Origin of the sequence: Francisella uliginis (genome assembly GCF_001895265.1) — a bacterium.
In the GTDB taxonomy this organism is placed as follows: domain Bacteria; phylum Pseudomonadota; class Gammaproteobacteria; order Francisellales; family Francisellaceae; genus Francisella; species Francisella uliginis.
In genome coordinates this window covers 346,029-403,699 of the sequence record NZ_CP016796.1, presented here as the reverse complement: position 1 = coordinate 403,699, position 57,671 = coordinate 346,029, and the positions used below count along the sequence as shown (strand labels likewise).

Below are 57,671 nucleotides of genomic sequence, written 5' to 3'. Positions count from 1 at the left end.
ATCAGGATCCCAACGATAACTAAAAGGTGGATTTGCCACAATAGCATCAAACTTTATTTGTTTGCTTGGGTTTTCTTCTTGTAAAATACTCCAATCATTTGCCAAAGAATCTCCATGAAAAATTTTAAACTCAGAATCTTTTAGACCATGTAAAAGCATATTCATACGACAAAGGTTATAAGTTGTTATATTTTTTTCTTGTCCGTAGATCTTGCCAATACTACCATCTTTTTCTTTTTTGATTTGTTGGCGAACATTTAGTAACAATGACCCAGAACCACAAGCAAAATCCAAGACTTTATCTAAATGCTTTTTTCTACCCAAGCTAGGATCTTGGCAATCTAAAGTTACTATCTCAGAAAGAATCGAAGAAATCTGTTGAGGGGTATAAAATTCTCCAGCCTTTTTACCAGACCCTGCAGCAAACTGACCGATAAGATACTCATAAGCATCTCCCAGCGTATCACTATCTGTAGAGAATCCTGTTATACCATTAGCTATTTTGGTAATAATAGTGCTGAGCTTTTTATTTCGCAATTCATAATTTTTCCCAAGCTTTTCAGAATCTAGATTTATCTCAGAGAATAGACCTTTAAAAGAGCTTCCAAAAGAATCATTTTCAATATGTTTTAACCCCTTTTGTAGAGTTTTTAATAAGTCTATATCATGCGTTTTTGCTAAATTTACAATATTACTCCATAGATAGTCTGGCTCAATAATATAATGAGTTTTTTTTCTAATTTCTATTTCAAATTCTGCCACATGCTGTTGATTTTCATCATACCAAATTTTTAATGGTGAAATTATTTTAATAACATTTTCAGTATGTTTCTCTTTTTTCTTTTTAATAGAGTTATCATCTATTGGTATTTTAACTTCTATTTCTCTTGCTTGAGGATATTCATCCCCTAAGAACTTCTTTACAGTTTCTTCATAGTTATCTGACAAATAGCGTAAAAATAAAAATGAAAGCATATAATCACGAAAATCATCAGCATTCATTGCACCACGCAATTCATCTGCTATTTTCCAAAGTGTTTCACCTAGTTGTTTTTTATCTTGTTCACTCATTATTATTTCTCTTTATGTTCTGTTCAATTTGCTTGAGCTCTTCTATATCCTGAATGTCTGCTTCTGTTGCTTCTTGTTGTTTTCTTTTTATATCAAATTCAGAATATACTCTTTCAACCATTTTTTGCATTTGTTGACGACTGACACTTCCAGCACCTTTAAGTACTTCTTTATCATTAAACTCTATGATACGATCAATATTTTCTTTCCAAAAACTCATATTTATATTTTGACGATTTTTAGCCCTTAATTCAGCAGTCTCTAAAAATACTATTACAAATCTATTTAGACTATCTAACTCATCTGCAGTAAGATAATTTTTTGCGATATAAATATCTTGTTTTCTAACTCTATCTCCTTTGAAACTTGTAAGAGACATATTTGGCTGAGTATGGTCTGCCCTACTAGTTATAAGTTCAGCAGCTGTTTGACCAGTTATAGCAAATAATAATTTATTCTGAGTTTCAGCGTAAAAAAGCTGTGTTTCTTTATCAGTGGCATCATAATCTTGACTAAGCATAAAAAGATCTCTTACTTTTTGATAAAACCTTTTTTCCGAAGCTCTAATATCTCTAATACGAGCCAAAAGCTCATCAAAATAATCTGGGTAACCATCTGGATTTTTTAGTCGGTTATCATCTATAACAAAACCTTTTATCATATATTCACTTAGATTTTTATTCGCCCACTGACGGAATTGAGTACCTCTTTTACTTCTAACTCTAAAGCCTATTGCCAAAATCATCTCTAATGAATAATGAGTAACATTATAGCTTTTTCCATCGCTGGCAGTTGTCAAGTAATCCTTTACAACTGAATTCTTATCTAGCTCACCTTCTTCAAAAATATTTGATATATGCAAACTTATATTTTGCTTAGTTGTAGCAAATAGCTCTGCTAATTTTGCTTGACTTAGCCATGCTGTGCCATCTTTTGTAAGTAGTGAAACAGTAGCTTTTCCATCTACAGTATTATAAATAATTACATTCGACTCTTGTTCGCTCATTATTATTTCTCTTTAATTATTTCAGGTAATTCAAATTTATATCTATCTAAAAAAGCATTTAGCATATCACTAAACAACTTTTTTGTATCTTCAACCATTTGCTTAGGTTCATAAATAGAGTACTTACCATGACTTAGTAAATTCAAAGCCCTTGAATATAAAACCTCATCATCAACACTTTTTATACATACCGAAAAATCTTTATAGCCAAAGAATGTTGCTGTCTTTTCCATAATACTACGCAACATATTAAAATGATAAGTAAATAACTGCCCACTCTCACAAGCTTTTTTTAGTTCACTTAGTATCGATACATGATGAAAAAAAGGTGTATCTTCTGTAGCTCTTAATGTATAAACATTTTCATTATTTGGACGATGATAAAAATAGCTCTTAAATTTCTTCTTAGAGCTTCTAAACTCATTATGCAAAACATTAAAAAATAATCCATGATGTGATGATATAACTGTTTTTATATTATTATCACTACTTTTTAGTAACTGAGCTAAATCACTAGCTACTGCTATAGCATTATTATCATCTAATGATGATATAGGATCATCTATATATAGGTATTTAACCCAAGCATAAGCCTCTTGCTTTTCTATAGCTAAACGAGCTACTGCAAGAAAAAAGCACCATATAAAAATATTCTCTTCACCACGAGAAACTTTTATATTATCCACTAACTGTAAATTTTGCTCTTTAGTCCTATGATCTAAAACTAACTCTTGTTTACTAAAAGTAACCGTTCTATTTTTATAATCAATTTTAAAATCAAAATCAGCATAGCGATTTAAATACTCGGCTATACGGCTTTCCATTTCTAGCTCTTCTAAGCCATTAAAAAACTTAGATTCTCTAAAATGCAAAACTCTATTACTATCTGCTTCTAAGTCATTATCCCAATAAAATAAATCCTCTGTAAAAGCGTTAAAATACAAAGTATCTCTATTTTTATTTTTTTTATCTTTTTGTCTAAATTCCATAGATAGACGAGTTTTACCAGTACCATTATAGGCAAATAGTAAAATTAGATCGCAATCATTCAAATCATTTCTTAAGCGATTAGTAACTAGATTACTTAAGGTTTTATAAGAGTGTATCTTTGGACTACCACTCATAACTAAATACCTCCACCATCTTGTTCAATAACATCTGGGGAATAATTCCCCTCCGCTGGAGGGGTGACCTTTAGGTCGGGGTGGTTTCTTAAAAAAGTCAAAACAGCATTAATATCATTTTTTACATCATTATCTAATAAATTGATTACCTTTAGATTTAAACTTTTTAAATACTTATCCCGTTTATAGTCATAATCATGCTTATCATTATGGCTATAACCATCTATTTCTAGAACCAACATTTTCTCACCACAGAAAAAATCTACAATATAATTACCAATTATTTTTTGCCTATCAAAATCAAGATTTAGGAATTGTTTATTTTTTATTTGATTCCATAAAAGTACTTCTGCTAAATTTCCTGCCTTTCTTAGCTCCTTAGCTCTTTGTTTAAGAGCTGGATTATATGGTAATGAATAATAACTTTTCGTTTTTCTCATATTTTTAGTACTTTTCTATATTATGGTTTTCCTTTTAAAACTACCCCGTCAGTCTGCGACTGCCACCCCTTCACAGAAGGGGAATAACTCCAATCTAGGTTGAGGTAGTTACTGAAAATAACCTTTGCATCAGTCCTTTTTTATGCTCTTTAAGTAGCTCTACTTTTTGGCTTTGTGCTTCTATCAATTCATCTACCGATGATAAACAATCCGCTATTTTTTGTTGTTCTGATGTTTGAGCTGGTAAAAATATATTTAATAATTTTAATTGTTTCCCTGTAATCAACGGTTGCCCAGAGCCAAAGACCAGCTTATTTAAACCATAGTTACTAAGAAAATAATAAACATAATCAATATTTATAGTTTTCTTTAAATTTAATACTAAAGTATTATCTGTAACTCCAAAATTTCCTGAAACTTTAGTTAATAAACCAGCATTTGCTCCTACTCTAGCGACTAAAATATAATTACCAATATAACTATTTTCTTTACATTTACCGATAATGCCTGTTGAACCATACAAATCATAAGTTCCGTTATATATATTTCTATCTTTACCAGAAGAAATACTTATACATAAACCTCCTAGCTCTCTTTCGACCCATTCCCCATCATCTCTAAACTCTGGAAAACGAAGTTCAGGGATATTTTTAGAAACCACCCCGTCGCTCTGCGACACCCCTCCAACGGAGGGGAATAGCTTTTGCATTAAGCCTTTCTTATGCTCTTTAAGTAGCTCTACTTTTTGGCTTTGTGCCTCTATCAATTCATCTACCGATGATAAACAATCGGCTATTTTTTGTTGTTCCTTCAATGTTGGAATATTTATCTTTAACATCTTTAACTGACTTACATATAGGTGTATAACTGATACACCTTGAGCCATTTGAGATATTTCTCTCTTTTTAACACTGCTAAAGTAGTAGGCTAAAAAACTTCCATTTTCTTTAGTCCTAATAATGTTCAAATCCCCACCCAAAGCAACATTATCTTTTCTAATACAACTAGCTGTTGCTATATCTTCTTGTGTTTCCCCTGAGCTTGGAATAAGCACATCATTAAACTTACTAAGAACTAACTTTTTTATATTAATATTTGTCTTTGATATAACTTTTTCTATAATCTCATTATAACAAGTATACAGTTCACCATACCTTATGCACGGTATATTTCCTTTATCTACAATATCAGATTTAGATATACCTTTACCTTTCAAAAATTTAGCTACTTCCCCAAGCTCTCGCTCAACCCACTCCCCAGCATCTCTAAACTCTGGAAAGCGTAGTTCGGGAATATTTTTAGGAACCGTCCTGCTTTGCTTAGATTCTAAAACTACCCCGTCAGTCTGCGACTGCCACCCCTTCACAGAAGGGGAATAATTCCCCTCCTCTGGAGGGGTGCCTACGCCAGTAGGTGGGGTGGTCATATTAAGCTGCTTTTTTTTACTCATAAGTATCTAAACCTGATATTTCCTCACCATTTGCCAGTTTCTTTAAAATAGGAATCAGCTCTTCCATTAGAGCAGTTTCTTTTTTAGATCTTGCTAGCCATCCTAAGCCTAATGGCTCCATCAAGTCAGTCAACTCTTCACCATCAAATATCATTCGCAATATTATTTTATCAACAAACGCTTGAAGTGCTTTTGGCTCTAAACCAAACTTCTCTGCTAACTCTGTGATTTGTTGAGCTGATTTATTAGCTTTAAATTCTTCAAACCCTTCACGGATCTGTTTTACATTTAGAGCTTCTCCCAACTGTAAAGTATCTATATAGGCTTTAATATCATCTTTTTCATCAATAAATTTTGAATCTGAAGCTATCAACCTTAATAACTCAAGCTTACTTATCTCTTGCTTACTTGGTGTTGCATGAGTGTAGTTAGCTATCAAATTCATAATATAATCATAGTCAATCATCGCTGATGCAAAAAGTACAAGCTCAACATCAAGATTTTCAACTTCTTTTTCTATTGGTGTATCTTTTTTATCCTGTTGAGATTTTAAGCGTTGAGCAACATCTAAATAAGCCCCCTTAAATGCTCTCATACTCTCTTCATCAATGAGATTATCTATAGTTTGCTTATTATCAGCAGTTAAATCTGTATACTGGTCTAACTGTGTCTTTAATCTTTGTATCTCTTTAAAACATCTTATAAACTCAGCTCTTGCCGTATCACCTTTTATATTTGCTACTTGCTCAGGTTTATTCTCTAAACCTTGACTTGTCATAAAATCATCTAATTTTTTGACAGCATCATCTAACTGCTCAAGCACTACAGGGGCTGGATCAACTAGCCAAACTTCTTTAGCTCTATCTTTCTCTGCACCAGAAAATAATGCTATTGCTTTATTAACATTTTCACATTGTGAACGAAAATCTAAAATATTCCCATACGGCTTAGTATCATTCAAAACCCTATTAGTTCTTGAAAATGCTTGTATCAGTCCATGATATTTAAGATTTTTATCCACATATAGAGTATTTAGAAACTTAGAATCGAAACCTGTCAAAAGCATATCCACAACAATTATAATATCAACTTTTTTATCATGTGCTAAATCTTGATTTGAATACTGTTGGTCTTTTATTCGCTTTTGTATGTCTTGATAATACAAATCAAAAGTATCCAATTTATAGTTTGTTTTATATTGCTTGTTATAGTCACTGATAATCTCTTTTAGAGCTTTTTTCTTCTCTTCAGGATTATGTTTATTATCTTCTTTCTCTTGCTCCAAATCTTCTTGAAGTTGCTTGATATCTTGATTACCTGTAGCTGGTGGACTAAATACACAAGCTATATTTAGAGGTTTAAAACTAGCGTCTTGCTGTTGTTTTTCAGCTTGTAGCTGCTTAAATAACTTATAGTAAACTATAGCATCATCAATTCTAGCTGTTGCAAGCACAGCATTAAACTTTCTATTTGCTGTAGCAAAATCATGCTTTTGTAAAATTGTTTTAACTATCGTTTCTTTTGTTGGCGTTGAGATATTAGTATTTTCATCAGGCTTATAATAATCAATATGAAAGCGTAAAACATTACGATCTTCTATGGCATTTGTAATTGTATAAGCATGCAATTCTTCTTGAAAAATATCTTTTGTCTCAACTATATAAGCCTCTTCACCATTTATTTTTTTATAAGTTCCATTATCTTCAAAAATAGGTGTTCCTGTAAAACCAAATAACTGTGAATTTGGGAAGAAGTTTTTAATAGCTTGATGATTTTCGCCAAATTGTGATCGATGACACTCATCAAAAATAAAGACTATTCTTTTGTTTTGTAGCGGTTTCAGCCTTTCTTTATAGTTTTTTTGCTTGCCTCTACTTTTTCTAGTTTCATCTAGTGCTAAACCTAGTTTTTGGATAGTTGTAACAATTACTTTATCACTATAGTCATCTGACAAAAGCCTTTGCACAAGTGTTTCAGTATTAGTATTTTCTTCCACACATCCATCTTGAAACTTATTAAACTCTTCTCTGGTTTGACGATCTAAATCTTTACGGTCAACAACAAACAAACATTTGTCTATGTCAGGATTATCTTTTAATAAAGTTGATGCTTTAAAAGATGTAAGAGTTTTACCACTTCCAGTAGTATGCCAAATATAGCCATTGCCATTATTTTTATGTATTTTTTCAACAATAGCTTTAACTGCATATATTTGATATGGTCGCATCATCAAAAGCTTCTTTTCACTTGCAATTGTAACCATATAGCGACTAATCATTTCACCTAATATACACTTAGATAAAAACTTATCTGCAAACTCAAACAGGTTTTTGATTTTAGTAGAGTTATCTCTCTCTGCAAACTGATAGATTGGTAAAAATCTCTCATCTGCATCAAAGCTAAAATGCTCAGCATTATTATTTGCAAAATATAAAGTATTTGTCCTATTGCTCACAATAAAAAGCTGCATAAAACATAAAAGCGAATTATGATAACTATTACCTTCATCATTTTTATAGTTCACAATTTGTTGCATCGCCCTACGCGGACTGATTTCCAAAGATTTTAGCTCTATTTGAACAACAGGAATACCATTTATAAGTAAAATCACATCATATCGATGATTGCTATAAGCAGTATTCATTTTAAGCTGATGAATCACTTCAAATGAATTTTTACACCAGTCTTTTAGATTAACCAAAGTATAGTGTAGTGGTGTATCATCATCTCTTTTTAAAGTGTTTTGAGAGCGTAAAATTGTACTAGCCTCAAAAACATCTGGCTGAATTATTTGTAACTTTAATCTTTCAAATTCATTATCGCTTAAAGTTACTCTATTTAACTCATCAAATTTCTCTCTAAAATTATCCTCTAAAGATTTTCTACTATTGATATCTTTACGATAGGTATATTTTAGTTCTTGGAGTTTATCTATTAAATGTTGTTCAATATCACTTTCTTTCAAAACTGTATTTTCCTTAATCAGCTATTAGGTCATACTCAGTAGATTCAGTAATCTCAACTATTGCAAATTCACCTACTTTTAGATCTCTTTCTGCTGCATCGCCAACAATAACTTGTCCATCCACTTCTGGTGCATCATATCTTGTACGCCCAATAGCATAGTTTTCGTCAGGATTTATTGAATCAATTATAATTTGTTGTTCTGTACCAACAAAGCCTTCAAGCTTATCTGCACTTATTTGAGCTTGTAACCCCATAAACTGATCTAGTCTTTGTTGCTTAATTTCTTCGGAAATCAGATTATCAAATTGATTAGCTTTAGCACCTTCTACTTCAGAGTATTTAAAACAACCTACTCTATCTAGTTGCGCTTTTTCAGCAAAATCTAATAAATGCTCAAAATCAGCTTCTGTCTCACCAGGGAAACCAACTATAAATGTACTACGAATAGTTATATCTGGACAAATATCACGCCATTTATTAATTCTATCAAGAGTCTTTTGCGTATGAGCCGGACGCTTCATTCTTTTTAGAACCTCTGGGGATGAGTGTTGCAAAGGCACATCTAAATAGGGAAGTATCTTTCCTTGAGCCATAAGTGGTACAATCTTATCAACATGCGGATACGGATATACATAATGCATTCTTGTCCACATGTCTAAATCACCAAGAGCTGTAGCAAGATCTAAAATATTACTTTGATATTCTTTATCATTCCATATCCCTGGCTTATATTTAATATCAACACCATAAGCAGATGTGTCTTGTGATATTACAAGCAACTCTTTGACACCGGCATTTTTAAGCTTTTCAGCTTCACGCATAATATTATCAATCGAACGACTTTTCAACTTACCACGAATATCGGGAATAATACAAAAAGTACAAGTATTGTTACATCCTTCTGATATCTTCAGGTATGAATAATGTCTTGGCGTAAGCTTAATTCCTTGTGGAGGCACTAAAGATACAAAGTCATTTGCAAATATTGGTGCATGTGTATGCACTGCTTCTATCAAATTCTCATAATCTTGAGGGCCTGTAATGCTTAGAACTTCTGGATGTTTTTCTTTAATTAAATCAGCTTTATTTCCTAAACAACCTGTTACTAAAACCTTACCATTCTCAGCAATTGCCTCGCCAATAACTTCTAAAGATTCATCAATAGCAGAATTTAAAAATCCACATGTATTAACGATAACCATATCAGCATTATCATAACTATCAACTAAGTCATAACCTTCGGCTTTTAATTTTGTAATAATACGCTCAGAGTCAACAAGATTTTTAGGACAGCCTAAACTAACAAAACCAATTTTAGGAATTTTAATCATAATAATTAAACTTAATAAAAAAATTATTCGACTATTGTAGATTAATTTGATTAAAAAAAATAGATAAAGATAAAATTAGATCTAGTTAGTAGATTGAGCAGAAGAATCACTTTGGTCACATTTAACACCAAAATCAAGCTCTGTTCTTCTGTCTAAATAATATGCTTTTTCAGAGGCTTTATACATACAAGCATCATTTACACCATCAGTACAGAACTCATCATAGAATTTAGTTGGTTCAGCTGCAGGCTTTAATTTACCATAGCTAACGACACATATCTGATCTTTATTTACACCTTTGTCTAATAAATAGTTATAAACAGATTCAGCACGTTTTTGACCTAAGTTAAAGTTGTATTTTTCACTTCCTCTAGGGTCAGTATTACCTGATAGTTTAATAGGTTGATTTGGATGAGCTATCAAGTAGTCTGCTGTTTTATCTAAGCAATTCTTAGCATCATCGGTAACATTATAGCTATCAAAGCCAAAGTATACTGATCTACAATTAATATCCATTAGTTCTTTTTTCATTTTATCAACTTCATCAGAACTTAGGTTATCAGAGCCAAAAATTTGTGAAGACATTTCTAAAGCTTGGGAGCTATCAACCCCAGAATATTTGTCTTTGATTAAATCACTATTATCTGGCCTAGTGCTAGAACAACTTGCTAACATAAGCACAGAACCTACAACTGCAACGCTTAAAAGACTCTTTTTCATAGTTTACAACTCCTATTTATTTTATTACGCAACATTATCAAAACTTGTGGTTTCAAAATTACCACCATTATCAGCAAACCCAGTATCTCCACTTCCATCTTTTTGACCTGATTTAAGTGTACTAAAAAATCCTGGTCCTGTTGTTTCATTTAATGCAGAACCATCAAGATTAGCATCTGCATTTGCTTGTAAAGGGGGACCTTTATACCAAGCACACCCTGTTAATAATGTTGCAATAATAACAAAAGTGTAAAATTTAGTAAAAATCCTCATCAAAATTCCCTTAATAATTTCTTGGTGACCAACTTGGCGACTGAATCAATGTATTACCATTATTCGCTGTTTCAACACCAAAGTGATTACTTCCATCTAATGATACCATATCTAAAGAACTATAACCTTTCGAATTTGTAGAAATGTATGCAATCATATTACCATATGGAGAAACTGTTGGCGAGCTATCAGACTTACCTTTTGTCAATGTCGTTATATCTCCACTAGCTAAATTAAAATCAGCTATTTGGATACCACTTGAGCGTGATCTTTTATACATAAATACTATATCTTTACCATCAGGAGTATAGTTAGGCTCATATCCTTGGTATATTTTGCTACTTAATCTTGAAGATTGTGGATATTTAGAATTAACAGGAGCAACATAAATATTTGGTCTACCATTACCTCTATCTGATGTGAACACGATACTTCTACCATTCGGTGAGAATTTTGGCGCAGTACTTATACCATTTATAGTTAATCTCTTAAGGGTTTTTGTTGCTAAATTCATAATATAAATATTTGTTTGATCAGAATATCCTTTAGATAGAGCTAAAGCAATTTTTCTATCATCTGGAGAGAATGATGGCGAACTGTTGATACCTTTGAAGTTAGTCAAGCGAGTCACTTTGCCAGTAGCTATTTGTAATTCATAAACTCCCATGCTACCACCACTATAGCTAGAGTAAACAATATCTTTACCATCTGCTGACCAAGATGGTGTCGCAATAGGATTATCAGTCTGTCTAAGTACAGTATGCTTATTAAAACCATCATAATCAGATATCACAAGCTCATAAATTCTGCCATATCTAGCATATGGATTACTTACTTTAACATATGCAAGCTTTGTTAAAAAAAAGCCTTGCTCTCCAGTAAGTTTCTTATAAACATAGTTTGAAATCTTATGTGCTAGAGTCCTCATAAGAGAAACATTAATATTCTTATATGTAACTGACTGAATATAGCTTGTATCATTTCTCTTAAGAACCTGAACCTCTACAGTATAATTGTTATAAGAATTTTTAGTATACTTAGTTAAGACTACATAGTCGCCTTTAATTTTTTTCCATGGGATATTTTGCTTTTGTTTTATCTCATATTTTATAGTGTCTGACCCTTGCAACTTAGCATTATGATTAAGATCTGCAACTATTACAGAATCTACATTCTGAGGGAACTGATCTACAACATTATTACTCATTACAGATACTAGAGGTTTTTGTATAACACCAGTTGTTACTTCTGCAACTAGATCCGCGTATATATTTGATACTAAAAAAATTAATACTGAAAAGCTCAAAATGATTTTTTTCATTATTATCCCTTATTAAGTTTGTTTAAATATAAAACTTACGTTTTCTGTTTGTATAGTTTTTCTGGCTGCACTATTAAAAATCTGTGGAGGTGTGGTATTCTTAATCGCATTAATCAAAGACTGGTCACATCTATAGCTACCAGATGTTCCTGTTAACTTGATAAATTTACCATTTCTAATAATAGCTCTTGGTAAGTTATAAATGCCTCGACAAGGATCTTTAATCCAATTATCACCTACTCTAGTTTGATACTCAGCTATATAACTAGAAATAGCTCTTTGAGCCTGATTCTGTTCTGCTTGCCTTTTAGCCGCTGCTATTGCCTCAGCTCTTGCTTTTGCTAATCTTTCTTTACGAGCTTTACGTTGTGCCTCCAACTTAGCCTGTTTTTCTTGCTCTAATTTACGCTGTTTCTCTTCTTCTTTACGTTTAGCTTCTTGTTCTGCCTTTTTCTTAGCTTCTTCTTTTGCTTTACGCGCTGCTTCTAATTTGGCTTGCTTTTGCTGCTCTAACTTACGTTGTTTTTCTTGTTCTTTGCGCTTTACTTCTAGAGCTGCTTTCTTTTTTGCTTCAATTCGAGCTCTACGCTCCGCCTCAGCTTTTTGTTTCATCAGCTGCTCATGTCTTTTTAGGGCTTTTTGTCTAGCCTCTTTTACATCTTGTCTAGCTTGATGCAATTCTTGTTGATGATTTTCATAATTTGATATTTGTTTATTAAGCTCACTACTACTTATTGATGTAGCTTGAATAACTTGCATTTGCTTTGGAGTATTAGCAACTTCTGCTTTTAAAGATGCTGAAGTAGAATCAAATTTCAATATACTTATATAAGATAATATATAAAGAACTAAAACTATACCGATATGGACAAGTATCGCTCTAACCACAAAAGGGTTATGCTCAATTTGTTTTCTAAAAGATTGTAATAACTTTTGGTAATTAAGATTTGCCATCTTCTGTGACTAACCCCACTTTGTCAACACCAGCTCGTTGAATAAGAGCCATTGCTTTTACTACTTCACCATAACTTGCGCTACTATCACCTCTAACATAAACTGGCTTACCAGGGCTTTGCTGTGATAAATTTACGACAGCATTTGCAAGGGCTCTAGAACTTAATGGTGCTTTTGGATCACTAACACCTTGGTTAACAAAGTACTCACCTTGTTTATTTACAGTAACAACTATTGGTTTACTGTCATTAGATGGTATTTTTTCTGACTTTGCTTTAGGCAAGTCAACTTTTACACCCTGAGTTAGAATCGGTGTAGTAATCATAAAAATAACCAAAAGCACTAACATAACATCAATGTATGGAACTACATTAATCTGAACCATTGGTCTTTTTTTTCTAAAAAATCTTTTATTTCTTTTTTTCATATCTAGAAGCCTTTATTAGCTTTCTTGATTTTGATGCTGCACTTGATCTCTATGTGCTTCTTTTAAAAGTAAAATACATAAATCATCTTGGAATGACTCATAACCAGATAATACATCATCAACCTGATTTGATAGTCTACTATGACCTATAACAGCTGGAATAGCTACAAACAAACCTAAAGCTGTCGCAATCAAAGCTTCTGCAATATGTGGTGCAACCACTGATATTGTAGCCTGCTCAACACCACCAAGAGTATTAAATGACGACATAATCCCCCAAACTGTACCTACAAGACCAATATATGGAGCTACTGCACCAATTGTACCTAATGCTGGAAGCTTTCTATCTAATTCTTTAGCCTCTTGAGCAATTGCTATACTTACAGTTCTTTCCATACCCTCAAGTATAGTATCACCCTTTAAAACACCTGTTTCTTTAAGATTATTAAACTCTCGCAAAGCTGAACAGAATATTATTGATTTACCAAAAATATTTTCTTTATGTTGTAGATAGTAGTCATAAAGCTTTTGTATATGATGACCTGCCCAAAATAATTTATCAAATTGTGTTTGTTCATTACAATATTTTTTAACACGATTGTTTACCTCAAGCATTATAGCCCAAGAATAAACTGACATAGCAATCAAAGCTATCATTATAAGCTGAACAATAAAGTTTGCATGCCATATCAGCTGAATTAGAGAAAGAGAGTTATCTTGCATAATTAATCCTAAAAATTTATGTTTCTTTATTTTTACACACGCTTGTTCGCAACATTATACGTAAAGATTTTAAAATTATAAACAGTTTAATTTACTAAAATCATACTTAAATCTGTTATTATTATTAATAATATATAATTTATTTATTAAAAGTAGATATAGAATGAAAAAGATAACTTTTTTGGGACTTTGTATCATCAGTACTACATTATTTTCATGTTCAACTTCTACTGATGATCAATTTAAATACGTAGCTCCACCACCAACCCAAGGAAGTTTAAATTCAAATGGCTCAGATTTAAACCAGTCAAAAGAAGTTGCTAGTCAACAGAAATCAAAAAATAATACTTGAAACAAAGAATAAAGCTATGAGAGCTAAGAATCAGCGTCAACTATTTTTTTACCATCAACACTCGATTTATCATTTAAATCACTATTTTTCATTTTTTGCTTATATTTATAATGAGAGATTGGACCAGACAAAGCATAACCAATCATTATTAAATATAATAATTTCTCAGGCATAGTAAATAACATTAGAATAATCAATATAAAGCAGATCACATAAATTTTACTAATATTACCATGGCCATCGCTGTCTTTATAACTTCTAAACTTAATATCGCTAACCATCATAAATGCTAAATATAAAGCTGTAAATGCTGTAAGAGCAACTACCACAATACTTAAAAATGTAGAGTCTCCCACTAAAAATCTTTGCCCCATCCAAATAAGACCCGAAATTGTAACAGCTCCTGCTGGACAAGGCATTCCGTAAAAGTATAATCTACGTTCAATTATATCATCCTCACTAAGATCTTTAGGAGTCTGCTGCGTATCAAATTTTGCTAATCTTAATGCTACTGCCAGCAAATATAAAAAACAAATCGCAGCACCTAGCGAACCTAAATTATGCAAGCTCCAAAAGTACATGACTAAAGCAGGAGTCGCCCCAAAAGAAACAACATCTGCTAAACTGTCTAAAGCTGCTCCAAACTCTGTTTGAGTGTGTGTGTATCTAGCAACTCTACCATCAAAAGCATCAGCAAAACCAGATAGTAACATGTATACAGCACATGATATAAAACTCTCTTGAAACGCTGATATAATAGCTAAAAAAGCAAATAATAAACTAGCACTAGTAAATAAACTAGGGAGTATATATTTAGACCTTTTCATATCTATATTTTCTAACAACCACATAACTGCACCTTTTATCTTATTAAATCAGGCCTTAATTTTTTTGCTTCATGCAAATAAACATGCCTAATATCTTGCTGTTTCTTTTCTGTATTATATGTCAACATAACTCTAATACAAAGTTCTAAAGCACCATCACACATCATTTGATGGCAATCTATAAGTGGAACATCTACCAAACCTATCTCACGTGCAGCAACTGCTGGAAAAACAGATCTGATATCTGAAGTTGCCGTAAATATAATATTGACAATATCTTTAGAATCTACAGAGTTTTTTGTCAATATATAGTATAAAAGCTCTTTTGTTGCCTCAATAACATTCTCTTTAGTATCTTTTGCTATTGTTGTCGCACCTCTAATAGATCTTTGCATAATAATACTATTCCACCTTTATTTTAATAGACTTTTGCTTCAAAAGTCTTGGTAATGGGAAATGAATTTCTTCTTTAATTCCATCAAACTCTTCCACTACAACATTATCACTACAAACCTGGGATATCTTAGAAATTATTTCCTGAACAAGATATTCAGGTGCTGATGCTCCAGCGCTTACACCACAAACTTTCTTATTCTCAAACCAAGATTTTTTAATATCTAAAGGATTATCAATCAAATAAGAGTCCATACCTTGTAATGTTGCTAACTCTTTAAGCCTATTTGAGTTAGAGCTATTTTTAGAACCTACTACTACCAGCATATCTATTTCTTTAAGCATCGATTTTATTGCAGTTTGACGATTTTGTGTCGCATAGCAAATATCTTCTTTTTTAGGTCCCTTTATATTAGGATACTTATCTTTTAAAGCCTGTATTATACTCTGTGTTTCATCAACAGAGAGAGTTGTCTGTGTTGCATAATAAAGATTATCCGGATCATTAATTTTTAGTTTAGCGACATCAGTTTCATTTTCAACTAAATATATAGCACCTTTTGTACTACGGTATTGCCCCATTGTACCTTGAACTTCGGGGTGCCCCTTATGTCCTACAAGCACACATTCAGCATCATTGTTACTAGCTAATCTAACCCCTCGATGAACTTTTGTAACTAAAGGACATGTTGCATCATAAAGAACAAGATTTTTCTTAGTAGCTGCTTCTTCAACCTTTAATGAAACTCCATGAGCACTAAAAACACATACAGAATCATCAGGAACCTCATCAACTTCCTTAACAAATATAACGCCTTTCTTTTTGAGAGAGTCTACCACTACTTTGTTATGCACAACTTCATGACGCACATACACAGGAGATTTTTCTACTTCTAGAACTTTCTCGACTGTTTCTACAGCTCTACTAACACCTGCACAAAAGCCACGCGGATTAGCTAGCAATATCTTCATTTAACTTACCCTCTTCATCAGCAATATCTAATATTCTCGCTTCAAAAACTATTATTTGACCTGATAATGGATGATTAAAATCAACTGTAACATCATTCTCACCAACTTCTGTAACTAACCCTGGAAGCTTAGAGCCATCTTTTTGACTAAATGATACAATTAAGCCTTCTTCTAGCTCCATATCTTTAGGAAATCTATATTTTGGTACCGAATAAATACTCGCAGGATGCTTCTCACCGAAAGCTTCTTCTGGCATTAACACAACTCTCTTGCTTTCACCAACGGTTGCACCTACAAGCTCATTTTCAACCTTGTCAGTAAAACAACCCTGACCCATTTGAAATATAAAAGGTCTATTGTAGTTTTCTGTATCCTCAGCAATAGAACCATCCTTAAGCCTAAACTTAAAATGCATTTTAACAAAACTATCTGATGCAACTTTCATATTATCTTTTATTACTTAATATTTTGCTTTCCAAGATATCATATTTAAATTTTTTAGTCATCTAATCTTTATACAAAACAGTATTTTAGACTTCAACAAAATGTTGTAAATACTCTACACAAATATCCTAGACTTATAGTAGAATAACTTTCATAGAGAATTTCTTTTGATATATAAAAAACATGAAAAAGCTATTATATACTACATTTTTAGCAGTTTTTGCAGCATTTATCACAAGCTGCGACACTATGAATAAAAAAGATAATGAAAATAATAAACCTTTATCATTCCCAACTCTGAAATACTGCAACCCTGAAATGCTAAAGAGTGATAAATCTTTTATCTGTATACAACGCCAACAAGGCGCTGATTTAATAGAAACAAATATTAAGTTTGATACTGACAGTTTTACATTAAATAACCAAGCTAAAGCAGTTCTAAATAAACTTTATGCATATCTAAAAATTACTGGTACTACTAGATTTACAATAAGAGGCTATGCTGGAAAAATCGACTCAGACCTTCTTACTGATAAGGACCTACTAACTGAACATAACATACGACTATCTAAAAATAGAGCCATTAGTGTCAGAGAATATTTAGTTAAAAAAGGCTTAGAACAAAACGATAGTATAGAACCTGCTGATGGCATTAAAATTGAAGCAATGGGGTATCAAGATCCTATAGCTCCTAATGACTCTAATGCAAATAGAGCTATCAACCAAAGAGTAGAAATATCTATAGAAAGTAAGCTTGTTGAGCAAATTGATAATATTGAACACAATTTGAAACATTTACGTCCAGCAGATTATACTAAGTTCTTCTCAAATGTATTTCTTCTTAACGGTAATCAATTAGATGATACTTCTGAAATATATGACTCGCGAGAAAAAAGACCTGTATTAGGAAGTCACTTTACAATATTTGCTAACAAACAATATACTGCAAAAGATGATAATAGTAACTTTATTATAGTATCTAAACCAAAACCAATTTCTAATTTTAATGATGACCAAAAAGTTTACAAACTAGGGTCTGCTAATTATAAATTCACTTATAAAGGTATAACAGCTTTAACAATCAAAAACTTAAATCGTGAGGCTAGCGTTGGCGACTATGTTATTCCTGATGATCTTGTTTCTGAGAAGCTACCTGATGAGACTTTTAGAGCTAATGAGAAAGTTATCGCAAATGTAATGGAGGATGTAATGAACACTAGCACATTCTCATCATCTTATAACAGTATTCTTCTAAACAAAGGTTCTGCTGATGGTTTAAAAGTTGGTACTGAAATGATCTTATATGAGCCTGCAACAAGAACAGACGGATTCCCTATCCCTCCAAAATACATCGGATATGGTTTCATTTATAGAATATCTGACCATTACTGTATAATGCTAGTAGTGAACTCTTTACAAGAAATAACTGATAGCTCAATGGCAACAACTACTCTATAATGCAAAATAACATAAGAAATACAATCATTCTATCAAGCACCCCGTACTTTGGCATTAGCCGCTTTTTAAAAGCCTCATCAGAAAACTTTTGCTTTAAAGAAATTATCAAACACCCTTCTAAATATTCAAAAGCCTTATCTTTACGTCAAGAGACTATAGATTTTCTAAATGCAAAAAAATATGAGCTATATTTGGAGAAAGTTAATAAGTGGTTAGTAAATCCAAAAAACCAAATTTTAACTTTCTTCGATAGCAACTACCCTAAAAATTTAAAACAACTAGCAACTCCTCCTGTTATATTATATTGCACAGGAAACATAGATTTACTAAAGAAATCACAATTAGCTATAGTTGGAGCAAGAAATCATTCTACATATGGAAAAAACGTAACAAAAAAACTCTGTACAGACCTTCAAGGTTCAGAAATATCAATAATAAGTGGGCTTGCTTATGGCATTGACACTCTAGCTCACAAATTTGCACTTGATAGTAACCTTAATACAATAGCTGTAGTCGGTACAGGTGTTGATCTTATATATCCTAGCTCAAATAGAGAACTATATAATAAACTAATAGAAACCAATAATTTAATAATTTCTGAGCTTGCCTTAGGCACTGCTCCTTTACGCCATAACTTTCCTCAGAGAAATCGTATAATTAGTGGCTTAGCCAAAGGTGTTGTGATTGTTGAAGCTGCTAAGAAAAGTGGCTCATTAATTACAGCTCAATTAGCCTTAGATCAAAACAAGGAAGTTTTTGCGATACCAGGGAGTATCTTTAGTACAACTAGCGAAGGATGTAACGAACTAATAAAGCAGGGAGCTAAACTTGTTTGTGATATCAAAGATATTCTCGAAGAAATAAATCTACCTTCCACAACTGTACAGCAAAACATTAATAGCTCAACTAATAAGCATATTGACCTTGATACTAATGAAAATACCATATTAAACAATATAGATAGAGAACTAACAACTTTAGATAAAATCATTATGAGATCTAAATTACCATATAACCAAGTAATATCGATTCTCTTTGAGTTAGAGCTTAAATCTTTGGTTGAATCGATACCTGGTGGTTACATAAATACTCAACAATAACTCCTACAAAATATTATTTCTTTTATAGCTTTGTTATAATCTAAATATCAAGCATCATATTAATGTAAAATGCTTCTAGGAAGAATTCGACACGTCATTTCTGGCAAATTATTCATAACCATACGCTCTTTAGCTAACACATACTTAATTTTTTATAAAAATATGTTCTAAATTGCATCAGCTATAATCAAGAATAAGGATTTCAAACATGAGTAAACAAAATTTAAGTCCATTTGAATTCAAGGAAGATCTAATAAAGCTAGCAAAAAGTAAAACAGATAGATTAATGTTAAATGCAGGTAGAGGAAATCCTAATTTTTTAGCAACATCTCCAAGACATGCCTTTTTACGCCTTGGTGATTTTGCTATTAAAGAATCAGAACGCTCATATTCTTATCTTGATAATATTTTCGGCGGATTACCTGAAAAAAAAGGTATCTTAGAAAGATTCGACCACTACTCTTTAATTAACAATAATGAAAACGGTATTAACTTCCTAAATGCTACTCTATCTTTTGCTAATGATCATTTAGGAGTTAATAAAGAAGATCTATTGTATGAGATGGTTGGTGCTTTTTTAGGATGTGATTATCCTTATCCTCCAAGAATGCTGCCTATTATGGAAAATATTGTTATGCATTATTTACGTAATGAACTCTATCAAGATACAGATACTCCTTTAGAGTTTGATGTCTTCGCAACAGAAGGTGGCACTGCAGCAATGACATATATCTTTCAGTCGATGAAGATAAATGGTTTACTCAAGCAAAATGATAAAATAGCTATGATTACACCAATTTTTTCACCCTATCTTGAAATACCCCAACTACCAGAGTACAACAATGAAATCGTTAATATTCATGCTAGTGAAAAAAATGATTGGCAAGTCTCAGATAAAGAGCTTAAAAAAATAATAGATCCATCTGTCAAAGTTTTATGTTTAGTAAACCCTAGCAATCCCCCATCTGTCAAAATGGATAACTCAACTTTAAATAATTTAGCTAAAATAATAACAAATGATAGACCAGATCTTATGATTATCACAGATGATGTTTACGCTACTTTCTCTGATAACTTCGAATCAATATTCTCCAAATGCCCTTATAACACCCTTTGCGTGTATTCTTTTTCGAAATATTTTGGTGCAACAGGATGGCGTATTGGTACTATTGCATTACATAAAGATAACGTCTTTGACTCTTTAATTAATAATCTAGATAATCAAAAACTTAAAGAGCTTGAAAAACACTATGGCTCATTAACACATACACCTAGTAAGTTAAAATTTATTGATAGATTAGTTGCAGATAGTCGCTCAGTTGTCCTAAATCACACAGCTGGCATTTCTTTACCACAACAATTACAAATGACTCTATTCGCTCTTTCTAGCCTTCTAGACAATCAAGATATTTATCGTAAAGAAGCAAAAAATCTTATTCGCCGCCGCTACAATATCTTATACAATTCCATCTCGCCAAAATTGCAAAAAGACTTAGATGAAAACAATGTAGGCTACTATACATTACTAGACTTAGAAAAACTTTCAAAAAAGATATATGGTAAAGACTTTTCTAAATGGCTAATGCAAAACCATAGTGGGCCAAAGGCTTTGAAAATACTAGCAAAGGAAACAGGTATTGTTCTATTACCAGGCAAAGGCTTCGATGTCGAACATCCTTCTGCTAGAGTCTCATTAGCAAACCTACGAGAGTATGACTATAGACAAATTGGTATCAATATCAGACAACAGTTAGATAACCTGTATTCTAGATATAAAAGCCAACTAAAAATAAAATAGACTTTTCTTATACTAATCACTAAAATATAGCTTTTAGTAATTTAGTAATATCAAAATGTTACATAAAATAGAATCTTTCTTTGACTTAAAAGCAAATAATACCTCAATAAAAAAAGAGTTTTTGGCAGGTTTAGCCTCTTTTTTAGCGATTTCATATATCATTGTAGTTAACCCTAAGATTTTAGCATCTGCTGGAATGCCTAGCGATGCACTGGTTACAAGTACCATAATAGTAGCTGCATTTGGTAGCATAACTATGGGTCTATTTACTCGCAACCCGTTTGTAATTGCTCCTGGAATGGGAATGAATATTTTCTTCTCATATACGGCAGTATCAGTCTACCACTTACCATGGCAAACTGCTCTAGGAGCAACATTCTGGTCTGGGATAATATTCAGCTTACTTGTAATTTTAAATGTCCGTACTAGAATTATGCTTAGCTTACCTAAATCAATCAAACAATCTCTAGGTGCTGGCATAGGACTTTTTATAGCATACATTGGCTTTGTAAATGGCCATTTTATAACATCTCATGAAGGTTTATTAACTCTTAATACAATTAATCCACATACTATATTATTTTTAGTGTGCCTAATTTTGTTAATAATTTTGTTTATTAAGAAAGTTCCGGCTTCAATTATTGTAGTCATCATTATCGGATATATAATATCATTCCCTATTTCTTATATCAGCCATGAGAAAGTAGTATCACTTCCTAATCACATTATAAGTTTACCTGATTTTTCACTGATTGGACAAATCGATCTTATCAATGGTTTAAAATTTGCCATATTACCAACAATCTTCACCTTTTGCTTTTTAAGCTTATTTGATGGTACAGGAACAATCTCTAGTCTCTATGCAAGTATGAAAAAAGAACACAACCATAGAGATAAAGAGCTTAAGAAGACTTTTCTTGCAGATGCAGCAAGTGCAACAGTATCAGGAATACTCGGTTCAAGCCCATCTACAGTTGTTGTAGAGTCTGGAGTAGGGATTGCACAAGGAGCTCGCTCTGGCCTTACTGCAATATTTGCTGGATTAATGTTTTTACCATTCTTATTCTTATCCCCTCTAATAAGCTCTATCCCTATAGAAGTAATCTCACCAGCACTTGTATTAATAGGCATAATGATGATGCAACAAGTAGCAAAAGTCGACTGGTATGATTTTGTTCAAGCTACCCCTGCCTTTTTCACTATCATTATGATGACTCTATCCTCATCAATATCAACAGGGATTGCTACTGGAATTATTGTTTGGTTTTTAGTTTCAATTTTCTGTAATAGAAATGAATTAAATTTCACCGCTGGAGTTATAACTGTATTCTGTTTTATAATGTTTCTCCACGCAGTTAATTTATTTTAAATAGTTACTTAACAAAGAATAGAGAAACTACCATTGTATATAATTTAATATTTACTAATATATCTTTCTCTATCATAATATTGTTATAGCAAAATAAGATAACCTTCTCAAAAGCATTAAGATATATAGTTATAGTAAATAAAGGAGAAAAAAATGAATTTTAAAAAAACGTTAACAGCTGTATTAGTTACTGGAACTTGTGCACTATTATTAGCATCTTGTGGTCCTAATAAAAAAGAACAAGCATTAGCAAACTTAGAGCAACAGCAACATGATCTTAACCAAAAAGCAAGAGATGAAAAATTACAAGCAGACAACCTAACTACTGATGCTAGCAACCTTGATAAAGAATCAAAAGAAAGCAGCTCTAAATCTCAATATGAAAAAGATCAAGCTGCTGTACTAAACGCAAAAGCAGAACAAAACCTTTCAAAGGCAGCTAGCTTAGACTCACAGATAGCTGCAGCTAAAGCAGAGGTAAATGCTCAAGATTCTTAATAGATCTATCCCCATTTTTCTTGATATTCTTTCTTATTCCAACCGGTTCTAACATAATCACCATCTACAACTAAAGGCCTTTTGAATAATAAAGCATCTGTAACTAATAATTTAAAAGCTTCTTCTTCAGATAAGCTTTCGAATTTATCTTTTAAGCCCATTTCTGCAAAAAGTTTGCCCTTAGAGTTGAATAAATCAATAACATCAAAATTACCAAGCTGTTTTATCTCTTGCATCTCTTGCCATGTTGGCTTTTCTTTTCTTAAGTTGATATATTCAACTTTTTTTCCTTTTTCTTCAAAGAACTTAAGAGCATTTCTAACACTTGTACAATTATTTATTCCAAATACTTTTATCATTACATTTTCCTTACATATTCAATTCACTAAAAGAAAAACAAATCTTCTACTAAACCATCAAACATAATCTCAACGGTAAAAACGGCGGAGAACAAACATAACAATTTAGCAATCATTTTCATAACCTAATATACCCTCTATTCATAATATAGTTAATCCGAATGACTCAAGTAAAATAAAACCTGTCATTCCGGACTTGATCCGGAATCTCCTAGCCAAAGTGAAGAGATCCTGAATCAAGTTCAGGATGACTGCATAAGATTACACAATACAGTCGGATTGACTATATGTTTATTATTTTCACAGCTACTTTTTAAAATATCAATCTCTTTTAAATTAATTTAGCTAGCAAATTAAATACTTTTAATATTACATAACAATCTGGTATTTAATTTTGACTAGAGTATTAAAAAAAGAAGCCTTTTATACCATCAAACATCATTTCAACAGCTAAAGCGGTTAGAAATAGTCCCATTATTTTAGCAATAATATCCATAACATTATGACCTAAAACATCTAAAATTCTAGGTAATTCTCTAAAAAATATCCACAACATTAAAGTAACTAACAGCACACATCCAGAAGCAACAATTTTTGTTTCTGATGTTGTAAAGTAAACATGGACATCTGAGATTGTTGCAACTAATGATCCAGGACCTGCAATCAATGGTATTGCAATAGGTACAATCGCTAGTTTCCTAGTATCTTGCTGAGCTTTTGACGTTGGCATTGGAGGGATAACACCTATAACTCTTAAACCAAAGAAAAGTACTATAACACCCCCACCAAACCTAAAAGCATCAATATTTATACCAAAAGCATTTAAAACACTAATACCTATCCAAGTTACAATTATAAGTGTTATTAACACTGCAATCGCAACAGTAAAAGCAAAGGTATTTTGCTCTTTTTTATCTAGAGAATCTACGGCATCTAAATATATTCCAGAAATAGAAAAAGGGTTAATTATAGCTAAAAGTGTTACTATAAATTTTAAAATTATTGTTAGATGTACGCCTAAAATTACCATTTGATTTTTCATTTTTACTAAATTAGTACAAATGGTATTTATCTATAATCCAAATGTAAACCCTACTCGTAATATATTTGATTATTTTTATAGGCTTCTAAGATAATATCTAATTCTTCTTTAGTTAATTTATGCGACAATTTAGGTAAGTTATCTAACTCAAAAAAGTCAACTTCATCAACTTCGAAATTAGGATTATTTTCACCTCCAACAATCTCAGCTAAAAAAACTAAACTATAGACATTATAAATTTCACTTTGAGTATATTTGTTTCGATCCATTAGTGCTAAAAACTTAGTGACTTCAACATCATACCCTGTTTCTTCTTTTACTTCTTTGACACATGTCTCAACTGGTGAAAGATCAATATCACACCACCCACCAGGTATAGTCCACTCACCTGGTGTATCTGCATCTTGAGCCATCAAAAGCTTACCTTCTTTAAATATAACTACCCTAACTCCAGGCTGAGGTGTTGGATAATGAGTTCCTAAATAAATATCATATGGTTGAACGTCTGACTTTATATATTCATGGAGCATTTTAGTACTTAACTCAAGAAGCTCATGATAATTATCTAGTGCATATTCACATTTTGAATAAACCACTCCAGTATGAGCTATTGCTTGAACTTTCTTTATAAATTCAAAGATATTATCTTTATTCATTACTCTATCTTTTTTCAAAATCAAATAAGATAAAATATACCATATAACAAGATTGAGATTAATCATTAATAACAAGTAATAACTACAGGAAAATACAGTCAAATATAAAATTACAATTTTAAATAGTAAAAGTCTGTTTAGTAACTTCACCCCATTCTGGATCATTCTCTATTGATTCATAATAATTCTGACCCACTAAATTGAAAACAGCTTTTCTCCAAAAGGTAGTCGCATAATCTGCTCCCTGTATTTGTCTAATTTGCCAACACCCCTTATGCTTTAAAAAAATATCTTGTGCAAACTTTAAACCCTGTTTTTGTCTTCTAAAACCAGGCAATATAAAAAACTCTGCAACATCAAAACATTTACTTAGATCTTTAATAACCATAAAACCAATAGGGATTTGCTCAAAATATTTGAGATAACCGTAAGTATTTTCGGTATTAACAACTTCAGTTTGAACTTTATATAAGCCATTTTTATCCGGAAATTCTCCGGTTAGAGGTGCAAACTCTGCTTCATATACTTGAGATAAGTTATAGTAAATATCATTATTGCTATGATCTATTTCAACAATACTCATAAATTCACCTAAAAGATGCTAATCTTTACCAGAACTCTCATTTGTTATATTTAAATCATCATTTTGCTTAGGTTTTTTAAAAATTATTGTTGCTAATATACCTATCACAGACACTGCTAAAACAACAAAGAATATCTTTATAATAAAAAATACTATATCTTGCATAAATTTAACCTTTTTTATCTTGAATTTTGGATTTTTAGAGAAAATATCCTGAGACTATTTGTAACTTTTAATTATCGAGGCTTACAAGCTTTCACAGCATCTTTTGTAGTTGCTTTATCAATACATGATTTTTTCTGCTGTAACTTATCTAATTGCTGTTGCATTCTTGTGATTTGTTTCTGCATTCTTTCACTAATTTTTGCTTTTCTTGCTTCAAATTTCTGCTGTTGCTGATTATTAGCATTAGTATTGCTAGAGTCGGCAAAAATTACAAAAGGCGCTAGTAGTATAGTTGTTAATAATATTTTTTTCATTTTTACATCCTCTTGGTTATGAATCCAATATCAATCTTATCACAAGTTATCTAGAGTTTTACTTCTTGATCTCAGCAATCTTTGCTTTCCATAATTTAGGGCCTTGCTGATGTGCTGATACACCAAGTGAGTCAACTGCTACCGTTACAGGCATGTCTTCAACCTCAAACTCATATATAGCTTCCATCCCAAGATCAGCAAATGCTACAACTTCAGCCTTCTTGATTGACTTAGATATTAGATAAGCAGCTCCACCAACTCCCATAAAATAGACGGCCTTATTTTTTTTGATAGAATCGATAGTTGCCTGACCTCTTTCAGATTTACCGATCATTCCTGCTATACCAGCTTTTTCTAACATGAAAGGAGTAAATTTATCCATACGCGTAGCTGTAGTTGGTCCAGCAGGCCCTACAACCTCATCACCAACTGGATCAACAGGACCTACATAGTAGATAAATCTATCTTTTAAGCTTACAGGAAACTCTTGACCAGCATCATACATATCTTGTAAACGCTTATGCGCTGCATCACGACCAGTTAAGATCTTACCACTTATTAAAATATTATCTCCAGATCTTAAAGATTGAACTTCCTCTTTAGTAACAGTATCAAGATTTATTCTTTTAACATCAGCATCTTGATCTTGTTCAATAACAGGCCAATCTTCTAATTTAGGAGCTGGCAAATCAACAGTACCAGAACCATCTAATGTGAAATGTACGTGACGTGTGGCAGCACAATTTGGAATAAGTGCTACAGGCTTACATGCTGCATGCGTAGGATACTCATTTACTTTAACATCTAAAACAGTTGTTAAACCACCAAGACCTTGTGCACCTATACCTAAAGCATTAACACGGTTATAGATATCCAATCTTAACTGTTCAGTTTCATTTTGAGGACCATTTTTAATAATATCCTGCATATTAATCTCTTCGCCAAGAGATTCTTTTGCTAAAAGCATAGCTTTTTCAGCGGTACCACCAACACCAATACCAATAATTCCAGGAGGACACCAACCAGCACCCATAGTTGGCAGCATTTCCTCAACCCAATCAACAATACTATCACTAGGGTTTAATACTTTGAATTTTGATTTAAACTCTGATCCGCCACCTTTTGCAGCAATATCAATATCAATTTTATCACCGTGGACTAAATCAATATGCACAATCGCTGGAGTATTATCTTTTGTATTTTTTCTAGCTCCATGAGGTGGGAAAACCATAGACGCTCTAAGTGGATTATGCTCATCTGCATAACCTCTACGAACACCTTCATTAACAAGCTCCGTAATCGTTCTATCTGTTTTATCAAGTTTTGCATCCATACCAACTTTGACAAATGCACAAACCATACCAGTATCTTGGCAAATTGGACGTTTACCAGTTGCTGACATTCTTGAATTTATAAGGATTTGAGCCATTGCATCTTTTGCTGGTTTTGACTCTTCACGTTGATATGCTTCATACATCGCATCAACAAAATCTTTTGGATGATAATAAGAAATATACTGAAGTGCTTCTGCAACACTATTTATTAGATCTTCTGTTTTAATAACTGCCATTTTAGGAATCCTCTCATTGGAAAATATTAAATTTCAATAAATATTATAACAGTAATAAGGTAATTTTTAAGCTTGATTATCTTTTGATTTTATAAAAGATCTAATTAAAGATATTGTGTTATAACCGATAACTACAACTAACAACCAATGCAATCCATCTGTTGATAGCATTGTAACAATATTAACTCCAATAAATACTCCAATAATCCCAAAACAACCAACTATCAAAGCTTTTTTAAGAGGTATTGTATTATTTATTAGAAATGCAAATGTAGTAACAGGTTGCTGAATAGCTCCTGCTGTTGTCATAATTGGAAACGCAACTTTTGGCGACATTCCAAGTAAAAATAGTATAGCCTCGACTAAAGCGAATAACCCAACACCGAAACAGACTAAAAATCCTGCAAAAAACATCCCTATAAAGCCAACAATAAGTTTAATCCCGGATAGTTTTAATAAATCTCCCCCTACAGGTAGGATATTAAACAAATTACCAAGTAATAAAAGAATAACTCCAACAAATGCAAATATCATGATAAGCCTAACTGCTGTGGCATTAATTTTTGAAGCAAATATACCTCCAATAAAACCACCTAATGTTGCCCCAAGCACAAGAACTACTAAAGTAACAAAATCAACATGCAATACACCTAAAAAGAAAACCGCCTCAATAGCTCCTGGTATAATTTGAGCACCATTTACAAATCCAGGAAGCTCAACATCTTTTACTAATTTAAAAGTTTTTGCAATAGCTATATTAACAGCAAAACTCCCTACACCTATGGTATCAGCCACAAAAGAAATTATTCCGGTACACGCTAAAGCTATTTTTTGAGACAAACTTTGCACAGGATATTGATCATGCCCCTTTAAAAGTTTATATAACATATAAACCATGCACAAAGCAGAAAGTGCTATAACTAAAAAAATAACAATAAAATACATATTCACGACCATTCAAAAAAAATAATTAAGGCAAATATTAAGCTTTTTTATATGATTAGACAACAGAAATATTAATAAAGGATATTTAACAAAACTATATATATAAAACTACTTAGACAGAAAAATACAAAAGCTAAAATAATTGCATTAATAGTATAATCTTTCACTGAAGCTAATTTTCCTCTCTTAATACTGAATTTGTAGAGGGGTCTAGCTATTAATAAGGTAAACAACAAAGCTACAATTACAGCCACAATACTTGCTAAAATCATTTTTTACACGTCCACATAGTTAACTCTTTTATTAAACCATTTATTTACTAGTTTTTTTGCAATGTCAGGACTCTTTTGTACAACCGTCTCTGCTAACTGAGCAACTTTTTCATAATTATCATAATATTCATTTATATCAAAGGTTTTAAAAGTTGAAACTCCAGATTGCTCTTTGCCCAATATATCTCCGGCACCACGAATTTCCAAATCCTTTTCAGCCAGATAAAAACCATCTTGCGACTCTCTAACTAGTGATAATCTTTTTTTACCAACCTCACTAATTCTATCACCATATAAAAGTACACAAAAGCTCTCTTTTGCTCCTCTACCAACTCGACCTCTAAGTTGATGAAGCTGAGATATCCCTAGTCTCTCTGCATTATCAATTATCATGATACTAGCATTTGGCACATCAACACCAACTTCTATAACAGTTGTTGCTACTAGTACATCATACTTTGCTGATTTAAAAGCATTCATCTCTTCGAGCTTTTCTTTAGATTTCATACTACCGTATACAAGCCCAACTCTCTCTTGACCTAAGTAATCTGAGAGCTCCTTATGTAGAGTTTTAACGTCTTGTAAAAAGTCAAGATCTTCAGATTCTTCAACAAGTGGACAAACCCAGTAAATTTGCTCACCTCTAGATACTGCATCTTTGAGCTTTGTAATTAGGCTTTCTTTTTTTGCACGATTTAACACTGTTGTTACAATTGGCTTACGATTAGGAGGTAATTCATCAAGTATAGATAATTTCAGATTACCATATAGCGTCATAGCTAATGTCCTAGGAATTGGAGTAGCTGAGATTATAAGCTGGTGTGGGGCCAATTTATTACCATTAGCAGAAGTTTTATTTATTAGTGCTAAGCGTTGTTCAACACCAAATCTATGTTGCTCATCAACCACAACTAGACCTAGATTACAATACTCTACTCTATCCTGGAAAATCGCATGCGTACCAACAACGATACAATTTTCAAGAGTTTTTATCTTTTCAAGACTCTCTCTAGTTTGTTTTGCAGTCAATTTACCTAACAAAGGTACAACCTCAATTTCAAAGCTAGAGAAATAATCCGATAAAAAACTAAAATGCTGCTCGGCCAAAATCTCCGTCGGTGCCATTATTGCTGCTTGGTATCCTGATTTTACAGTAGCGTACAAAGCCATAGCCGCCACGATAGTCTTACCAGCACCGACATCTCCTTGAAGAAGCCTTATCATAGTATTTCTTTGTTCAATACCAGCCAAAATCTCATTAATTGCTCGAGACTGTGCATTTGTAAGACTATAAGGAAGCTTCTCAAGAAAACTTTGCTTCTCTTTCAATCCTAAAGAAAGTTCTGGCGATAATGGTTTAGTCATATCTTTTTTGATACTTTCTTCAGCTAATTTATAAGCTAGCATCTCCTCAAATTTAATGGACTGTCTCGCCTTGAGTAAGTATTTATCATCAATTGAGTTTGTTAGTGCATGAACATAATAAAGAGCATCTACAAAACTCATTAGACCATACTGTTTTAAGTACTCTTGTGGCAATATATTTACAACTTTTTTCTCATATAAAATTTTAGATATTATCTTTGCTATAAGCTTATCGGAAACTTTTTTAATCTTGTAAACAGCAGATAACTTTTGTTCTAACGAACTATTACCATTATTTACTATAGCCCACTCCGGATGTACCATCTGTGGGTTCAAAGATAACTCAACCTTACCATAACATCTAACGTACTGTGCTCTTTCTAGCATAGCTATTTGATTAGGATAAAACTTAAACAACACAATCGTACAAATACCAGTTTCATCACTTACCGTAAAGCGTAAAAATTTCTTGCCAAATTTTTTATAGCTTATATTACTAACTTGACCTTCTATTAAGAACTTTTTATCACTGACTAAATCTCTTATAGCAGTTATATAGCGCGTATCCTTATACTCTCTAGGAAAAATAGTTAATAGATCTTCTGGAGTATGTAAATTATATTTAGCAAGTGCTTTTACAGTTGCTTCACCAACCCCAGCAAAATCAACAAATTCCATACAATTATAACGAGAAGACAAAAGTTATAAAATTTTACCATTTTCAAAATTAAATAGATAATCCAATTGCTAATATCTATATTTATTGTTAAATTTAAAATCAATGAGTATCTAAAAAATTATACTTAAGATGAAGAAATTACTACCCTTAATATTTATTTCAACTGGCATCGTAGGTCTATCATCATGCGGTCAAACAGGTGATTTATACTTACCCAAAAAAGATACCAAAGTCGCTTCTGGATCAACAATGCTAACATCTGGATCTAGTGCTAAGCAAAATAACCTAACTAGTCAGAGCAATACCTCTTCAAGTGCTCAAAGTGCTCAAAGTGCTCAAAGTGCTCAAAGTGCTCAAAGTGCTCAAAGTGCTCAAAGTGCTCAAAGTGCTCAAAGTGCTCAAAGTGCTCAAAGTGCTCAAAGTGCTCAAAGTGCTCAAAGTGCTCAAAGTGCTCAAAGTGCTCAAAGTGCTCAAAGTGCTCAAAGTGCTCAAAGTGCTCAAAGTGCTCAAAGTGCTCAAAGTGCTCAAAGTGCTCAAAGTGCTCAAAGTGCTCAAAACAGCCAGAATAATACATCAGATATTCAAAAACAATCTAATGTTGCTAATTCAGGTTCTCAAAATCAAGCACCAACTACAACACAACAGAAACCTGCTCAACAAACTGTTTCTAAAAATTATATACTAACTAAGCAAGAACCTAGTGCTAAGATAGCTTCATCTAGTAGCACACAAAACTATCAACAAAATACTCAAGGCAATAACCAACAATCCTATCAATCAAACAATAAAACAGCAAAAGTTGATAATGACCCAACCCCTCCTGCAAAAAACTTTAATCCAAGTTCTAGTCAACTGATAGACTCTGGCGATAATTTTGCTTTTGACCAAAATATCCAGAACTCTTCAGAGGCTGGAGGTACTCCATCCTAAAGAGTCAAATAACTATTTTTAAAACACCTACAAAATTTAACATAGTTTTCAGTTTACTTTTGATAAAAAAAGCACTAGAATTACCGAGATATTGTATTAATAATAGTTAAATTAATGCCCAGGGAGGGTTTCTAATGTCTAAAGTTTGTATAGTTACAGGTAAAAGACCTGCTACTGGTAATAATGTATCACATGCTCAAAACAAAACTAGAAGAAGGTTTTTGCCAAATCTTCATACTCACAGATTTTGGGTAGAAAGTGAAAATAGATATGTAAAACTTAAGGTTAGTTCTAAAGGTATGAGAATTATCGATAAAAAAGGTATTGATACTGTTCTTGAAGACCTTAGATCTCAAGGCCACAAAATTTAATAAGCTTCTAAAGGGAATAATAAAATGAGAGAAAAAATAAGATTAGTTTCTTCTGCTAAAACAGGACACTTTTACACTACTACTAAAAACAAAAGAGAAATGCCAAACAAGATGGAAATCAAAAAGTTTGATCCAGTAGTTCGTAAGCACGTAATGTACAAAGAAGCTAAAATAAAATAAGTATAATTTTATCCTAATTTAAGGCCTTACACATGAAGCAAGCTTTTCATTTTAAAGGTGGTAACTATACAATCAGTGCCATTAATATTAATGTTACTGAGTTTACTCAGATCGAAAGTTTATTAAATTCTAAAGTTTCTCAGTCTGAGTCTTTTTTCCACAACACTCCTTTTGCTATAGACATACGCGATATAGATGAGGATGAAAAGTGCACATTAAGCTTCTTAGAAAATGTTATAGATACTTTTAAAACTAATGGAATGATTCCTGTAGGTTTTGTGGTTAATAATAAAGAGCTAAAATCTCAATTAGCAAAAGCTGGTTATAATATTCTCAAAAATGGTAGGTCCAAAGAAGCTCTAAACAGTGAAGAGGCTCACACTTCTGCTAAAATAATTACTACACATGTACGTACAGGCCAATCAATTAATGCTCGTGATACTGATGTAATAATAACTGCTAACGTTAATAATGGTGCTGAAGTTATTGCAGATGGAAGTGTTATCGTATATGGTCGAATAGGTGGAAGAGTTATCGCTGGCAGCTCGGGAAATAAAGATGCTAAGATAATCTGTAAAGATTTAAAAGCTGAGCTTGTTTCTATTGCGGGTAAATACGTTACTCTAAATAATGAAACTATCGTCGATGATAAAGATACAGATGGATACATAGTATATTTACAAGATGATAAAATACATATTGAAGGTTTTTAAATAATAAGAGGCTTAAAAATGAGTGAAAAAAAACAAGGCAAAGTATTTGTAGTCACCTCTGGTAAAGGTGGTGTTGGCAAAACTACTTCAAGCGCCGCTATTGCATATGCTTTCGCTAGAAGAGGCCTTAAGACTGTAGTTATTGACTTTGATGTAGGCTTAAGAAACCTAGATCTTATAATGGGTTGTGAAAGAAGAGTTGTTTATGACTTGATAAATGTTGTCAAAGAAGAAGCAACTATAAATCAAGCAATCATAAAAGATAAAAGAGTTGATAACTTATACATAATACCAGCTTCACAAACTAGAGATAAAGATGCTCTAACTGAAGATGGTGTTGATAGAATCATAAATGAACTTAAAAACTCTTTTGATATTATTTTATGTGATTCTCCAGCAGGGATTGAAAAAGGTTCTTTGATGGCTATGAGATGTGCTGATGCAGCAATTATAGTTACAAACCCAGAAGTCTCATCCGTAAGAGATTCTGATAGAATATTAGGAATGCTTTCTAGTAAAACACTTAAAGCTCAAAAAGAAGGCGAATTTAAAGAAGTTCACCTAATACTTAACAGATATGACTCAGGTAGAGCTAAAGCAGGTGCTATGCTTAAAGCTGAAGATGTAAGTGAAATTTTATATACTCCTATAGTTGGTATAATTCCTGAATCTAGAGATATTCTAGAAGCTTCTAATAGCGGGCATCCGATAACTTTCCTAGAAGATACCATTGCCTCTAAAGCATTTTATGATGCTGTAGATAGAATGCTTGGTAAAGATATCCCAATGAGACACACAGAGCAAAAAACAAGTTTCTTTAAAAAATTAATAGGTAAATCTTAGTTATGTTAGCTAAACTTTTTGGATTAAACAAAAAACAAAAGAGTGCTTCATTAGCAAAAGAAAGGCTACAGATAATAGTTGCTCACCAAAGAAGTGAGCTACAACCAAAGTCTGCTAGAATAAGCAGTCACTTACTAGCTGAACTTAAAGATGAAATTATCGAAGTTGTAAAAAAATATATTGCTTTATCTGAAGAAAATATTAGAGATATAGATTTAAAAGTTGAAGATAGTAGCAAAAATTCAACTATAGAAGTTAATATACCTTTTAACTAACTCTTTTGTCCATGAGTAATATCAGCTTTAACAATGTCTCTTTTTATAGAGGTGATCGTTGTATTTATGATGATATTACTTTTACTATTCCATCAAATAAGATAACAACTATCCTTGGGCCTTCTGGTGCTGGTAAAACTACAATCCTTCAATTAATAGCAGGTCTTATCAAACCAGATATTGGTACAATAAACATAAACACTGCACTTATAAAAAGAAACAGTAAAGAAAAAGATCTTGAGAAGCTACGCCGTAAAATGGGCTTTCTTTTCCAATCAGGAGCTCTATTTACACATTTGAATGTATATGAAAATATAGCATTTCCATTAAGAAAAAATACAAAGATTGATGAGAAACTAATCAGAAGTATTGTACTACTAAAACTACAAGCTGTTGGACTAGCACACACTATAGATATGATGCCTAGCGAGCTCTCCGGCGGCATGGCTCGTAGAGTTGCTCTAGCTAGATCTATTGCTATGGATCCTGATATTATGATGTATGACGAGCCTTTCACAGGCCAAGATCCAGCCTCCTTTAATAAACTTCTAAAACTAATTGAAACATTAAATGAATCTTTAGATATGACTTCTATTATAGTTTCTCACGATATCCAAGAGTCTCTAAAGATCTCTGATCATGTAATTATTGTTGGAGATAAAAAAGTTATCGCAAGCGACTCTCCAGAAAATATAAGAAAAAGTTCTAATAAAAGAATTATAAATTTCTTAGCCGGTAAGCCTCTAGATGATCATGATGAAGATCAAAGTAGTCTTAATAAAACTTTTTTTGAAAAAGAAATTTTAAGGAATTAATAATGTCTATTTTTAGTAAGATTTATAAAGTAACTATCTCTCTAATTTATGACACCTTAAAATCTATTCTCTTAATACTTAATATCGTAGTTAATAAATTCAGTATAAGAGACTGTATAGTACAAGTTAAATATGTTGGTGTCGACTCAATTATAATTATAGTAACATCTGGGATATTTATTGGCTTAGTCTTGAGTCTCCAAGGATACTATACATTAGCAAAGTTTGGCGCACATTCATTGCTTGGAGTTATGGTATCTCTTAGTGTATTAAGAGAGCTTGGACCTGTTGTAACTGCGATGCTATTTGCAGGTCGTGCATGTAGCTCTATTACATCTGAAATAGGCCTAATGAAAGCTACAGATCAAATCAATAGCTTAAAAGTAATGAATGTTAATCCCATAAGTTTTATTTTGTCTACGAGATTTTGGGCATGCATGATTAGTGGTCCGATATTATCCTTAATTTTTTGTACTGTAGCTATTTTAGCAGGCTTTGTTTTAGCTGAAGCTGGACTTGGTATAAGCTATGGAGGGTTCTGGAGCAATATACAATCATCAGTAATGCTATCAGATATTTCAAATGGTATTATTAAAAGTGTTATATTTGCTTTTATAACAGCATGGATAGCTTTGTACCAAGGATATTACTGCACCGCTGATTCAAATGGTATTGCTAAAGCGACAACAAAAACTGTTGTTTACTGCTGTATGAGTATCTTAGGGGCCGACCTTATTTTAACATCAATTATGTTTGGAGGAGTTTAATGAAAAACAAATATTTTGAGATCTCTGTTGGGATATTTATAATAATTGGGGTTTTATGCCTACTCTTTCTAACATTCAAAGTTAGTGATACATCTCTAAAGTCACTAAGCGAAAAGCAATATACAATACAGGCTGAATTTAAAAATATCGGCTCATTACGTACTAACGCTTCTGTTAAAATAGCAGGTGTTGAGATTGGCAGAGTCACAAATATTTCATTAGAAAAGACTTATAATGGTTTTATGGCTGTAGTTAGTATGTCAATAAATGATGATGAGAAAATCCCAGCAAACTATTCAGCAGCAATATCAATGTCTGGTATCTTAGGTGATAATTATGTTGCACTTAGCCCTCCCAAAGAAGATATTATGGCAATTGCAGGCTTAAATAATGACTCAAAAACTTCAGATAAAAATAAATACCTACATCAAGGAAGTGTTATAGCCTTAGAAAACACTCAGTCAGCTATTGATTTAGGATCACTCATAAATACCTTTGTAGCAGGTAAAAATAGTGACTCTGATAGCAAATAACAAACCTTGTTTCTTTTAAATTTTACTTTTTTATATTAAAATCTAGCTCAATAAGTATTAATTAAACTTTTGAGACAATCAGATGATTCGTAAAACCTCACTACTATTATTTTTACTAGTATTAAGTATATCTAGCGCTTGGGCAATAGAAAATCCTGTAGATATGCTTAACAATACAATTGTAAAAACACAAAACAATCTTATTAAAAACGCCCCTGAATATAAAAAAGATCCATATAAACTATTACGTCTAGTTGATAATGAGATTATTCCAATAGTTGCACCTAAAGTAGTTGCTCAACTTGTTGTAGGTACTGCCAAATGGAAAAAAGCCACACCAGAAGAGCAAAAACAATTTATCAAATCTGCAACAGAAATGCTTACTTTTATGTACGCTAAGAATGTTGCATATGCAGGTAAATATAAGATAACACTATTCCCATTCAACAAAGATGATAATAGCTGGCAAAAGAAACCTATCGTTGTAGTAAATGGTAAAATAACAAATATCGATAACAATCAAAGCTCTGACTTTGCTGTTAAAATGTTCCAAAAAGATGGCAAATGGCATATATATGACTTTGATGTTGCTGGAGTAAGTATACTAAGAACATACCAACAACAATTTGCTCCTTACTCAAATGTTGCTGATATGACAAAAGCAGCTGAAAAAGTTACAACTAGAATTAAGAAGAAAAATTATCCCAAACTACTAGATGAGAACTATAGCCTTAAGAATGTAAAATGATACATATAAACAATGATATTTGGAATATTGATTCTGAATTAACATTAAAAACTGTCGCAGCAATATATAAAAAGTACAATAAAAATCTTAAGAATATATCTAAGGTATGGACAATTGATTTTAAAAACTGTCATAAAGCTGATAGTAGCGGACTTGCGTTAATAATCGAGTACATCAAATATGCTCAGAATAATTCTATTGAATTAAAATTAGATAATATCGATACAAAAATATTATCTTTAGCAAACGTCCATGGCGCCAAAGATATTTTAGAACAATTTATCGATAAACATAATAACTAGAGAGAGGAAATATGACAAAAGAACAATTAAAAGATATTTTAGAGAATTCTTTAAAAAACTGTACAGCTGATATTCAAAGTGATGATAATGTACACTTCTCAGGAACAATAGTTGCCGAAGAATTTAATGATATTAAAAGCAAGGTAAAAAGACAGCAACTCGTTTATTCTAAAATAAATGACTATATTGCCTCTGGAGAGTTACATGCTTTTTCAATGAAAACAATTGCTAAAAATGAGATCTAAAAACTTCTTCCAATAATTAACCACCCTGTTCTTCCAAAGTCTGCACTGATGATGATAAAGAATCAGCATCACCAGGTAAATCAGCTTTAGCATCTCTTATTTGAGTTTTTAACTTACTTGCTTGACTTTGAGTTGTGTCATCCTTATCAACATTAGCCAAATCAATAGCAGTACTATCTTTAGAATAAGCTTGATCAAACTCTTGCTCAACCTGAGTTGCCTTATTAACTGTATCAAGATTGCTTTTAAGTAATACAGGAGGCTGCGATTTTTTATTTGATGAACCACCCGTCGAAGCAACTTGAGAAGCCACATCATCATTATCTAAACCAAGAACTCCTAATACAGCCTGATCTGTTTGTAGAGTTGCATCATCTTTACGTAAATCTTGCTTAAGCACTCTAGCCATACCATAATCATAGTTCTGTAGGTAAGCATTTCTCATCGCAATATATGGATCAATAGAAACTTCTTTTAAATTTGAATATGCAGGTAGGTATGATACACCTTGGTTAACATAGTATGCACCTGTTACACCGGCACTAACTCCCCAAGAAACAGCCGCACCGACTGGAGCAAAGAAAAATACATATGTTAGAGGATTAAATAAAGCATCTACTCCCATAGTCACATCTTCTAATGTTCCTGGACCCAATAACGGCCATACTACATATGGAGATGCTTCACCCTCATCATATGCTCCCCACTTATGTAATGTCACAGCAAAACTTTGGTGATAACGCATTGGTTTATTAAACCAACTATCAGCTACATCAAAATATCCAGCTATACCAAGAGTTGTATTTGTCAAGAATCTGACACTATCATCACCGGCATAGTCCCATTCACCTTGGAACATATCATTTGCTACCCTAGCAGGTTCCGCCAAATTATTAAATATATTAAAAATACCACTTTTTAGGGTATTCGGAACCACCTTATCATAGGCATTTGCAGCAGGAGTTAATGTTTCATACGCTGCATCGTTAAAAGCATACATCTTTCGATTGTAGCTTTCAAAAGGATCTCTTTTTTTAGTAGAAGTTTTAAAGCTAGAACAGCTACTTAACGTTATACTAAAGATCGATAACCATACAATAGAACCAGTCTTAAACTTCATTAAAATTATCTCTTTTTTATTTAAATCAAAAATTATTTAAAAGCAATTATAGTGAATTCTCCCATAAAACTCTAATAAATTTTTTTTAAGCATATATCTTTGATATTATTTACTAAATAAGATTTAAACCTCTTAATATAAATGAGCAAATTGAATATAGATAATAATGAAGTTAATAAATTTTCATCACTAGCAAAAACTTGGTGGGATGCAAATGGCGAGCTAAAAACTTTACATCAAGTAAATCCGTTGCGTTTAGAGTTTGTTAAAAAATTTACAGACTTAGATAATAAAAACATTATAGATATCGGCTGTGGTGGCGGAATACTTACAGAATCCTTAGCAACCCCAAGCAATAATGTCTATGGTCTAGATGCATCTCCAGAAGCTATTAACGTTGCCAAAGAACACTCTAAAGTATCTAATTTAAATATTGAATATATAAACTCGACTATAGAAGATTTTACTGAAAATAACACTGTTGAGTTTGATGTTGTAACTTGCATGGAAATGCTTGAGCATGTACCAGATCCAGAAAGCATTATAGCTTCAATAGCTAAAATTATAAAAAAAGATGGTATGTTTTTTGCCTCTACACTAAATAGAAACCTTAAGTCATACCTACTATCAATAGTCGCTGCTGAACATATTTTAAAGATGGTTCCACAGGGAACTCATCAGTACAGTAAATTTATCAAGCCTTATGAGCTTATTAAAGTTGCTGAAAAGTATGGATTCGAAGCATTAGAGATTATAGGCATCCACTACAACCCTCTTTTAAATAATTTTAAACTAGGCAAAGGCGCAGATATTAACTATATTATCGCATTCAAAAAGGTATAATATATGCAATATAATTACTTCCATTATCCTAATGACACACTTCCTCCTTATGGTTCTGTCATGTATTTTAGCTATCGTAAATTAGACGATAAGAAAAAAGAAACTCTTTATCTGCTTGACCAAATAAAGTCACAAATTATATCTTGTACTGAATTATACAATAATATTGAAGTAGCTAACGAAAAAATGAATTGGTGGTTAAAAGAGCTAAATAATCTAAAAAATTCTAAACCCATATCATCACCACAACTTAAAAAGCTAGCTAAAACATTTGATAATGATTTGCTCTATAAGCATCTTGTCGATGATATCAGTCATTCAATTGATAATAGCAGCTCTACAGAAAGAAACTTTGAGGATCATATTTCGAAAAACTTTTTAGAAATTGAGATACTTAAGGCTAGCTATCTAAGTGATTTCGCAGAAATTAATAAAGATGCAATCAAACAAATTAATACTAATAACGAGATAGCTAGACATATTTTCTGTATGCCTAAGCACTTCTATAACCAAATCTCTTTTAATGATAAAACATCTCCTAATATGTCAGATGAGGATTTTAAAAATATAACGTCACAATGGCTTAAATCATACCAAAAGCAATCTCTAGATAAATCTTTTAAGCCTCTAGAGAAAATAAATAAAATCCACTACAAAATGTTAAAAAAATATCTAAACAATATCAATAATCCTTTTAAAGAAGCATTAGAATTTTCACCACTAAACTTACTATTCTACTCAATTTGACATTTTCCCCCAGCTAAAACAAGGAGATTCTGGATCAAAGCCTGTGCTGAACTTGATTCAGTATACAGAATGACAGGTTTTATTTTACATGAGTCATTCTGATTAACTGTATTTTTATATGGTTTTAGCTATATTTTATTGCTAAACACATCAATCTATGTGTATATTCTAGTTATATTGTTTTAAATATAGGGATATTTATGGAAATCAATTCTGCCAAAAAAATGTCACTTTTTAGTGCCATATTAATAGGTGTAACCTCTATGGTTGGTTCAGGCTGGCTATTTAGTGCTCAGCTTACAGCAAAAAATGCTGGCAATTGGGCTTTCTTAGCATGGATACTAGCTGCTGTAGTAGTTATGATGGTTGGACTATGCTTGGCTAAAGTAGTTTCTATTTACCCTGTCAGAGGTGCGACAACTAGATCTAGTGCCCTATCTCATAATAGTGTTTTTGCAATGCCTTTTGCTTTTGCAAACTGGTTTGGAATCGTCGTAATGATCTCAACAGAAGCTCAAGCAACTACGCAGTATCTTGCTGGTATTAATGGTTTTGAATGGTTAATGCATGATGGCATTATATCTATGTATGGCATGATGCTATCTCTATTTATATTATTTCTTTATCTTGTTATTAATTTCTATGGTGTAAAGCTACTTGCTAGTGTTAATAATGGTATAACAGTATTTAAGATGTTTGTGCCTGCTATCATAGTGATAATTTTTCTTATATATGCTTTCACACATAGTGCAAATCATCATAGTTTAATGTCAGCAGAAATACCAAACAACAATTTCTCAATTAACAACGCTTTAACTGCTATTGTAGCTGGTGGTTTGATATACACATTTAACGGCTTTCAGATTGTTGTCGCTTATAGTAGTGAAATCAAAAATCCTTCTAGAAATGTACCATTAGCAATTATCTTATCATTATCACTAGTGCTAATATTATATATGGGATTACAATATGCATTTATGCAAGCTGTCCCACATGATTATTTAGTTTCAAAAGGTGGCTGGGCTGGGTTAGATTTTGAGTCACCATTACTTCAATTAGCTACTCTTATAGGACTAGGATATATAGCCTTCTTATTAGTTATTGATAGTATTGTTAGTCCATCTGCAACTGGATATAGCTACCTTGGAGCTTCTTCTAGAATGCTATATGCAATGTCTGCTGAGGGTCAAATGCCAAGATATTTTGCTAAAATCAACAAAAAAGTTAATATCTCTCGTAGATCACTAATTGCTAACTTCCTGATATGTACAGTTTTTCTGATGTTTTCTGATAACTGGGCTGCGTTAATGCTTATCGTGACAGGATTTAATATAATCGGCTATATGGCTGCTCCTGTAAGTATGGGAGCAATTGCACCGAAGCTTCGAATATTTGGATTAATTGTCTTTGTATTACTAGCACTACTTCTAAATACTGTAGAGGTCGCGACAAATATTCATCTAAGCATTATATTAGTAGTGCTTATGACAATTTTTGGAGCCTTCGAATATAGAAGAGTTGGGTTTAAAAACTTATTTATACTGATTGCTCCGTTTATAATATTTGTATGTATTGTATCGCCTTTTAACAACTATACTTTTGAAGGAGTTATGGGCGCTATATTTTACCTAATAGTTACAGATAGCCGTTATGTAGCTTTCTGTAAAAAAACGGCTAATGAAAAGAATTTAGTCGAAGATTAATTTAGACATAATCAATATCTCAATGCAAATTCCAAGCTTATAACTGCACCTTACCATTCTTTTTAACATTAACTGAGTATGATTTTGAACCTGAATATGTTTGTCCATCAATAGTATATTGTAATACTACATCCAAATTATATGTCCCCTTAGGAAGCCCATTTGCATCAAAAAGAATTGTGATATCATTACCATTCCAGTTACGGACTAAAGTATCTCCTTCTGAAGAAGGATTAGGTATTGATTTCCAACCTTGTTCATCAGTAACTGAAATTGATGATATTTGATTAAATAAGCTTCCTGATAATGAATAGTGGACAGAAGTTGGGTTGCTGTCACCATATAGTTTAAAATTATTAGGTAAGTCTAATATACTTGCTGTTATAGAGTTCCCCGTATAAACCGATAGATTATCAGCCAAATCAAACGGTATAACTGTATTAGCTTCAGCCGCCTCTGTACTTGGAGGGCCACATGAGTTTAAAACTTCCTCTATAGTTTGACCATTATATGTTGGACCTAAGTTTTCCCACTCATCCCAGTCAGGGCTATTAACATCAAGAGGATCATTTCCAAATTGACCATTCTGGCGATTCCTATAAAAATTACCATCTCTAATTACAACATCGTTCTCTAAGTATCTGACCTGATTACTCCACTCATAAATACCATCTATTTTCCAAGCATCTTTATCATCACCGTCATATGGATTATTAGTTTTACTAGTTTTTCTTGTTGTTACAAAGCGTCTACCATCAAAAATAACTTTTGTACCAGTATTATACGAGACATTATTACTATATGGCACAACCCAGTCTAAACCTGTTACATTTGAATCAGGTATAGATAATAACCATGCTTTACTATTATTAGGGATATTAAACGGAGACTGACTAATCCACCACTGAGCTTCAAATAGCTGATTATTCTCATAGCAGATATCGCCTGTATTATAGACCTCACCATCAATACACTGTTCAAAGACACTTGTATCTATAGGAGGGTATTCTCCTTGACAATTTAGATACTCTTGAGTAGGATTTTGATTTCTATACGGAAAAATTATCTGTGCTGGAGTTAGATCGAGTGCTGTCATTCCCGCATTTAATATCACTTGTAACTCTGGAGAAAGCTGATCAATTTCTTCTTGCTCTAAAGTAGGACCTAGATTATCCCAATGCTGAGTTCTAGAAGGCTCTTTTTTTGATGAGTTATTTTTCTTACGATAGAAATCTTGTTGGTATAGAACAACACTACCTGCAGGATATTTATCAATATTTTCGTTAAACTCATATATCCCGCTTCCGACCTCCCAAGAACCGCCATCATAAGGATCCTGAGTTTCTTCATTTTGAGTAACTCTAAACACAATTCCATCATATACTACTAAGTCACCTATATCATATATCCCTCCCTGGGTATATGGAGATATCCACTGGTTATTAGGGTAGTATATTCGCCAATTTGTACTATTTGTAAAAGGTAAACCTGTTGCTGATGCATTTGCCTCAAATAATATACCATCTTCTGAACATATATCACCTTGAGAATAATTTTCTCCTTCAACACATATAGGAAATGTTTCAGGATTTGGATATCTTATTCCTTCAATATCCTCCTCTTCATCTTCTTCAAGACTTACACATTCTAAAGCTGATATATCAGCTAAAACGTCAGTCAATGGTGCTTCTATTACACATGCCTGTGTACCATCAGTACTATATACTCCTATAGATAATTGCCAAGATCCATTTTCTAAGACCCAACCTTGTGATAATGCAAAGTTTCCAGAATCAAACCCATTTGGTAGACTAAGCGCACTTGAATTATTTCCATTTGTATCAGTAAAGGCAAGAGTGTAATTACTATTATCTATAGTTAGATCGCCAACATAACCAACACCGGTATCTTCAAAATCACTACTACCAGAACTCTTTTGCGTATTAGAAAGAGTTTTAACGTTAACTGCTGGAATATTTAATGCTATAGTTGATTTATTCAAAGCAGCACCTCTGCTTCTTTGAGTGTTACTTGGAACTCTTATACTTATATCTCTTTGATTATTTCCAGAATTTAAACTTAGATAATAATCAATTGTTCTCATCGTATAGCCATTTTCTGGCACTATAAATGAATTAAAACGTTGATTAGCATTATCATCTATATGATTATTTGTAATTTCAAAGTCATATGTCCCGCTCGTAAAGTTAGAACTCCCAGAACTTACACCTGGTACTATATTTTGAGTATATTGAAAAGAGTTATTAGCAACAGCATCTCTAAACATCTGATGAACTGAAATTCGGTTCTCTAAATAATTTTTCCTACTTTTATCCAACCTTAGTAATGAGCCTGATAATGCAAAAAGCATAAACCCCATCAAGAATAATACAATAGCTATTACAATAGCAAAAATTAACGCTACTCCTTGTTGATGATGATTATACTTTTTTAAACTCATATATTTCTCTGATAAGTTAGCTAGTAACTCTTTAGATATTAAAAAAACGCTTAAGTGCCGAAAATACTACTACATTCTTGACCAAAACAGTATATTTTACTTGATTTTTTTCAAAAAAAATGTTAAATAAAGGAAGATTTACTAATGACTTAATCTAATTTTAAAAAACCTCTAGATCAGAACTAATATTTCTCTAGTTTAAAGTAATTATCATTAAACATTCCAATGACCATCACTCTCAATTGGTACACAGGTTGCTCTTGTAACTCTAAATCTAGTCTTACCTGTGTTATTATTATATCTTGCTCTTGCTTGATAATAGCTTCCAGCATAGCTATTAACCACTAAACTAAATCCACTTCTAGTCCCTTCTGCCCATAAAGTATCATAAGTCAAACCATCATCCGTATAGTAGGTTTCCTGTTTACGATTTCTAATACCATATGCATCTTTTAAGAAAGCATATCCATTAGGACAACTTAAGTATAGATTATCTCCAATAGCATACCATTTCATTCCATTACTTAGTGTTTCTTCATCATTTTTATTCCTATTAGCTCTTAGACTATTAGGAGTTTCATATACAATTTCATCAGTTGACAGCTGAGACTCTAGAATATAATTTAAGCTCATTGATGGATATGATTGCCGCCCTTCACTATCTTGTGCAATTATATAAATACTATGGTTACCTGCAGTATCAAAATCTATTGTTACACTATTTTGTACTGGTGTAGATAGTAGTAAATTATCATTTCCATCATAGAAATTATAAGTATATATTCCAGTACCTCCGGTAGATTGTGTAGTTATATTAACTATACAACTAAAGCGGTCACAAGCACCTTTCTCAATAATTGGTGATTTAATTATTCCATTACAAAGATCACGGAAATAATCAGCTATTTGGCCTTGATGCCTTGTACCTAAATCTTCCCAGGGATTTTGTTGATCATTAGTTAATGGATTAGCTCCTTTATTCTCAGATTCCGCTTTATAAAAACTATCTCCAACTGTTACAATATCTCCTGCCTTATATGTAATATCTGCATTCCAGTCATAAATCCCATCAATACGCCAAGCTGCTGACTCATAAGGAGTTTCTCCTTCCCCAACGAAATTACTGTTTACAAAAACCATATTATCAAAAAACACTCTTGTAATATCAGTTCCATAGGTAACATTATTAGTATATGGAATAACCCACTCATGTGATGGCATAAACAATCTCCATGCACCAGAATCATTAGATGGCGTGTTAGAAGTTTGACCCAGATAATATTCTGAAAAAAGTAAGTTATTTTCATAGCACATATCGCCAAAGAAATAAGTCTTTCCTTGCTCACACTGGCTATAGCTATTTGTATTTATTTGTGGATATTCCCCAACACATCTTAAATATTGCAAATCATCAGGATCATTTTCATCTAAATCCAATCTGTATGGAAACTCTATGCCATAAGACAGATACCATGATGATGCTCTACCTTCATAGTCGTCACCTAGCAATCGCCAGTTTACTGTATCTAGGCTAGGATCTGCTGAGCCTTGATTATCTCTAATTGCCTCATAGAATTGATTATTAAATATAACAACTTTATTTCTATCATAAAAGATTCTACTATCAAAAGGATAAACTCCATCTATTTCCCAGCCAGAGTTTTGTTCAAATGGTGATAAAGTTTGGTCTTTTTGTGTATTTATAAATAATCTACCTGCATATACAACTTGATCGCCACTTTGATAGATTACCCCATCAGTAAAAGGCGAAACCCAATCTGTAGAAGGATAATAGACTTGCCATTTAGTAGGATCTTGGAATGGTAAAGTATTTACAGCCGCATTCTTACCTTTTTGTTTAAGAGCTTCAAATAAAATACCATGTTCCGAGCATATGGCTCCTTCTTGATAATTTCCATTCTCTACACAAACATTATAACCTCTAGGCGATGGATATCTTGCAAATAACTGCGTAGCAACATCATCATTAACATCTTCAATTGCCGTACACTCTAACGCAGAAAAATTAGCTTCAAAGTCCTGTAATGTAGAAGCTATAACACATCCTTGCTCGCTATCAACATCATAAACACCCACAAACAATTCCCATAATCCATTATTTAAACGCCATCCTTGAGTCAAAGACAAATTACCTGTGCTAAATGTACCAGATAAATCAAGAGTAGAAACACCTCCTGCAGGATTTGTAAAAGATAAAATATAGTTATTATTATCTATGGATAAATCTCCTATATATCCAACACTTGTTTCAGTAAGCGTACTACTACCAGAATTTAACTGCTCAGGAAGAAGATTTTCAAAATTAATTGCTGGAATATTCAAAGCAATACTAGTCTTATTTATAGAGTTATCACTTATTCGTGTAGTACTAGGCACTCTTATAATCATATTTTTTTGGAATCTATCTAAAGACATTCCTAAATAATAATCTATAGTCCTCATCGTATAACCATTTTCTGGAACTATAAAAGATCCAAAACGTTGGTTACTAGTATTTTGAATATGACTATTTGTAACTTCAAATGTGTATGAGCTACCACTGCTAAGAAATACACTACCTGAATTTGCTGGTGGTATAATATTTTGGTTGTATACAAATACTTGATTAACAGCAACATCTTTAAATGCTTGATGCATAGATATTTTATTTTGTAGATGTTCTTTTCTAGATTTACCTAAGATTAATGCTGTGTGAGATAGCGCAAAAAGTAGATACGCCATTATTATCAACACAAGAGCTATCGAAACGGCAAAAATTAATGCTACTCCTTGCTGCTGATAATTAATCTTTTTAAAACCCATTTACATCCTCAGGTAATAGTTAATATAAAATATAAAAAACTACTCTAATCAAGTATAGCATATCTTATAAAGCTATAGAAAAGATGAGATTTGATAAAATCAATTAATAGGCTGATCTAAAAATTTAATAAAATCAGAAACTATATAAACTTTAATTAACTTAATAATCAAATATCCCAATGACCATCACTATTATCAGGCACACAAATCGCTCTAGTAAGATAATTAGTATGCTTAAACCAGCCCCCACTACCTTTCTCTTTGATATTGTTTTGATACATCACAGAAGATCCTGTATAAACTACTGATCCAGCAGAATCTGTATTTTTATCTGCGAAAACTCTAACACCTTTCATCAAGTATGTAGAATCATCATATGTTCTATATGTTTCACTTTTTCTACTTTTAAGTGCCTCGGCACCCTTTATAAAGCTATATCCAGTCGGACAATTAAATGTAATATAGTCCGTAGTTGCTGTGACAATAAGACCACTATCTGAAAAAAGTTTATCAGTATATTTAGAACCATACCCTGTTGGATCCATATATGTTATAGGATCTTTTGTAAGCTGCGACTCAATAGTATAATCTAGCTCATTAGATTTATATGCTTCTACTCCAGCTAAATTTTTTGCTACAGCATATACCTTATGATCTCCAGCAGTTTTAAAGGTAATATCCACACTACTACCAGTAGTTGATCCTAGAAGAGAACCATTTTGATCATATATTTCATAAGTATATAACTGAGTAGTTGATGGTTGAACTATATCAACTGTACAACTAAAGCCATAACAAGATGATTTAAGTATTATAAAACTTCTAACAATACTATCACAAGCATCAAGATACTCTTGTGCTGACTTACCTTGGTAGGTTAAACCTAAGTTTTCCCAAGCTCCCGAATTGCCACTATTATTAAGAGGGTTTTTATCCTTAGTTTGCCATCTAGCCTTATAAAAATTATCATATAAAATAATAATATCACCTTTTAGATATGTAATATCCTTATTCCATTCATAAATTCCATCTATCTTCCAAGAACTATCCTCATATGGATCTTTTCCTGCATTAACCCACCATTGATTAATAAAACGTTTATTATCAAAAATAACCTTTGTAGTTTGATCTGCATACATAACATTATAACTAAATGGTACAACCCAGTCAGAATTTGGTAAATATAACCTCCATGCATTTGGATTTTTAAAAGGAGAACCAGAGGTCCAATATTGTGCTACAAATAACATATTATTTTCATAACACATATCTCCTTCATTATATACATCTCCATCAACACATTGCTGATATGTATCTGTATCTATAGGAGGATACTCACCCTTACAGTTTAGTAATGTTTGACTAGGATCTTCAGACCTATATGGAAATACTATTTTTTCTAAAGGATAGTCATCGACACTTTTACCATTATATGTTTCACCAAGATTTGTCCATCTCTTAGTATCAGATGGATCATTTCTTGTTTTTTTATCAGCTTGATAGAAGCTTCCATTATATGTAACAATATTACCAGGATAATACCGAATCCTTTCACTCCATGGATAAATTCCATCTAATTTGAATTTTGCATTATCAAATGTATGTACCATTTGACCATCTTTACTGTTTTTATATAATCTTCCATCATACACTACCAAATCTCCAACGCTATATTTAGCTCCTTGAGTATATGGCTCAACCCACTGAGGATCTGGATAATATACCCTCCAATCACCATCATTTTCAAAAGGTAAAGCATCTGCATTATTTTTATTTGCAATAAATAAAATACCATCTTCTTGGCATATATATCCTTCTGAGTATCTTTGCCCTGCAATACAAGTTGGATATGCTTGAGGATTTGGATATCTAGCTCCTTGAATATCCTCTTCTTCCTCTTTATTAAGATTTATGCATTTTAGACTTGTGAAATTACTTAGGAAGTTCTGTAATGAAGATGTTATTACACAACCTTCTTCAGTATCTGGATTAAAAACACCTATAGATAAGTCCCAAACACCTCCTTTTAATACCCATCCTTGTGACAAAGTCAATGCACCAGATTCAAAACCAGATAATGAAAGTGTTTTAGGTTCTGCACTATTTTTACTAGTAAATTCAAGTGTGTGAGTAGCACCATCAACCTTTAGATTACCAATATAACCTACTTGTTTATCTGTAAGAGTATCTTCTGCATTTAATTGACTAGCTGAAAGCTCATTAAAGTTAATAGCTGGAATATTCAATGAAATTGTTGATTTATCTATTGAGCTATCTAAACTAGGCAGTGTAATACTAGGCACTCTTATAACAGCATTTTTTACACGATCAATTAAGCTCATTTTCACATAATAGCCTCGCGTTCTCATAGTATAACCACTCTCTGGAATAATAAAAGAAGTAGAGCCACTTGAAGAGTCGCTATTAGAAATTTCAACAATATATTGAGTATTATTACTCAAAGTTTTCGACTCTGTAGAGCCAGAAGGTATTATATTCTCATTATAAACAAACTGTGACCCTGAGATTACACCATTTTTAAATGCTTGCTGAACTTGAATCTTTTTTTCTAAATTCTGCTTTTCAGACTTTTGTATAAAAAGATCAGAGCGAACTAAAGCAAAAAGTAAAAAACCCATTACCATAAAAACTATCGCCACTGAAACAGCAAAAACTAAAGCAACTCCGCCGTTATATTTTTTTCTTATAAGACTCATATATTCTCTGACTAACTTAATCCACTTATCCCATTAAAAGATAGTACAATTTCTCGATCTTGTCCATCTAACCTATAATTAATTTTTATTCCGCGTATTTCACGATACCACGATCTTTTATTTGTTTGAGCTGTGACAGCTTTCCATTGCTGACTTTGTCCACTAGTTTTATAGCTTATCTGTAAATCACTAACCCCTTTAAGTAATGCTTGACCTATTTCATCTTCGGCTTCATTATCACTAAATGATCTTTCATATAGTTCATATTCTTTATTACCATTACTATCTACATTACCAGTATCTCTGACATAAATTACTTTTATAGTATAACCAGTATATAGTGTTGCTCCAGCCGGATAACTTTCACCAATAGGGCTTGCTAAATTAAATGTTGAACTACCATCATTAGTCTGAACAGAGTCTCTAAGCAAAAGACTTTGATTTGTATCATCTGTAAGCATCATATATTGCTTAGCTCCACCGTATACTTTATCAAAAGTTATACTTTGATCATCAGAACTAACAGTTCTCTCAAGAGTAATTGGATAATCTATGGTTTGTAAAACTAATATATCTGTATCTTGTTTAGCATCACTTGGAAAGTTAGAACTTGACACTAATGGTGCTTGCTGAGCATAGATTAATGGATAATCAAAGGGATTTACTTCAGGTGTTGGACTTATCGCAACATTTCTTTTTTTCAAAAGAGAGTAAGTTTCATTACCCGTAATATAAGCATTATCGATTAAATTAGTAAATATAAGCCTTGCTTCAACGTTATTTTTATAAGAATCAAGATTTTGTACAGAAGAATCAAAACTTTTTCTAGCTTGGAAAAATGTATCAACTATTAAAAATGATACCAGAGCCATTACGGTAACACTCACTAGTACTTCAATTAAAGATATACCTTTTTGTCTTTTGAGTGAAAGCATAAAACTTCTATACCTAACTTTAACGCGCTATTTTACTAAACAGATATAGATTTTATAACATCTAGCCTTAGATTCAAAAATTTTTATATATTTAGATTTTAATAATATGTTAATTATCACTAGACTCTATCATACCACATGAACTTTTATACCTATCTAGATGATTATATTTAATAACATTTTTTAACCTTTTTTGATATTCTTGATCCTCTAAGGATGAGTATTCGCCAAGAGTGTCTATTAAAGCTTCATCATTTTTGTCGAGATTAGTTGAAGCTCTAACATGTCTAAACTCTGTAAACTTGCCACCTGTATTTAACTTATGATAATAAGCTAATACACTATCACCAACATCGTTAAATGTTTCAACTTGAACGTCTGATCTTTTTGCCTTTACGCCACAATCTTTTTCAAAACAATGCAAACCAAAATAATTATTATACTTAACAGCAAATCTAGATGTTCCCCAACCTGTCTCTAATATTGCTTGAGCTATAACCAAACTTTTTGGTGCTATATTAATTCTAATCAGTAAATCATCTAATTGTTTTGCTAAAGACTGATCTTGTGAGACCTTATAGAAAGTCGTATATTTTTTAATAATCTCTAGCTGTTGTTTATTAAGTGTTTTTTGTTTATCAGAGTGCTTTTTTAAACTTAATATATTATTTCTCTCACTACAAATCTCTCTATTTGCTTCTTTAATCTCTTTTGACATAAAATTAATAAAAAGTTTCTTCTTTTTTGCAACATCTTTAATATTTGCAAAGTCAGGCTTGTGATGATCTATTTTGATTGGATTAGTTGCTAAGTGATATTTGTTTGAATTAGCAAAGCATAGATTAGAAATAAATAAAATAATCAAAATATAATATATTTTATTAACGTTATTACATAGCATAATAAATACCTATTGATAAATTGTTAACTACTGTGTAATTAGATATAATACACAACATGCTTCTAATAAAAGCTATTTTTAATAGATTTATTAGAATAAGAATTAACCCAAAAAAGCAATAAGAAAGATATGTATTAAGTTAAAATATATTTTATATATCCTTAAACTTCGATACAAATTAAAATAAAATTTTACCCAAAGAATTTATTTATTTCTGTATATAAGTGTCTATAATCAATAATAGGGGATTTTTATATATATTTTCCATGAAAGATAATAATGGCTTTGAGAATTTCTATAACTTAGAAAAAAGACTCTTTGAACAGCAAGAAAAAGAAAGGCAGGCAGACTTAAGAGAAAGAAAAAAATCCTTTCAAAGCAACGCCATGTCTTTTACTAGAAGAAGTATAATCAGTAAAGAAAAATTAACCATGATCGTAATTTTTATAATACTTATGATACTTATACTTCCTATAGCTCAAGCATATATTATCGAATCAAAAATCTCTAATGTAATACAAGAATCTGATGAGATTAGAAAAGATATAGCAGACAGTATAATATTCAATGATAAATATAGACCTATAAAGTTACCAAAGTTTATAAGTGTCAATAAAAACTCGCGCCAAATAAGAATAGATATTGGTCAAAAAGGCAAAAAAATAGTCAATGGCACCGGATACATCTATTTAGACCCTGTTGTAATTAAAGATAAAGATACTATAAAATGGCAATGTAGAGCATCAGGCACTGGAATTAAAGAAAATTATCTTCCTGGGAACTGTAAAATTTTAAAAAAATCAAAAAGATAGAAGCAACCTATAATAAAAATGTTTTTAAAGAATATAATTAAACTTAAAAAGAGTTTTATCATCTGCACATTCTTAATAATACCTAATGTATTATTAGCGTTTGTAAATATTAACTTTATACCAACAGAAAATGGTATAGATAATCTGATATCTAAAGAAGAGCCCTCTGGCAAACTAAAACTAGAACTAATGTCTCTTCAAGACGATCAATATACTAGTATTTCAGATCCTATTACATTAGATACAGGCTTAACTCTAAGTCGAGTTGTATTTATCCCAATATCTCTTAACAATAGCCAGATTACTAATAAAATCATTATCATCCCAACTGAGAAAGGTGCTTCAGGTGAAAAGTTTTCATCTATCTATATCATGGATGCCGACTTAAAGAATCAAACTTCCTCTACTGTCACCACAACAGAAATAAGACTAACCCCTATCGTTATCAAAAACAATAATGGAATTTTTCTTATATGTGCTTCACACAATAATACAAGTACAGATTCTCTAATAATTTATAAGGTTGATACTGATAATAATTCAGTTCAACAAATACAAACCCCTTCACCAGAGACTTATCAAGACATAGAAAATATAATACCTTTAGATAAAAATACAATTATAATAGTTGAGCAAACAGCTGACTTAAAGATAGTTGCTCATGTATATAGTATTTCAGAACAAGAAACTATACATAGCTACACACTAAATACAGACTCTAATCTAAAAGTAGAATATAACCCAACAACTTTCCAAACTAAATTAGTTTCAGATCTAGATGATATTTCTATAACAGATGCGCCTTCCCCATATGGAATAATTAAAGCTTATTAAGTATTCCTAAGCAGTACAAACACTATTATCAGGAGAATTTCCAATAGTCACATTCCCTCGTGAATTAATTATCATTTGCGTATATGCATCACTTCCTTCACATAACGTCAAAGTAGCTGTAGCACCAGTTGCTCTACCTCTACCTGCTATTTGAACTGAAGTTTCTCCTGAATTATTCAAATGAGCATAATAATCACTTGAATCAGGAGACTCAACAGTCCCTAATAAAGTATTATCATTATTAGAAAAAGCTATTATGAAATCACCATTCCATAAGCTATTATTAAGACAAGTTGATTTATCATTAGATGAACATATTGTAACCGTTTCATTATTTTGTAATGCAGTTATTCTAGCTGTTTTTATCAAGTTTTCCACTTGTTCTGTTTGGCTTTCTTGATAGTAACCATCGGTTCTCATATAACTTGTAGCCGCAACAGCTAATATTACAAAAATCGTTATTACAATCATCAACTCTATAAGAGAGTAACCCTTAATATTTCTCATAAATATACCCTTCACTTAATGCACTAATTAAATACTTCTTTGATGGATTATACCAAAATCAGAATAAATACCTAACTTTTGTTTTAAAAGCTTACATTTTTGAGAATTACAACTATTGTCCAATATCTTAATATCATCATCGCAATCATCTTTTATACTACAGCTTAAACCTTTTTCTACAATATAAAAATGATTATCTTTATCCCTATAAAACTGAAAATTATTACTTTTACTCTTCTTTGAACTATGAGAGTTTTTTATCACACCACCCCATAACATCTTAAAGTCTCGATTACCTCCTTGCTTAGATATTATTGTCAGCTCAACAGGTTTATCTTTATCAGCTGTATAATCAAAATCTTTCGACTGTATCTCTATTGAAATATTTACACTTACTTGTTTAATATTCTCAGAAATATCTTTAACATCAAAATCAACTTTTCCTTCAGATGTTTTTATTGTTTTTATTTTGATATTTTTACCTACCACATAAAATATAAGTCTATTATCTTTTAAAGAAGTATCTTCATGACATTTAAACTCTAATCTACTATCAACACGATTTTTCTCAAAACCTAAAAAACTACAATCTGCAGCAAACACTGTTTTAATAACAAAAAAAACATAAACTAAAAACACAACTATTTTTTTTATCATCAAACACCTTTATATAGAAATTTCTTTTAATTTTTTATTTTGAAAATCACTTATGTATAAATGATTTTTAGTAACAATAAATTTTAAACCATACCTAACAACTATATCTTGTATTTTCTTATTAGGATATATAATTGGTTCTGTAACATTTATCACATCAGTATCTTTTGTATACTTATATTGAAAATAATGATCTCCACTATAAGTCAAAATATAATAATCATATGCATCCTTTTTAACTACTAAAGGTCGATTAGAAACATTTTCGCTTAGTATTACCGTTTGTCTTTTGACTTTATGAAGATTGTTTACATTATATACAACCATCTTTTTACCAGCAAAAATATATAATGGACTCTGCGCAAGTGTATAAGTTGGATCTAGAGCAACTGCATAAATATTATTGTCTTTAATTTCTCCTAAACCATTAATACTATCCTTCACAGATACCGAATAGATATTTTGTAATGGATCATAATCTAAATCTTCAACAATAACTGCTAACTTATCGTCACTATCACGACGAGTTATGAGAACTGCTAAGCTCGGCTCTGAGTTGTTCTTTTCAAAATACCATGAAATTGCAGCTATGCTTGATGGTGGATCTAAAATATCAATTGGTGTTGAAAGGTCTAAAGCTGCTTTATCAAGATTGCTAATAAGATCTTTAAGCTTGGTTCTAAAAATATACAGATGGTCCTTATCATATATAGCCATCATCATTTGCCAATGACCTTTCTTAAGATTCCAACCAATATTGATTTTATAATTTCTTGAAAGATCTAAATTTCTTAAACTTATAACTTGTGCTTGATTATTTACTGAAATCAAAAGCCAATTATATTCTTTTTTTATAAAACCAGTAAATCCAACTTTGTTATCTTTAATTTGAGAATTCTTATCTAAGCGATAAAATTTTTCTGAATTATTCATCCTACTCGTATCAACATATGGCACATTAATAGGAATAATTGAGGAATTATAATTTATCATCGCATGCTTCGGCAAACTTTTATATATAATATCTTTAGTTATCTCAAGGTTATTTTTATACGTAAGCCTATGGATTATATTACTGCTAACTGCTGAAGGTAAAGCATGGTATAGTTCAGCATCAATGTTTTTATTGGAAAAAAGTGGCTGTTTACTTTCTAAACTATTGTCAAAGTCATAATTACCTAGACTTTTTTTACCAATCTTTATTGAGCCTTTATTAACTATCTGCTGTATATACTGTTGTTCAACTGTAGCTATTGTTTCTTGCTGTATCAAACTTTTTACACTAAGTAGATTGTACCTAAAAATATAGACTAAACTAGAAACTGTTACTAAGATAACAAAACCAAATATCATAATAGATACTAGAGATGAGCCTCTTAACTTTTTTATAGCTTTTAATTTCTTATCAATCATGGCAATAAGATAACCTTTTCAAAGCTTTTATCTTTTATTTTAAATGATATCTTGATTGCCTTTGCTTTTATATCATCTAAATCAATATTTCTAGTTATACTCCTCCAATAAAGATGTTGCCTATTCAAAATAGAGTAACTTACCTTTAAATCATCAACTCCATCAATAATAGGATATGAAACTCCCTTGTTTGAACCATCCTTAGTATATAAATATAATGAATAATTTAGCTTATCAGGATTATTTATATCATGACTAGCAGCTATATAAAATATTTGTATACTATATTTACCTACGTAATCTCCCTTATGATATTCACTAAACGGATCAATGGCTAAACTAACTCTATTTTGCTTTTTATTTACACCAGCTATCTTAACAATGTTAATATCATTATTATTACATAAAGCAAGATAATCATTTTTTTCTAGCTGTTCAATAGAATCTAAATGTAAGTTCAAGTTGACAGGTCTACTAGCCAAGCTAGTAAATGTATCTTCACTTTTTATCATTATATAGTCTGTGCCGGCTTGATATAAACTCCCTTCTTGATTTCCCAAAGAATCATGCAAAAAACTACTGATTGATGATACCTTACCTATTCTAACTGGTGAGCTATCGTACATAAAACCAAAATTTACTGTATTTTCACCTGTTCTATTTGTATATTTTTGGTTCTTGGCTCCATATTTACAAGAAAGGCCTGCATTTGTTATTGCATCATAAAGTATTCTTTTTGTAGTTAATTGTTTGATATCTAGATCTGTTTTTTGTTTTGCTTGTGTATATATTTTTTTAGAAGATATATATATATTAATAGCCATGGTAATAACTATTGCAGATATTGTAACAGCAACTAAAAGCTCTACTAATGTTATACCTTTACTAAATTTGTTTTTATTTATATTTTTTTGCATATTACTAAATTTAGGATATTAACTAGATTTATTATGTTTAATAACTTCTTTTGATACAGTAATTCCAGATTCTTTGTTTTCTCCAACAAATTTCACTAAATTAGAGCTTGATCCTTTTACCTTCAAAAAATCATTACCTTGTTGAGTAGAATTTTTATCAAATTTCCCGGTAAGAATATAACTATCAACCTTTTTATCTAACTCCTGAGATAATTGCACCTTTTTTTCTGATGTAACTGATGTCATTAATGTTGAGTTTATTACTAAAAAAGACGATGTTAATATAAACAAGCCTATCGCTGATGAGATTAAGCTCTCTATTAAGGATAGCCCTTTGTGTCTCTTTATATTTAAGAGATTTCTCATCACTGATTAATATTATTTAAATAAAAGTTTTGGAATATATTAACACATCTTCACTTTAAAGCTAACTATATGCTAATTATTTTAATCTGCTTGATTTACTTTTAACTCTAAAAGGACTTCTTTTATAACCTCTTTTTCAACCTTATATATTTTTATCAAAAACTCTGGCTGATCCCAAACACTATTTTCATTAATACTATTATCTAAAACGTAATTTAATAAATC

The 57,671-nt window shown here is 31.8% G+C and carries 60 protein-coding genes and 1 pseudogene (2 of these 61 cut by a window edge); 23 read left to right on the top strand and 38 right to left on the bottom strand.

Annotated features, from left to right (window positions below; all coding sequences use genetic code 11):
• The 13 genes from F7310_RS02050 to tolQ form a co-directional block, all read right to left on the bottom strand.
• Positions 1 to 1,071 carry the 5' portion of a type I restriction-modification system subunit M gene (locus F7310_RS02050; RefSeq protein WP_072711401.1) on the bottom strand. Its footprint begins 621 nt before the window's first position, so 1,071 of the gene's 1,692 nt are visible here — the first part of the coding sequence; its start codon is at positions 1,069 to 1,071; the stop codon falls past the left edge of the window.
• Positions 1,064 to 2,077 (bottom strand): virulence RhuM family protein, encoded by a 1,014-nt coding sequence (locus F7310_RS02045; RefSeq protein WP_072711400.1) that lies wholly within the window; start codon positions 2,075 to 2,077, stop codon positions 1,064 to 1,066. The genes F7310_RS02050 and F7310_RS02045 overlap by 8 nt, the downstream gene beginning before the upstream one ends.
• Before the next feature lie 2 nt (positions 2,078 to 2,079).
• Entirely contained in the window at positions 2,080 to 3,201 is a 1,122-nt protein-coding gene (locus F7310_RS02040) for an AAA family ATPase (RefSeq protein ID WP_072711399.1), read from the bottom strand.
• Between the two features lie 2 nt (positions 3,202 to 3,203).
• Positions 3,204 to 3,641 carry an endonuclease domain-containing protein gene (locus tag F7310_RS02035; RefSeq protein WP_072711398.1) on the bottom strand — a complete coding sequence of 146 codons (438 nt, stop codon included), beginning with the start codon at positions 3,639 to 3,641 and terminating at the stop codon, positions 3,204 to 3,206.
• A 94-nt stretch (positions 3,642 to 3,735) separates the two neighbouring features.
• The gene (locus F7310_RS02030; RefSeq protein WP_084645167.1) at positions 3,736 to 5,091 is read right to left on the bottom strand and encodes a restriction endonuclease subunit S; all 1,356 of its coding nucleotides are present in this window, start codon (positions 5,089 to 5,091) and stop codon (positions 3,736 to 3,738) included.
• Positions 5,084 to 8,056 carry a type I restriction endonuclease subunit R gene (locus F7310_RS02025; RefSeq protein WP_072711397.1) on the bottom strand — a complete coding sequence of 991 codons (2,973 nt, stop codon included), beginning with the start codon at positions 8,054 to 8,056 and terminating at the stop codon, positions 5,084 to 5,086. Before F7310_RS02025 ends, F7310_RS02030 begins: the two co-directional genes overlap by 8 nt.
• A 13-nt stretch (positions 8,057 to 8,069) precedes the next feature.
• The gene (gene rimO, locus F7310_RS02020; protein ID WP_072711396.1) at positions 8,070 to 9,389 is read right to left on the bottom strand and encodes a 30S ribosomal protein S12 methylthiotransferase RimO; all 1,320 of its coding nucleotides are present in this window, start codon (positions 9,387 to 9,389) and stop codon (positions 8,070 to 8,072) included.
• 81 nt (positions 9,390 to 9,470) lie between these two features.
• Positions 9,471 to 10,109: an OmpA family protein gene (locus F7310_RS02015; protein ID WP_072711395.1), complete on the bottom strand. Its 639-nt coding sequence runs from the start codon at positions 10,107 to 10,109 to the stop codon at positions 9,471 to 9,473.
• A gap of 24 nt (positions 10,110 to 10,133) precedes the next feature.
• On the bottom strand, positions 10,134 to 10,382 hold the full coding sequence (locus tag F7310_RS02010; RefSeq protein WP_072711394.1) for a hypothetical protein: 249 nt from the start codon (positions 10,380 to 10,382) through the stop codon (positions 10,134 to 10,136).
• 10 nt (positions 10,383 to 10,392) lie between these two features.
• Positions 10,393 to 11,703, bottom strand: a complete 1,311-nt coding sequence (locus tag F7310_RS02005) for a PD40 domain-containing protein (protein ID WP_072711393.1) — start codon at positions 11,701 to 11,703, stop codon at positions 10,393 to 10,395.
• Between the two features lie 12 nt (positions 11,704 to 11,715).
• Positions 11,716 to 12,657, bottom strand: coding sequence for a cell envelope integrity protein TolA (tolA, locus tag F7310_RS02000; RefSeq protein WP_072711392.1), 942 nt, complete (start codon positions 12,655 to 12,657; stop codon positions 11,716 to 11,718).
• Positions 12,644 to 13,084 carry a protein TolR gene (gene tolR, locus F7310_RS01995; RefSeq protein WP_072711391.1) on the bottom strand — a complete coding sequence of 147 codons (441 nt, stop codon included), beginning with the start codon at positions 13,082 to 13,084 and terminating at the stop codon, positions 12,644 to 12,646. The genes tolA and tolR overlap by 14 nt, the downstream gene beginning before the upstream one ends.
• Positions 13,085 to 13,099: 15 nt before the next feature.
• Positions 13,100 to 13,807: a protein TolQ gene (gene tolQ / locus F7310_RS01990; RefSeq protein WP_072711390.1), complete on the bottom strand. Its 708-nt coding sequence runs from the start codon at positions 13,805 to 13,807 to the stop codon at positions 13,100 to 13,102.
• 163 nt (positions 13,808 to 13,970) lie between these two features.
• Between tolQ and F7310_RS01985 the strand changes: the two genes are divergently transcribed.
• On the top strand, positions 13,971 to 14,159 hold the full coding sequence (locus F7310_RS01985) for a hypothetical protein (protein WP_072711389.1): 189 nt from the start codon (positions 13,971 to 13,973) through the stop codon (positions 14,157 to 14,159).
• Positions 14,160 to 14,182: 23 nt separating this feature from the next.
• On the opposite strand, the gene F7310_RS01980 is transcribed toward F7310_RS01985, so the two are convergent.
• The 4 genes from F7310_RS01980 to fkpB are packed head-to-tail and all read right to left on the bottom strand — an operon-like array spanning position 14,183 to position 16,796.
• Positions 14,183 to 15,010 (bottom strand): CDP-alcohol phosphatidyltransferase family protein, encoded by an 828-nt coding sequence (locus tag F7310_RS01980; RefSeq protein ID WP_072711388.1) that lies wholly within the window; start codon positions 15,008 to 15,010, stop codon positions 14,183 to 14,185.
• 11 nt (positions 15,011 to 15,021) lie between these two features.
• Positions 15,022 to 15,381 (bottom strand): chorismate mutase, encoded by a 360-nt coding sequence (aroH, locus tag F7310_RS01975; protein ID WP_072711387.1) that lies wholly within the window; start codon positions 15,379 to 15,381, stop codon positions 15,022 to 15,024.
• Positions 15,382 to 15,388: 7 nt separating this feature from the next.
• The gene (gene ispH / locus F7310_RS01970) at positions 15,389 to 16,351 is read right to left on the bottom strand and encodes a 4-hydroxy-3-methylbut-2-enyl diphosphate reductase (RefSeq protein WP_072711386.1); all 963 of its coding nucleotides are present in this window, start codon (positions 16,349 to 16,351) and stop codon (positions 15,389 to 15,391) included.
• On the bottom strand, positions 16,332 to 16,796 hold the full coding sequence (gene fkpB, locus F7310_RS01965) for an FKBP-type peptidyl-prolyl cis-trans isomerase (RefSeq protein ID WP_072711385.1): 465 nt from the start codon (positions 16,794 to 16,796) through the stop codon (positions 16,332 to 16,334). Before fkpB ends, ispH begins: the two co-directional genes overlap by 20 nt.
• Before the next feature lie 182 nt (positions 16,797 to 16,978).
• Here fkpB and F7310_RS01960 point away from each other — a divergent pair, with 182 nt between their 5' ends.
• From F7310_RS01960 to F7310_RS01940, 5 genes are all read left to right on the top strand, one after another.
• Complete coding sequence (locus tag F7310_RS01960; RefSeq protein ID WP_072711384.1) at positions 16,979 to 18,253, top strand: OmpA family protein; 1,275 nt, start codon at positions 16,979 to 16,981, stop codon at positions 18,251 to 18,253.
• On the top strand, positions 18,253 to 19,353 hold the full coding sequence (gene dprA / locus F7310_RS01955) for a DNA-processing protein DprA (protein ID WP_072711383.1): 1,101 nt from the start codon (positions 18,253 to 18,255) through the stop codon (positions 19,351 to 19,353). The genes F7310_RS01960 and dprA overlap by 1 nt, the downstream gene beginning before the upstream one ends.
• 208 nt (positions 19,354 to 19,561) lie before the next feature.
• On the top strand, positions 19,562 to 21,151 hold the full coding sequence (locus F7310_RS01950; protein WP_072711382.1) for a bifunctional aspartate transaminase/aspartate 4-decarboxylase: 1,590 nt from the start codon (positions 19,562 to 19,564) through the stop codon (positions 21,149 to 21,151).
• Positions 21,152 to 21,206: 55 nt separating this feature from the next.
• Positions 21,207 to 22,520, top strand: coding sequence for an NCS2 family permease (locus F7310_RS01945; protein ID WP_072711381.1), 1,314 nt, complete (start codon positions 21,207 to 21,209; stop codon positions 22,518 to 22,520).
• Positions 22,521 to 22,673: 153 nt separating this feature from the next.
• On the top strand, positions 22,674 to 23,018 hold the full coding sequence (locus F7310_RS01940) for a hypothetical protein (protein ID WP_072711380.1): 345 nt from the start codon (positions 22,674 to 22,676) through the stop codon (positions 23,016 to 23,018).
• A gap of 5 nt (positions 23,019 to 23,023) precedes the next feature.
• Here F7310_RS01940 and F7310_RS01935 read toward each other — a convergent pair whose 3' ends face one another.
• From F7310_RS01935 to F7310_RS01895, 9 genes are all read right to left on the bottom strand, one after another.
• Complete coding sequence (locus tag F7310_RS01935; protein ID WP_072711379.1) at positions 23,024 to 23,377, bottom strand: arsenate reductase family protein; 354 nt, start codon at positions 23,375 to 23,377, stop codon at positions 23,024 to 23,026.
• Between the two features lie 406 nt (positions 23,378 to 23,783).
• Positions 23,784 to 24,419 (bottom strand): MarC family protein, encoded by a 636-nt coding sequence (locus F7310_RS01930; protein ID WP_084645165.1) that lies wholly within the window; start codon positions 24,417 to 24,419, stop codon positions 23,784 to 23,786.
• Positions 24,420 to 24,469: 50 nt separating this feature from the next.
• Positions 24,470 to 25,120 carry an NUDIX hydrolase gene (locus F7310_RS01925; RefSeq protein ID WP_145951757.1) on the bottom strand — a complete coding sequence of 217 codons (651 nt, stop codon included), beginning with the start codon at positions 25,118 to 25,120 and terminating at the stop codon, positions 24,470 to 24,472.
• A 73-nt stretch (positions 25,121 to 25,193) separates the two neighbouring features.
• Complete coding sequence (locus F7310_RS01920; RefSeq protein WP_072711377.1) at positions 25,194 to 25,658, bottom strand: hypothetical protein; 465 nt, start codon at positions 25,656 to 25,658, stop codon at positions 25,194 to 25,196.
• An 18-nt stretch (positions 25,659 to 25,676) separates the two neighbouring features.
• Positions 25,677 to 25,823: a hypothetical protein gene (locus F7310_RS10540; RefSeq protein ID WP_173647412.1), complete on the bottom strand. Its 147-nt coding sequence runs from the start codon at positions 25,821 to 25,823 to the stop codon at positions 25,677 to 25,679.
• A gap of 71 nt (positions 25,824 to 25,894) precedes the next feature.
• A complete protein-coding gene (locus F7310_RS01915) occupies positions 25,895 to 26,137 on the bottom strand; it encodes a DUF2756 domain-containing protein (protein ID WP_072711376.1) in 243 nt (80 codons plus the stop codon).
• Positions 26,138 to 26,195: 58 nt separating this feature from the next.
• A complete protein-coding gene (locus F7310_RS01910; RefSeq protein ID WP_072711375.1) occupies positions 26,196 to 27,707 on the bottom strand; it encodes a fumarate hydratase in 1,512 nt (503 codons plus the stop codon).
• Positions 27,708 to 27,773: 66 nt separating this feature from the next.
• Positions 27,774 to 28,595 (bottom strand): sulfite exporter TauE/SafE family protein, encoded by an 822-nt coding sequence (locus F7310_RS01905; protein ID WP_145951716.1) that lies wholly within the window; start codon positions 28,593 to 28,595, stop codon positions 27,774 to 27,776.
• A 332-nt stretch (positions 28,596 to 28,927) separates the two neighbouring features.
• Positions 28,928 to 30,967, bottom strand: coding sequence for an ATP-dependent DNA helicase RecG (locus tag F7310_RS01895; RefSeq protein ID WP_072711372.1), 2,040 nt, complete (start codon positions 30,965 to 30,967; stop codon positions 28,928 to 28,930).
• Positions 30,968 to 31,097: 130 nt separating this feature from the next.
• Between F7310_RS01895 and lptM the strand changes: the two genes are divergently transcribed.
• The 12 genes from lptM to F7310_RS01835 all read left to right on the top strand — a co-directional run bounded on the left by lptM (position 31,098) and on the right by F7310_RS01835 (position 37,690).
• Complete coding sequence (gene lptM / locus F7310_RS10575) at positions 31,098 to 31,898, top strand: LPS translocon maturation chaperone LptM (protein ID WP_072711371.1); 801 nt, start codon at positions 31,098 to 31,100, stop codon at positions 31,896 to 31,898.
• A gap of 134 nt (positions 31,899 to 32,032) precedes the next feature.
• Entirely contained in the window at positions 32,033 to 32,269 is a 237-nt protein-coding gene (rpmB, locus tag F7310_RS01885; protein ID WP_072711370.1) for a 50S ribosomal protein L28, read from the top strand.
• A 24-nt stretch (positions 32,270 to 32,293) separates the two neighbouring features.
• Complete coding sequence (rpmG, locus tag F7310_RS01880) at positions 32,294 to 32,449, top strand: 50S ribosomal protein L33 (protein ID WP_004286519.1); 156 nt, start codon at positions 32,294 to 32,296, stop codon at positions 32,447 to 32,449.
• Positions 32,450 to 32,481: 32 nt separating this feature from the next.
• Positions 32,482 to 33,162 carry a septum site-determining protein MinC gene (minC, locus tag F7310_RS01875; RefSeq protein WP_072711369.1) on the top strand — a complete coding sequence of 227 codons (681 nt, stop codon included), beginning with the start codon at positions 32,482 to 32,484 and terminating at the stop codon, positions 33,160 to 33,162.
• 18 nt (positions 33,163 to 33,180) lie between these two features.
• Complete coding sequence (gene minD, locus F7310_RS01870) at positions 33,181 to 34,005, top strand: septum site-determining protein MinD (RefSeq protein WP_072711368.1); 825 nt, start codon at positions 33,181 to 33,183, stop codon at positions 34,003 to 34,005.
• 2 nt (positions 34,006 to 34,007) lie between these two features.
• Positions 34,008 to 34,280: a cell division topological specificity factor MinE gene (gene minE, locus F7310_RS01865; protein ID WP_072711367.1), complete on the top strand. Its 273-nt coding sequence runs from the start codon at positions 34,008 to 34,010 to the stop codon at positions 34,278 to 34,280.
• A gap of 11 nt (positions 34,281 to 34,291) precedes the next feature.
• Positions 34,292 to 35,095: an ABC transporter ATP-binding protein gene (locus F7310_RS01860; RefSeq protein ID WP_072711366.1), complete on the top strand. Its 804-nt coding sequence runs from the start codon at positions 34,292 to 34,294 to the stop codon at positions 35,093 to 35,095.
• Between the two features lie 2 nt (positions 35,096 to 35,097).
• Positions 35,098 to 35,862, top strand: coding sequence for an MlaE family lipid ABC transporter permease subunit (locus tag F7310_RS01855; protein ID WP_072711365.1), 765 nt, complete (start codon positions 35,098 to 35,100; stop codon positions 35,860 to 35,862).
• A complete protein-coding gene (gene mlaD, locus F7310_RS01850) occupies positions 35,862 to 36,395 on the top strand; it encodes an outer membrane lipid asymmetry maintenance protein MlaD (protein WP_072711364.1) in 534 nt (177 codons plus the stop codon). Before F7310_RS01855 ends, mlaD begins: the two co-directional genes overlap by 1 nt.
• Positions 36,396 to 36,477: 82 nt before the next feature.
• A complete protein-coding gene (locus F7310_RS01845; RefSeq protein WP_072711363.1) occupies positions 36,478 to 37,143 on the top strand; it encodes an MlaC/ttg2D family ABC transporter substrate-binding protein in 666 nt (221 codons plus the stop codon).
• A complete protein-coding gene (locus tag F7310_RS01840; RefSeq protein WP_072711362.1) occupies positions 37,140 to 37,445 on the top strand; it encodes an STAS domain-containing protein in 306 nt (101 codons plus the stop codon). The genes F7310_RS01845 and F7310_RS01840 overlap by 4 nt, the downstream gene beginning before the upstream one ends.
• Positions 37,446 to 37,456: 11 nt before the next feature.
• On the top strand, positions 37,457 to 37,690 hold the full coding sequence (locus F7310_RS01835) for a BolA family protein (RefSeq protein ID WP_072711361.1): 234 nt from the start codon (positions 37,457 to 37,459) through the stop codon (positions 37,688 to 37,690).
• A 16-nt stretch (positions 37,691 to 37,706) separates the two neighbouring features.
• Here F7310_RS01835 and F7310_RS01830 read toward each other — a convergent pair whose 3' ends face one another.
• Positions 37,707 to 38,810 (bottom strand): MlaA family lipoprotein, encoded by a 1,104-nt coding sequence (locus F7310_RS01830; RefSeq protein ID WP_072711360.1) that lies wholly within the window; start codon positions 38,808 to 38,810, stop codon positions 37,707 to 37,709.
• Between the two features lie 141 nt (positions 38,811 to 38,951).
• Between F7310_RS01830 and ubiG the strand changes: the two genes are divergently transcribed.
• From ubiG to F7310_RS01815, 3 genes are all read left to right on the top strand, one after another.
• Positions 38,952 to 39,653 carry a bifunctional 2-polyprenyl-6-hydroxyphenol methylase/3-demethylubiquinol 3-O-methyltransferase UbiG gene (gene ubiG, locus F7310_RS01825; protein ID WP_072711359.1) on the top strand — a complete coding sequence of 234 codons (702 nt, stop codon included), beginning with the start codon at positions 38,952 to 38,954 and terminating at the stop codon, positions 39,651 to 39,653.
• Between the two features lie 3 nt (positions 39,654 to 39,656).
• A complete protein-coding gene (locus F7310_RS01820; RefSeq protein ID WP_072711358.1) occupies positions 39,657 to 40,400 on the top strand; it encodes a hypothetical protein in 744 nt (247 codons plus the stop codon).
• Between the two features lie 200 nt (positions 40,401 to 40,600).
• Positions 40,601 to 42,103 carry an APC family permease gene (locus tag F7310_RS01815; protein WP_072711357.1) on the top strand — a complete coding sequence of 501 codons (1,503 nt, stop codon included), beginning with the start codon at positions 40,601 to 40,603 and terminating at the stop codon, positions 42,101 to 42,103.
• 37 nt (positions 42,104 to 42,140) lie between these two features.
• Here F7310_RS01815 and F7310_RS01810 read toward each other — a convergent pair whose 3' ends face one another.
• The 5 genes from F7310_RS01810 to F7310_RS01790 all read right to left on the bottom strand — a co-directional run bounded on the left by F7310_RS01810 (position 42,141) and on the right by F7310_RS01790 (position 51,940).
• A complete protein-coding gene (locus tag F7310_RS01810; protein WP_072711356.1) occupies positions 42,141 to 44,564 on the bottom strand; it encodes a hypothetical protein in 2,424 nt (807 codons plus the stop codon).
• A gap of 213 nt (positions 44,565 to 44,777) precedes the next feature.
• Positions 44,778 to 47,387 (bottom strand): hypothetical protein, encoded by a 2,610-nt coding sequence (locus F7310_RS01805; protein ID WP_072711355.1) that lies wholly within the window; start codon positions 47,385 to 47,387, stop codon positions 44,778 to 44,780.
• A 167-nt stretch (positions 47,388 to 47,554) separates the two neighbouring features.
• Complete coding sequence (locus F7310_RS01800; RefSeq protein WP_072711354.1) at positions 47,555 to 50,104, bottom strand: hypothetical protein; 2,550 nt, start codon at positions 50,102 to 50,104, stop codon at positions 47,555 to 47,557.
• 11 nt (positions 50,105 to 50,115) lie between these two features.
• The gene (locus tag F7310_RS01795) at positions 50,116 to 51,039 is read right to left on the bottom strand and encodes a type II secretion system protein (protein ID WP_072711353.1); all 924 of its coding nucleotides are present in this window, start codon (positions 51,037 to 51,039) and stop codon (positions 50,116 to 50,118) included.
• A 109-nt stretch (positions 51,040 to 51,148) separates the two neighbouring features.
• Positions 51,149 to 51,940 carry a glucosaminidase domain-containing protein gene (locus F7310_RS01790; RefSeq protein ID WP_236939883.1) on the bottom strand — a complete coding sequence of 264 codons (792 nt, stop codon included), beginning with the start codon at positions 51,938 to 51,940 and terminating at the stop codon, positions 51,149 to 51,151.
• Between the two features lie 266 nt (positions 51,941 to 52,206).
• Between F7310_RS01790 and F7310_RS01785 the strand changes: the two genes are divergently transcribed.
• Both F7310_RS01785 and F7310_RS01780 read left to right on the top strand, forming a co-directional pair.
• Positions 52,207 to 52,752, top strand: coding sequence for a hypothetical protein (locus F7310_RS01785; RefSeq protein ID WP_072711352.1), 546 nt, complete (start codon positions 52,207 to 52,209; stop codon positions 52,750 to 52,752).
• An 18-nt stretch (positions 52,753 to 52,770) separates the two neighbouring features.
• The gene (locus F7310_RS01780; protein ID WP_072711351.1) at positions 52,771 to 53,586 is read left to right on the top strand and encodes a hypothetical protein; all 816 of its coding nucleotides are present in this window, start codon (positions 52,771 to 52,773) and stop codon (positions 53,584 to 53,586) included.
• Between the two features lie 6 nt (positions 53,587 to 53,592).
• Here F7310_RS01780 and F7310_RS01775 read toward each other — a convergent pair whose 3' ends face one another.
• From F7310_RS01775 to F7310_RS01750, 6 genes and pseudogenes are all read right to left on the bottom strand, one after another.
• Positions 53,593 to 54,093 carry a GspH/FimT family pseudopilin gene (locus tag F7310_RS01775; RefSeq protein ID WP_072711350.1) on the bottom strand — a complete coding sequence of 167 codons (501 nt, stop codon included), beginning with the start codon at positions 54,091 to 54,093 and terminating at the stop codon, positions 53,593 to 53,595.
• Positions 54,094 to 54,120: 27 nt separating this feature from the next.
• Positions 54,121 to 54,750, bottom strand: coding sequence for a hypothetical protein (locus tag F7310_RS01770; protein WP_072711349.1), 630 nt, complete (start codon positions 54,748 to 54,750; stop codon positions 54,121 to 54,123).
• A 9-nt stretch (positions 54,751 to 54,759) separates the two neighbouring features.
• Positions 54,760 to 56,163: a hypothetical protein gene (locus F7310_RS01765; protein ID WP_072711348.1), complete on the bottom strand. Its 1,404-nt coding sequence runs from the start codon at positions 56,161 to 56,163 to the stop codon at positions 54,760 to 54,762.
• Positions 56,160 to 57,080, bottom strand: a complete 921-nt coding sequence (locus F7310_RS01760; RefSeq protein ID WP_072711347.1) for a PilW family protein — start codon at positions 57,078 to 57,080, stop codon at positions 56,160 to 56,162. Before F7310_RS01760 ends, F7310_RS01765 begins: the two co-directional genes overlap by 4 nt.
• Positions 57,081 to 57,098: 18 nt before the next feature.
• On the bottom strand, positions 57,099 to 57,446 hold the full coding sequence (locus tag F7310_RS01755) for a PilW family protein (RefSeq protein ID WP_072711346.1): 348 nt from the start codon (positions 57,444 to 57,446) through the stop codon (positions 57,099 to 57,101).
• Positions 57,447 to 57,527: 81 nt separating this feature from the next.
• Positions 57,528 to 57,671, bottom strand: a pseudogene (locus F7310_RS01750) (hypothetical protein); its annotated part runs 180 nt beyond the window's last position; the annotation flags it as partial.

Excerpts from the sequence above, each read along its gene's own strand:
- F7310_RS01800 (WP_072711354.1), bottom strand. The coding sequence starts at position 50,104 with ATGAGTCTTATAAGAAAAAAATATAACGGCGGAGTTGCTTTAGTTTTT.
- F7310_RS02035 (WP_072711398.1), bottom strand. The coding sequence starts at position 3,641 with ATGAGAAAAACGAAAAGTTATTATTCATTACCATATAATCCAGCTCTT.
- F7310_RS01795 (WP_072711353.1), bottom strand. The coding sequence starts at position 51,039 with ATGCTTTCACTCAAAAGACAAAAAGGTATATCTTTAATTGAAGTACTA.
- tolR (WP_072711391.1), bottom strand. The coding sequence starts at position 13,084 with ATGAAAAAAAGAAATAAAAGATTTTTTAGAAAAAAAAGACCAATGGTT.
- F7310_RS02015 (WP_072711395.1), bottom strand. The coding sequence starts at position 10,109 with ATGAAAAAGAGTCTTTTAAGCGTTGCAGTTGTAGGTTCTGTGCTTATG.
- F7310_RS01950 (WP_072711382.1), top strand. The coding sequence starts at position 19,562 with ATGAGTAAACAAAATTTAAGTCCATTTGAATTCAAGGAAGATCTAATA.
- F7310_RS01980 (WP_072711388.1), bottom strand. The coding sequence starts at position 15,010 with ATGTGGTTGTTAGAAAATATAGATATGAAAAGGTCTAAATATATACTC.
- minC (WP_072711369.1), top strand. The coding sequence starts at position 32,482 with ATGAAGCAAGCTTTTCATTTTAAAGGTGGTAACTATACAATCAGTGCC.
- F7310_RS01805 (WP_072711355.1), bottom strand. The coding sequence starts at position 47,387 with ATGGGTTTTAAAAAGATTAATTATCAGCAGCAAGGAGTAGCATTAATT.
- F7310_RS01860 (WP_072711366.1), top strand. The coding sequence starts at position 34,292 with ATGAGTAATATCAGCTTTAACAATGTCTCTTTTTATAGAGGTGATCGT.
- F7310_RS01835 (WP_072711361.1), top strand. The coding sequence starts at position 37,457 with ATGACAAAAGAACAATTAAAAGATATTTTAGAGAATTCTTTAAAAAAC.
- minE (WP_072711367.1), top strand. The coding sequence starts at position 34,008 with ATGTTAGCTAAACTTTTTGGATTAAACAAAAAACAAAAGAGTGCTTCA.
- F7310_RS02005 (WP_072711393.1), bottom strand. The coding sequence starts at position 11,703 with ATGAAAAAAATCATTTTGAGCTTTTCAGTATTAATTTTTTTAGTATCA.
- F7310_RS01915 (WP_072711376.1), bottom strand. The coding sequence starts at position 26,137 with ATGAAAAAAATATTATTAACAACTATACTACTAGCGCCTTTTGTAATT.
- F7310_RS01760 (WP_072711347.1), bottom strand. The coding sequence starts at position 57,080 with ATGCAAAAAAATATAAATAAAAACAAATTTAGTAAAGGTATAACATTA.
- lptM (WP_072711371.1), top strand. The coding sequence starts at position 31,098 with ATGAAGAAATTACTACCCTTAATATTTATTTCAACTGGCATCGTAGGT.
- F7310_RS01935 (WP_072711379.1), bottom strand. The coding sequence starts at position 23,377 with ATGATAAAAGTATTTGGAATAAATAATTGTACAAGTGTTAGAAATGCT.
- F7310_RS01785 (WP_072711352.1), top strand. The coding sequence starts at position 52,207 with ATGAAAGATAATAATGGCTTTGAGAATTTCTATAACTTAGAAAAAAGA.
- F7310_RS01790 (WP_236939883.1), bottom strand. The coding sequence starts at position 51,940 with ATGCTATGTAATAACGTTAATAAAATATATTATATTTTGATTATTTTA.
- ispH (WP_072711386.1), bottom strand. The coding sequence starts at position 16,351 with ATGAAGATATTGCTAGCTAATCCGCGTGGCTTTTGTGCAGGTGTTAGT.
- tolQ (WP_072711390.1), bottom strand. The coding sequence starts at position 13,807 with ATGCAAGATAACTCTCTTTCTCTAATTCAGCTGATATGGCATGCAAAC.
- rpmG (WP_004286519.1), top strand. The coding sequence starts at position 32,294 with ATGAGAGAAAAAATAAGATTAGTTTCTTCTGCTAAAACAGGACACTTT.
- F7310_RS01755 (WP_072711346.1), bottom strand. The coding sequence starts at position 57,446 with ATGAGAAATCTCTTAAATATAAAGAGACACAAAGGGCTATCCTTAATA.
- F7310_RS01945 (WP_072711381.1), top strand. The coding sequence starts at position 21,207 with ATGTTACATAAAATAGAATCTTTCTTTGACTTAAAAGCAAATAATACC.
- F7310_RS10540 (WP_173647412.1), bottom strand. The coding sequence starts at position 25,823 with ATGCAAGATATAGTATTTTTTATTATAAAGATATTCTTTGTTGTTTTA.
- rpmB (WP_072711370.1), top strand. The coding sequence starts at position 32,033 with ATGTCTAAAGTTTGTATAGTTACAGGTAAAAGACCTGCTACTGGTAAT.
- F7310_RS01895 (WP_072711372.1), bottom strand. The coding sequence starts at position 30,967 with ATGGAATTTGTTGATTTTGCTGGGGTTGGTGAAGCAACTGTAAAAGCA.
- F7310_RS01815 (WP_072711357.1), top strand. The coding sequence starts at position 40,601 with ATGGAAATCAATTCTGCCAAAAAAATGTCACTTTTTAGTGCCATATTA.
- F7310_RS01765 (WP_072711348.1), bottom strand. The coding sequence starts at position 56,163 with ATGATTGATAAGAAATTAAAAGCTATAAAAAAGTTAAGAGGCTCATCT.
- F7310_RS01840 (WP_072711362.1), top strand. The coding sequence starts at position 37,140 with ATGATACATATAAACAATGATATTTGGAATATTGATTCTGAATTAACA.
- rimO (WP_072711396.1), bottom strand. The coding sequence starts at position 9,389 with ATGATTAAAATTCCTAAAATTGGTTTTGTTAGTTTAGGCTGTCCTAAA.
- F7310_RS01960 (WP_072711384.1), top strand. The coding sequence starts at position 16,979 with ATGAAAAAGCTATTATATACTACATTTTTAGCAGTTTTTGCAGCATTT.
- F7310_RS01810 (WP_072711356.1), bottom strand. The coding sequence starts at position 44,564 with ATGAGTTTAAAAAAGTATAATCATCATCAACAAGGAGTAGCGTTAATT.
- F7310_RS01775 (WP_072711350.1), bottom strand. The coding sequence starts at position 54,093 with ATGAGAAATATTAAGGGTTACTCTCTTATAGAGTTGATGATTGTAATA.
- F7310_RS01910 (WP_072711375.1), bottom strand. The coding sequence starts at position 27,707 with ATGGCAGTTATTAAAACAGAAGATCTAATAAATAGTGTTGCAGAAGCA.
- F7310_RS01905 (WP_145951716.1), bottom strand. The coding sequence starts at position 28,595 with ATGTTATATAAACTTTTAAAGGGGCATGATCAATATCCTGTGCAAAGT.
- tolA (WP_072711392.1), bottom strand. The coding sequence starts at position 12,657 with ATGGCAAATCTTAATTACCAAAAGTTATTACAATCTTTTAGAAAACAA.
- F7310_RS01920 (WP_072711377.1), bottom strand. The coding sequence starts at position 25,658 with ATGAGTATTGTTGAAATAGATCATAGCAATAATGATATTTACTATAAC.
- F7310_RS01930 (WP_084645165.1), bottom strand. The coding sequence starts at position 24,419 with ATGAAAAATCAAATGGTAATTTTAGGCGTACATCTAACAATAATTTTA.
- aroH (WP_072711387.1), bottom strand. The coding sequence starts at position 15,381 with ATGCAAAGATCTATTAGAGGTGCGACAACAATAGCAAAAGATACTAAA.
- F7310_RS01780 (WP_072711351.1), top strand. The coding sequence starts at position 52,771 with ATGTTTTTAAAGAATATAATTAAACTTAAAAAGAGTTTTATCATCTGC.
- F7310_RS01985 (WP_072711389.1), top strand. The coding sequence starts at position 13,971 with ATGAAAAAGATAACTTTTTTGGGACTTTGTATCATCAGTACTACATTA.
- dprA (WP_072711383.1), top strand. The coding sequence starts at position 18,253 with ATGCAAAATAACATAAGAAATACAATCATTCTATCAAGCACCCCGTAC.
- minD (WP_072711368.1), top strand. The coding sequence starts at position 33,181 with ATGAGTGAAAAAAAACAAGGCAAAGTATTTGTAGTCACCTCTGGTAAA.
- F7310_RS02040 (WP_072711399.1), bottom strand. The coding sequence starts at position 3,201 with ATGAGTGGTAGTCCAAAGATACACTCTTATAAAACCTTAAGTAATCTA.
- F7310_RS02030 (WP_084645167.1), bottom strand. The coding sequence starts at position 5,091 with ATGAGTAAAAAAAAGCAGCTTAATATGACCACCCCACCTACTGGCGTA.
- F7310_RS02045 (WP_072711400.1), bottom strand. The coding sequence starts at position 2,077 with ATGAGCGAACAAGAGTCGAATGTAATTATTTATAATACTGTAGATGGA.
- F7310_RS01770 (WP_072711349.1), bottom strand. The coding sequence starts at position 54,750 with ATGATAAAAAAAATAGTTGTGTTTTTAGTTTATGTTTTTTTTGTTATT.
- F7310_RS01940 (WP_072711380.1), top strand. The coding sequence starts at position 22,674 with ATGAATTTTAAAAAAACGTTAACAGCTGTATTAGTTACTGGAACTTGT.
- F7310_RS02010 (WP_072711394.1), bottom strand. The coding sequence starts at position 10,382 with ATGAGGATTTTTACTAAATTTTACACTTTTGTTATTATTGCAACATTA.
- F7310_RS01855 (WP_072711365.1), top strand. The coding sequence starts at position 35,098 with ATGTCTATTTTTAGTAAGATTTATAAAGTAACTATCTCTCTAATTTAT.
- F7310_RS01820 (WP_072711358.1), top strand. The coding sequence starts at position 39,657 with ATGCAATATAATTACTTCCATTATCCTAATGACACACTTCCTCCTTAT.
- mlaD (WP_072711364.1), top strand. The coding sequence starts at position 35,862 with ATGAAAAACAAATATTTTGAGATCTCTGTTGGGATATTTATAATAATT.
- F7310_RS01830 (WP_072711360.1), bottom strand. The coding sequence starts at position 38,810 with ATGAAGTTTAAGACTGGTTCTATTGTATGGTTATCGATCTTTAGTATA.
- F7310_RS01845 (WP_072711363.1), top strand. The coding sequence starts at position 36,478 with ATGATTCGTAAAACCTCACTACTATTATTTTTACTAGTATTAAGTATA.
- ubiG (WP_072711359.1), top strand. The coding sequence starts at position 38,952 with ATGAGCAAATTGAATATAGATAATAATGAAGTTAATAAATTTTCATCA.
- fkpB (WP_072711385.1), bottom strand. The coding sequence starts at position 16,796 with ATGAAAGTTGCATCAGATAGTTTTGTTAAAATGCATTTTAAGTTTAGG.